Origin of the sequence: Spongiivirga citrea (assembly GCF_010671565.1) — a bacterium.
Classification (GTDB): Bacteria; Bacteroidota; Bacteroidia; order Flavobacteriales; family Flavobacteriaceae; genus Spongiivirga; species Spongiivirga citrea.
The window spans coordinates 288,357-346,027 of the sequence record NZ_JAABOQ010000001.1 but is presented as its reverse complement, the minus strand read 5'-3'; the positions used below and the strand labels follow the sequence as shown (position 1 = coordinate 346,027).

Annotated in this window: 43 protein-coding genes and 1 tRNA gene (2 of these 44 cut by a window edge); 32 read left to right on the top strand and 12 right to left on the bottom strand. The window is 36.0% G+C overall.

Translation table 11 applies throughout. The annotated features are described in order from the left end of the window. The 4 genes in view from GWK10_RS01525 to GWK10_RS01510 are tightly spaced (at most 3 nt apart) and all read left to right on the top strand, a layout consistent with a single transcriptional unit that may run on beyond the window. Nucleotides 1-770, top strand: partial view of a sulfite oxidase gene (locus GWK10_RS01525; RefSeq protein ID WP_164029132.1) — the 3' portion only. 451 nt of this gene lie to the left of the window's left edge; the window shows 770 of its 1,221 coding nt (coding positions 452-1,221); the start codon falls outside the window, past its left edge; its stop codon occupies nucleotides 768-770. Beyond that, entirely contained in the window at nucleotides 770-1,270 is a 501-nt protein-coding gene (locus GWK10_RS01520; RefSeq protein WP_164029131.1) for a monoheme cytochrome C, read from the top strand. The genes GWK10_RS01525 and GWK10_RS01520 overlap by 1 nt, the downstream gene beginning before the upstream one ends. Beyond that, the gene (locus GWK10_RS01515; RefSeq protein ID WP_164029130.1) at nucleotides 1,254-2,204 is read left to right on the top strand and encodes a sulfurtransferase; all 951 of its coding nucleotides are present in this window, start codon (nucleotides 1,254-1,256) and stop codon (nucleotides 2,202-2,204) included. Before GWK10_RS01520 ends, GWK10_RS01515 begins: the two co-directional genes overlap by 17 nt. A gap of 3 nt (nucleotides 2,205-2,207) precedes the next feature. Next, nucleotides 2,208-3,083: a sterol desaturase family protein gene (locus GWK10_RS01510; protein ID WP_164029129.1), complete on the top strand. Its 876-nt coding sequence runs from the start codon at nucleotides 2,208-2,210 to the stop codon at nucleotides 3,081-3,083. A gap of 165 nt (nucleotides 3,084-3,248) precedes the next feature. Here the strand turns inward: GWK10_RS01510 and GWK10_RS01505 are convergent, their stop codons facing one another. Further along, nucleotides 3,249-3,929: a hypothetical protein gene (locus GWK10_RS01505; protein WP_164029128.1), complete on the bottom strand. Its 681-nt coding sequence runs from the start codon at nucleotides 3,927-3,929 to the stop codon at nucleotides 3,249-3,251. Nucleotides 3,930-4,156: 227 nt separating this feature from the next. On the opposite strand from GWK10_RS01505, the gene dinB reads away from it, so the two are divergent. From dinB to GWK10_RS01490, 3 genes are all read left to right on the top strand, one after another. After that, entirely contained in the window at nucleotides 4,157-5,377 is a 1,221-nt protein-coding gene (dinB, locus tag GWK10_RS01500) for a DNA polymerase IV (protein ID WP_164029127.1), read from the top strand. 2 nt (nucleotides 5,378-5,379) lie between these two features. Next, nucleotides 5,380-8,400, top strand: a complete 3,021-nt coding sequence (locus GWK10_RS01495) for a DNA polymerase III subunit alpha (RefSeq protein WP_164029126.1) — start codon at nucleotides 5,380-5,382, stop codon at nucleotides 8,398-8,400. Between the two features lie 169 nt (nucleotides 8,401-8,569). Continuing rightward, on the top strand, nucleotides 8,570-10,381 hold the full coding sequence (locus GWK10_RS01490; RefSeq protein WP_164029125.1) for a pyruvate kinase: 1,812 nt from the start codon (nucleotides 8,570-8,572) through the stop codon (nucleotides 10,379-10,381). Between the two features lie 331 nt (nucleotides 10,382-10,712). Here the strand turns inward: GWK10_RS01490 and GWK10_RS01485 are convergent, their stop codons facing one another. Both GWK10_RS01485 and GWK10_RS01480 read right to left on the bottom strand, forming a co-directional pair. Beyond that, nucleotides 10,713-11,594, bottom strand: coding sequence for a PorP/SprF family type IX secretion system membrane protein (locus GWK10_RS01485; RefSeq protein WP_164029124.1), 882 nt, complete (start codon nucleotides 11,592-11,594; stop codon nucleotides 10,713-10,715). A gap of 142 nt (nucleotides 11,595-11,736) precedes the next feature. Next, nucleotides 11,737-15,999, bottom strand: a complete 4,263-nt coding sequence (locus GWK10_RS01480) for a T9SS type B sorting domain-containing protein (protein ID WP_164029123.1) — start codon at nucleotides 15,997-15,999, stop codon at nucleotides 11,737-11,739. Nucleotides 16,000-16,166: 167 nt separating this feature from the next. Here GWK10_RS01480 and GWK10_RS01475 point away from each other — a divergent pair, with 167 nt between their 5' ends. The 5 genes from GWK10_RS01475 (at nucleotide 16,167) to GWK10_RS01455 (ending at nucleotide 22,568) form a co-directional block, all read left to right on the top strand. Beyond that, complete coding sequence (locus GWK10_RS01475; RefSeq protein WP_164029122.1) at nucleotides 16,167-19,019, top strand: sensor histidine kinase; 2,853 nt, start codon at nucleotides 16,167-16,169, stop codon at nucleotides 19,017-19,019. A 24-nt stretch (nucleotides 19,020-19,043) separates the two neighbouring features. Beyond that, nucleotides 19,044-19,661: a response regulator gene (locus tag GWK10_RS01470; protein WP_164029121.1), complete on the top strand. Its 618-nt coding sequence runs from the start codon at nucleotides 19,044-19,046 to the stop codon at nucleotides 19,659-19,661. Nucleotides 19,662-19,798: 137 nt separating this feature from the next. Then, on the top strand, nucleotides 19,799-20,158 hold the full coding sequence (locus GWK10_RS01465) for a hypothetical protein (RefSeq protein ID WP_164029120.1): 360 nt from the start codon (nucleotides 19,799-19,801) through the stop codon (nucleotides 20,156-20,158). A gap of 148 nt (nucleotides 20,159-20,306) precedes the next feature. Further along, nucleotides 20,307-22,121, top strand: a complete 1,815-nt coding sequence (locus GWK10_RS01460; protein WP_164029119.1) for a hypothetical protein — start codon at nucleotides 20,307-20,309, stop codon at nucleotides 22,119-22,121. Nucleotides 22,122-22,214: 93 nt separating this feature from the next. Beyond that, the gene (locus GWK10_RS01455) at nucleotides 22,215-22,568 is read left to right on the top strand and encodes a hypothetical protein (RefSeq protein WP_164029118.1); all 354 of its coding nucleotides are present in this window, start codon (nucleotides 22,215-22,217) and stop codon (nucleotides 22,566-22,568) included. Between the two features lie 165 nt (nucleotides 22,569-22,733). Here GWK10_RS01455 and GWK10_RS01450 read toward each other — a convergent pair whose 3' ends face one another. The 3 genes from GWK10_RS01450 to GWK10_RS01440 all read right to left on the bottom strand — a co-directional run bounded on the left by GWK10_RS01450 (nucleotide 22,734) and on the right by GWK10_RS01440 (nucleotide 25,946). Next, a complete protein-coding gene (locus GWK10_RS01450) occupies nucleotides 22,734-23,174 on the bottom strand; it encodes a hypothetical protein (RefSeq protein ID WP_164029117.1) in 441 nt (146 codons plus the stop codon). A gap of 126 nt (nucleotides 23,175-23,300) precedes the next feature. Continuing rightward, nucleotides 23,301-24,698: a tRNA uridine-5-carboxymethylaminomethyl(34) synthesis GTPase MnmE gene (gene mnmE / locus GWK10_RS01445; RefSeq protein WP_164029116.1), complete on the bottom strand. Its 1,398-nt coding sequence runs from the start codon at nucleotides 24,696-24,698 to the stop codon at nucleotides 23,301-23,303. 165 nt (nucleotides 24,699-24,863) lie between these two features. After that, nucleotides 24,864-25,946 (bottom strand): hypothetical protein, encoded by a 1,083-nt coding sequence (locus tag GWK10_RS01440; RefSeq protein ID WP_164029115.1) that lies wholly within the window; start codon nucleotides 25,944-25,946, stop codon nucleotides 24,864-24,866. Between the two features lie 289 nt (nucleotides 25,947-26,235). On the opposite strand from GWK10_RS01440, the gene GWK10_RS01435 reads away from it, so the two are divergent. From GWK10_RS01435 to GWK10_RS01415, 5 genes are all read left to right on the top strand, one after another. Beyond that, the gene (locus GWK10_RS01435; protein WP_164029114.1) at nucleotides 26,236-26,604 is read left to right on the top strand and encodes a DUF4870 domain-containing protein; all 369 of its coding nucleotides are present in this window, start codon (nucleotides 26,236-26,238) and stop codon (nucleotides 26,602-26,604) included. Between the two features lie 80 nt (nucleotides 26,605-26,684). After that, a complete protein-coding gene (gene pta, locus GWK10_RS01430; RefSeq protein ID WP_164029113.1) occupies nucleotides 26,685-28,778 on the top strand; it encodes a phosphate acetyltransferase in 2,094 nt (697 codons plus the stop codon). A 12-nt stretch (nucleotides 28,779-28,790) separates the two neighbouring features. Then, the gene (locus GWK10_RS01425) at nucleotides 28,791-29,981 is read left to right on the top strand and encodes an acetate/propionate family kinase (RefSeq protein ID WP_164029112.1); all 1,191 of its coding nucleotides are present in this window, start codon (nucleotides 28,791-28,793) and stop codon (nucleotides 29,979-29,981) included. A 62-nt stretch (nucleotides 29,982-30,043) separates the two neighbouring features. Next, nucleotides 30,044-30,721: a Crp/Fnr family transcriptional regulator gene (locus tag GWK10_RS01420; RefSeq protein WP_164029111.1), complete on the top strand. Its 678-nt coding sequence runs from the start codon at nucleotides 30,044-30,046 to the stop codon at nucleotides 30,719-30,721. Between the two features lie 234 nt (nucleotides 30,722-30,955). Next, on the top strand, nucleotides 30,956-31,519 hold the full coding sequence (locus GWK10_RS01415; RefSeq protein WP_164029110.1) for a TlpA family protein disulfide reductase: 564 nt from the start codon (nucleotides 30,956-30,958) through the stop codon (nucleotides 31,517-31,519). Here GWK10_RS01415 and GWK10_RS01410 read toward each other — a convergent pair. The 6 genes from GWK10_RS01410 to GWK10_RS01385 all read right to left on the bottom strand — a co-directional run bounded on the left by GWK10_RS01410 (nucleotide 31,505) and on the right by GWK10_RS01385 (nucleotide 36,406). Continuing rightward, complete coding sequence (locus GWK10_RS01410; protein ID WP_164029109.1) at nucleotides 31,505-32,437, bottom strand: alpha/beta fold hydrolase; 933 nt, start codon at nucleotides 32,435-32,437, stop codon at nucleotides 31,505-31,507. The genes GWK10_RS01415 and GWK10_RS01410 overlap by 15 nt on opposite strands. Nucleotides 32,438-32,449: 12 nt before the next feature. After that, complete coding sequence (locus GWK10_RS01405; RefSeq protein ID WP_164029108.1) at nucleotides 32,450-32,902, bottom strand: sterol desaturase family protein; 453 nt, start codon at nucleotides 32,900-32,902, stop codon at nucleotides 32,450-32,452. A gap of 4 nt (nucleotides 32,903-32,906) precedes the next feature. Then, a complete protein-coding gene (locus tag GWK10_RS01400; RefSeq protein WP_164029107.1) occupies nucleotides 32,907-33,746 on the bottom strand; it encodes a phytoene/squalene synthase family protein in 840 nt (279 codons plus the stop codon). Nucleotides 33,747-33,756: 10 nt separating this feature from the next. Beyond that, the gene (locus GWK10_RS01395; protein WP_164029106.1) at nucleotides 33,757-35,214 is read right to left on the bottom strand and encodes a phytoene desaturase family protein; all 1,458 of its coding nucleotides are present in this window, start codon (nucleotides 35,212-35,214) and stop codon (nucleotides 33,757-33,759) included. A gap of 6 nt (nucleotides 35,215-35,220) precedes the next feature. Next, nucleotides 35,221-36,120 carry a MerR family transcriptional regulator gene (locus GWK10_RS01390; RefSeq protein ID WP_164029105.1) on the bottom strand — a complete coding sequence of 300 codons (900 nt, stop codon included), beginning with the start codon at nucleotides 36,118-36,120 and terminating at the stop codon, nucleotides 35,221-35,223. Between the two features lie 202 nt (nucleotides 36,121-36,322). Then, nucleotides 36,323-36,406: transfer RNA gene (locus GWK10_RS01385), tRNA-Leu, on the bottom strand. Nucleotides 36,407-36,643: 237 nt separating this feature from the next. On the opposite strand from GWK10_RS01385, the gene GWK10_RS01380 reads away from it, so the two are divergent. The 15 genes from GWK10_RS01380 to GWK10_RS01310 all read left to right on the top strand — a co-directional run. Next, a complete protein-coding gene (locus tag GWK10_RS01380; protein WP_164029104.1) occupies nucleotides 36,644-38,938 on the top strand; it encodes a chondroitinase-B domain-containing protein in 2,295 nt (764 codons plus the stop codon). An 18-nt stretch (nucleotides 38,939-38,956) separates the two neighbouring features. Beyond that, complete coding sequence (locus GWK10_RS01375; RefSeq protein ID WP_164029103.1) at nucleotides 38,957-39,979, top strand: polysaccharide lyase family 7 protein; 1,023 nt, start codon at nucleotides 38,957-38,959, stop codon at nucleotides 39,977-39,979. 5 nt (nucleotides 39,980-39,984) lie between these two features. Continuing rightward, nucleotides 39,985-41,259 carry an Nramp family divalent metal transporter gene (locus tag GWK10_RS01370; protein ID WP_164029102.1) on the top strand — a complete coding sequence of 425 codons (1,275 nt, stop codon included), beginning with the start codon at nucleotides 39,985-39,987 and terminating at the stop codon, nucleotides 41,257-41,259. Between the two features lie 9 nt (nucleotides 41,260-41,268). Further along, nucleotides 41,269-42,357, top strand: a complete 1,089-nt coding sequence (locus GWK10_RS01365; RefSeq protein ID WP_164029101.1) for a polysaccharide lyase family 7 protein — start codon at nucleotides 41,269-41,271, stop codon at nucleotides 42,355-42,357. Nucleotides 42,358-42,378: 21 nt separating this feature from the next. Continuing rightward, nucleotides 42,379-43,149: an SDR family NAD(P)-dependent oxidoreductase gene (locus tag GWK10_RS01360; protein WP_164029100.1), complete on the top strand. Its 771-nt coding sequence runs from the start codon at nucleotides 42,379-42,381 to the stop codon at nucleotides 43,147-43,149. Nucleotides 43,150-43,167: 18 nt separating this feature from the next. Then, nucleotides 43,168-45,501 carry an alginate lyase family protein gene (locus tag GWK10_RS01355; RefSeq protein WP_317164660.1) on the top strand — a complete coding sequence of 778 codons (2,334 nt, stop codon included), beginning with the start codon at nucleotides 43,168-43,170 and terminating at the stop codon, nucleotides 45,499-45,501. A 175-nt stretch (nucleotides 45,502-45,676) separates the two neighbouring features. Beyond that, nucleotides 45,677-46,051 (top strand): cupin domain-containing protein, encoded by a 375-nt coding sequence (locus tag GWK10_RS01350; protein ID WP_164029098.1) that lies wholly within the window; start codon nucleotides 45,677-45,679, stop codon nucleotides 46,049-46,051. A gap of 490 nt (nucleotides 46,052-46,541) precedes the next feature. Next, the gene (locus GWK10_RS01345; RefSeq protein ID WP_164029097.1) at nucleotides 46,542-49,646 is read left to right on the top strand and encodes a SusC/RagA family TonB-linked outer membrane protein; all 3,105 of its coding nucleotides are present in this window, start codon (nucleotides 46,542-46,544) and stop codon (nucleotides 49,644-49,646) included. 18 nt (nucleotides 49,647-49,664) lie between these two features. After that, the gene (locus GWK10_RS01340) at nucleotides 49,665-51,116 is read left to right on the top strand and encodes a RagB/SusD family nutrient uptake outer membrane protein (protein WP_164029096.1); all 1,452 of its coding nucleotides are present in this window, start codon (nucleotides 49,665-49,667) and stop codon (nucleotides 51,114-51,116) included. A gap of 18 nt (nucleotides 51,117-51,134) precedes the next feature. Continuing rightward, a complete protein-coding gene (locus GWK10_RS18610) occupies nucleotides 51,135-53,102 on the top strand; it encodes a PKD domain-containing protein (protein WP_164029095.1) in 1,968 nt (655 codons plus the stop codon). A 129-nt stretch (nucleotides 53,103-53,231) separates the two neighbouring features. Next, nucleotides 53,232-54,158, top strand: a complete 927-nt coding sequence (locus GWK10_RS01330) for a polysaccharide lyase family 7 protein (protein ID WP_164029094.1) — start codon at nucleotides 53,232-53,234, stop codon at nucleotides 54,156-54,158. A gap of 4 nt (nucleotides 54,159-54,162) precedes the next feature. Beyond that, complete coding sequence (locus GWK10_RS01325; RefSeq protein WP_239540659.1) at nucleotides 54,163-55,131, top strand: polysaccharide lyase family 7 protein; 969 nt, start codon at nucleotides 54,163-54,165, stop codon at nucleotides 55,129-55,131. A gap of 203 nt (nucleotides 55,132-55,334) precedes the next feature. Then, nucleotides 55,335-56,036: a FadR/GntR family transcriptional regulator gene (locus tag GWK10_RS01320; protein WP_164029093.1), complete on the top strand. Its 702-nt coding sequence runs from the start codon at nucleotides 55,335-55,337 to the stop codon at nucleotides 56,034-56,036. A gap of 234 nt (nucleotides 56,037-56,270) precedes the next feature. Beyond that, entirely contained in the window at nucleotides 56,271-57,545 is a 1,275-nt protein-coding gene (locus tag GWK10_RS01315) for an MFS transporter (RefSeq protein ID WP_164029092.1), read from the top strand. Nucleotides 57,546-57,609: 64 nt separating this feature from the next. Further along, a protein-coding gene (locus tag GWK10_RS01310) for an SDR family NAD(P)-dependent oxidoreductase (protein WP_164029091.1) crosses the window boundary here: on the top strand, nucleotides 57,610-57,671 show its 5' portion. The gene runs 697 nt beyond the window's last position; only the first 62 of its 759 coding nucleotides appear in the window; the start codon lies at nucleotides 57,610-57,612; its stop codon lies beyond the right edge, outside the window.

Below are 57,671 nucleotides of genomic sequence, written 5' to 3'. Positions count from 1 at the left end.
TTGGTGCTGTGTCTTGTGCCACATGGACAGGTGTACGGCTTCGAGATGTGCTGGCCGATGTAGGAATAAAAGATGATGCGGTTTACATTGGATATCACGCGGCCGATGTTCATTTGAGCAGAAACCCTAGCAAAGAACCAATTTCAAGAGGCGCGCCAATGGCAAAGGTCATGCAAGAAGAAACATTGTTAGCATTCAAAATGAATGGAAAAGATATTCCGCTAGCACATGGTTATCCACTGCGATTAGTTGCTGGAGGTTGGCCTGCTTCGGTTTCTGGTAAATGGATAAATGGTATTAGCGTGCGTAATAAAGTTCATGATGGTGCAAAAATGACTGGAACAGCTTATCGTGTTCCATGTAACCCTGTGGCTCCTGGTGAAAAGGTAAAAGACGAAGACATGTGTATTATAGAATCAATGCCAGTTAAGTCGTTAATTACATACCCGAAATCCGGGGCTGTTCTAAAAGAAGGAAAAAAGCTGAATATTAGGGGACATGCCTGGGCGGGTGAACTAGAAGTTTCAAAAATGGAATACTCGATAGATTTTGGATCTACATGGAAATCGTGTACATTGAATAAACCTGCAAACCGTTTAGCATGGCAGCATTTTTCAGCGAGTATAGCTTTCCCAAAAAAAGGCTATTACGAAGTATGGGCCCGCGCTACAGATGAGCAAGGTATAGCACAACCAATGCTCTTGCCGGGTTGGAATCCGAAAGGATATTTAAATAATGCATGTCACCGAATTGCGATTAAAGTGAGCTAATGGATAATTCAGAAAACATTAGAAAAGCGATTAGGGAGGTGTCTCGGTTAATGTCCGTAATACTTGTAGTTTTTGGTATTATGATTGGTATGCTGGTCTATTTTATGGTTGATCCAACGCTTTCCGCCTTTAAATCAGTTCCATCTGCTGACGAAGATATTCTGGTATATCAAGATAATGAGGTTCAACTTAGTGAAGAAGATTTTGATAAAATAGAAAATGGGATACATATTCGTACTGGTCTTATAGAAGGCGAGGGATTAATGGAAGTAGTCAATAATTGCACTAACTGTCACTCAGCTAAATTGGTTACTCAAAATAGAATGAATAAAGAACGTTGGGTAGCGACTATTAGATGGATGCAAGAGACTCAAAATTTATGGGATCTTGGTAAAAATGAAGAAATTATAGTCAACTATCTGGTAGCTAACTACCCAGTAAAGAAAAAGGGAAGAAGAGAACTATTGTCAAATATTGATTGGTATGAGCTTCAAGAATAGTATAAAAATCATTTTATGCTTCATTACAATTGTTTCTTGTAAGAATAGGGTAGATGGTTCACCAGAAAAAGCAACAAGCAACAAAGGTCTTAAGCGCATTATAGAAGCAGAAGAACTTCTTAAAATTCAAAGAAATGAAAACCTAGTTATAGTCGATTTTAGAAAAAAAGAGGAGTATAAAATAAATCATATAAAAGGAGCTCTTAATATTTGGCGAACGGATATCGAAGATGCTACCTATGCATATGGTGGTATGATGGCAAAAAAAGAGCACATTGAGTCACTTTTTAGCAAATTGGGTATACGTGATGACGATACGATTGTAGTTTATGATAATAAGGGATCAAGTGATGCTGCAAGATTGTGGTGGTTATTAAAATATTATGGTTTTGAATCAGTCCAACTACTAAACGGTGGGTTTGATGCGTGGAAAAATGCTGATGGAGATACAAGTCACCAAATGACTAATATAGAGCCTTCAATGTTCGCTTTTCCACACAATGAAAATTTAAATATATGGATAAGCTATGATGAGCTTTTAGGACTCTTAAATTCAACAAATAATATTATTGTGCTCGATACTCGTAGTAGCGAGGAGTTTACTGGTAAAAGAAGAAAAAAGGGGGCGGTTAAAGCAGGAAGAATCCCCAAAAGTATTCATATTGACTGGGCAAACGCAATTGACTATCATGGGACAAAAAAGTTTAAAACAAAGGCTGAATTAGAAGTAATATATGGTAAAATGAATGCATCTAAAAATGATACGATTATTGTATACTGCCATACAGGTGTTCGGTCTGCACATACCACTTTTGTTTTAAAAGAAATATTAGGTTATAAAAATGTAAGAAATTACGATGGCAGCTGGACAGAATGGAGTCAGTTTAATACGTTGCCATTTGAAAAAGATAGTATAACAATAGTAAATAAATAAATTATGGAAAAATATATAGAAGCTTTTTGGAATTCTTTTATGGGAAGCTTACAATGGACTTGGAAGTCTATTTTGTTTGAGGTTCCATGGTACACAAACTATGTTTGGGGTCTTACGGTTATTTCTTTAATTGTTTGGGGTTTAGAGATTGCGTTTCCTTGGAGAAAAGAACAGTCTATATTTAGAAAAGATTTTTGGTTGGATGCTTTTTATATGTATTTCAACTTTTTTATTTTTTCTATTATGATTAGTGGTTTTTATAAGATGTTAGAAATTTTGTTCATGGATTTTGGGCTTACTGCAAAAAGTCTTGCAGTTATAGATATTAGCACAATGCCTATGTGGCTGCAATTACTGCTGTTTTTTATAGTACTAGATTTTGTGCAATGGTTTACTCATGTATTGCTACATAAGTATTCTTTTTTATGGAAATTTCATAAAGTACACCATTCAGTAAAGGAAATGGGCTTTGCTGCGCATCTTCGCTATCACTGGATGGAAAATATTTTATATAAACCCTTAAAGGTATTTGGTGTAATGATTTTAGGAGGGTTTGAGCCAGAACAGGCATATATAATACATTTTGCAGCTGTGGCTATTGGACATCTTAACCACGCCAATATAAAAATTACTTGGGGGCCTTTAAAGTATCTTTTCAATAATCCAGTTATGCATTTATATCATCATAGCTACGTACTTCCTAAAGGTTCATACGGGGTTAATTTCGGAATTAGCTTAAGTCTTTGGGATTATATTTTTAAAACAAATTATATTCCAGAAGACAGTGGCACCATTGAGTTGGGATTTCCTGGAGATGAAGATTTTCCTCAAGACTTTTTACATCAAGAAATTTATGGTTTCGGAAAATCTCGAAAATAATAAGTAGTTGTTATAAATTAAAAAGGCGATACTATAGTAGTAAAAGCGTCGCCTTTTTTATAGTTAGAATAACAAACATGTTTACTGAAACTTTGAGATGAAATTCTTTACAGGCGATTTTAGTTTTTAAGCAATTTTCAAATTTAAAGAGATCATGTAATTTTTTCAAGCTGTTAACTTTGAAAAATGTATTCCTCTACGTACGATGAATATACCCATCGATACTAACCAAATAGCTTTGATATGAAAAATTGGTTTGTAGATTTCAAAGTTATCCGGAATACCCATGACTATTGCCATGGCGGCAAGTCCTAATAAAACGGTAAACCAACTTAACCAAGCGGCAACCATATTCCATTTTACTAAACCTAGCCCCAATAAAACCAGACCCACTCCAGAAAAAACACGTCCAAAACGTACAAAACAAGTTACATACTGATTGGTGTACAAAATATTGTTCATAAATTCTTGAACCTCTACCACAGATTTATTCATTGTCTGACCAACACCCCAAGCACCAAAGTTATAATAAAATGCGCTGGCAATCGCAAGGGTAAGGGTGCCCGCTATGACCATTCCAGCTCCCGGCAATATTAAAACTCTATACGGTTTTTTTAGCGTAATCGATACTAAAGCAAAGAGTGCTATTGCCATTGTAACCCATCCAAAAATATGTATGCGATACATCCATATCCAATACCAAAGTTGGTCGCCAATTGCGGCAAAATCGGAAGCAACTAAATATTCACCTACATGATGTGGTGATAAAAACCAACCACCCCATAACAATACTGCGGCAGTAATAAAGGTCCAGCCTGTAAATGTTGTTTCAAAATCTTTTTTCATGACTTTTTAGTATAAGGTTCTAAAGTATGTATAAGTATTATTTTGCAAAATGACGAGGGTCATTTTTCAGAAAGAGACAGGCACAAGCGCATTTTGATGCTGTATATCAAAATGTATTAATCACTACTAAATCTCTACTCTCTTTTGTTTTCTGGGATTTTTTTTGACATGATATATTTTTTGTTATATGGAAATATTCCATAAATTTGGAAAATTTCCACTATTGTATGAATAGAACCATTTTGCACCTTGATCTTGATACCTTTTTTGTGTCTTGTGAGCGCCTTTTAGATAGTAGACTAAATAACAAGCCTGTAATTGTTGGAGGCACTGGAGATAGAGGAGTGGTGAGTGCTGCAAGCTATGAAACAAGAGCATATGGTGTGCACTCAGGAATGCCCATGAAAATGGCAAGGCAGCTCTGTCCTAATGCCATATATATAAGAGGTAATGCGGGAACGTATACCAAGTTTTCTAAACAGGTCACTGAAATTTTGCAGAGTGAAGTTCCAGTCTTAGAAAAATCAAGTGTTGATGAATTTTATGCTGACCTGACAGGTATGGACCGTTTTTTTGGATGCTATAAGTTCGCTTCAGAGTTGCGTCGAAAGATCATTCACGAATCAGGATTACCCATTTCATTCGGACTTTCAATTAATAAAACGGTATCTAAAGTCGCTACAAACGAGGCTAAACCTAATAATCAACTAAAAATTGATACTGGGTATGAAAAAGCGTTTTTGAGTCCACTTTCAATAAAAAAAATACCGATGGTTGGTGAAAAAACTTACCGCACTTTTTGCAATATGGGTATTAAAAACGTGAATACTGTACAGCAAATGCCAGTTGAAATGATGCTATCTGTTTTTGGCAAAAATGGCCGAGTAATTTGGCAACGCGCTAACGGAATAGACAATAGTCCTATTATAGAATACCATGAACGCAAATCAATATCTAGCGAGCGTACCTATGGTCAAGATACTACTGATATAACAAAGCTAAAGACTACCATTATTGCAATGGCCGAAAATCTTGCCTTTCAATTGCGGCGTGGAGGTAAGCTAAGCTCATGCGTGACAGTTAAAATTAGATATTCCGATTTTCAAACCTATTCAAAACAACTAAAAATACCATATACCTCTGCCGATCATCATTTATTACCAGTAGTGATGCGGCTTTTTGAAAGTTTATACAACAGAAGACTGCTAATACGGCTAGTAGGTGTTCGATATAGCAGTTTGACATCAGGTACTTATCAAATTAGTTTGTTTGATGATGAAAAGAAAACGGTAAATCTATATAAAGCGATGGATGCTATTCGCATTCGGTATGGGGACCGAAGTGTTATGCGAGCTGTAACCATGGGTGAAGGAGCGCGTACTGTAGGTAATTTCACAAATCCTTTTAATGGAGAACCACCTATAGTTTTAGCACATAGAACGCAGTAAATATGTATTTAAATAATCATTCATATTATAGTTTACGATATGGTACCATATCAGAGGTTGAATTGTTAGCAATGGCTCAGGAAAATGAATGTGAGTATTTTCCGATAACTGATATCAACAATACTTCGGCATGCTTGAATTTTGTGAGAAAGGCAGCTTCTTACAATATAAAGCCTATTGTAGGGATTGATTTCCGGAATAATATTGAACAATACTATGTATGTCTTGCTAAAAGCAATGAAGGCTTTTTAGAACTGAATGAATTTCTTTCAGCTCATTTGCACAAGCAACAACCCTTTCCTGATTATGCTCCAAAGTTTAAAGATAGCTTCATTATTTATCCGTTTGAACGTGTTTTAGCACTGGAAAAAACATCATTTTCAACAAATGAGTTTATAGGTATCGGACTTGCTGATATTAATAAATTACGGTTTTCTAAGCTGCGTGAATTTACAGATAAGCTTGTCATACTACATCCAGTTACGTTTCGCAATAAACGTGATTATAATACACATCGACTTTTACGTGCTATAGATGCTAATATGTTACTAAGTAAATTACCAGAATCACAGCAAGCTAAGCCAGAACATATCATGCATAGCAGAGAAATAGTAGAAAATACGTTTAGCGATTATCCTTATATTATAACTAACACCAATCGATTGGTAGAACAATGCAGTATTGAATTTAACTTTTCAAAAAGTCGTGATAATCAAAATCTAAAAACCGTTTTTGGTACTACTAATGCTGATTATGAAAAATTAGTTGCACTATGCAAATTAGGACTTCCAAAACGATACGATCTAATTACCGATGCAATACGTCGTCGTTTAGATAAAGAGCTTTCGCTTATTAAACAACAGCGATTTGTAAGTTTCTTTTTAATTAATTGGAAGATTATTCAGTACGCAAAGTCTAATGACTACTATTATGTTGGTCGGGGCAGTGGAGCTAATAGTATTGTTGCTTATTTGTTAGAAATCACCGATGTCGACCCGATTGAACTCGACTTGTATTTTGAGCGATTCATGAATTTGTATCGCGCAAATCCGCCCGATTTTGATATTGATTTTTCTACCTGGGATCGTGAAGATGTCACCCGATTTATTTTTGAAGAATTTGGTCAAAAGGGACAAGCTGCTTTGCTAGGTGCTTATGTAACATTTAAACATAGTGGTGCTGTACGGGAACTCGGTAAAGTTTTTGGTTTGCCTAAACATGAAATTGATAAGTTAAGTGATGGTCGGTACAACCCTAATCAGCTAGATAAGCTTTCAAAATTAGTGCTTCAGTATGCAAAGTATCTACATGGCAGACCAAATTATTTAAGCATACATGCGGCAGGAATTCTTATTTCAGAAAAACCGATTCACTATTTTTCTGCTACACATCTCCCTCCTAAAGGCTTTCCTACGGTACAATTTGATATGCATATTGCTGAGGATGTAGGGCTCTATAAGTTCGATATTTTAGGTCAGCGAGGTTTAGGAAAAATTAAAGATGCAATTACCATTGTAAGGGAAAATCAACCGACAGCTAAGCTTCCTAATATTCACAATGCAAAACCTTTTTTTGTAGATAGTAATATTAATGCAATGATTGAACGAGCCGATTGTATAGGTTGCTTTTATGTCGAGTCGCCTGCCATGCGTATGCTACTTAAAAAATTGGGAGTGCGTGATTATTTGACATTGGTGGCTGCTAGTTCAATTATCAGGCCTGGAGTTGCCAAAAGCGGAATGATGCGTGAGTACATTCTAAGGCATAAAAATCCTGAAAGACGCAAGCAAGCCCATCCAGTATTATGGGATATTATGCCAGATACTTACGGTGTTATGGTATACCAGGAAGACGTGATTAAAGTAGCACACCATTATGCTGGACTCGATTTAGGAGAAGCTGACGTATTGCGAAGGGGAATGAGTGGTAAGTATAGATCCCGTGAGGAGTTTCAGGCTGTAAAAAATAAATTTATAGATAATTGCCGTGTAAAGGGAGAGACAGATGAGGTGATTTTTGAAGTATGGAGGCAAATTGAAAGTTTTGCAGGCTATGCATTTGCAAAGGGACATTCGGCTTCGTATGCGGTAGAATCGTATCAAAGTTTATTTTTAAAATGCTATTATCCGCTGGAGTATATGGTGGCGACTATTAATAATGGTGGCGGCTTTTATCGAGTAGAAACCTATGTACATGAAGCTCGAATGAAAAAAGCGACCATTCACGCTCCTTGTATTAACACCAGTTGTATTGAAACTATTATTAAAGGAAAAGAAATCTATTTAGGATTTCAGCACTTACAGGGCTTTGAAAAGCGGAATATGCTCAAGATTATGAACATAAGATGCGATGGTTTATTTGTTTCTTTAGATGATTTTATGGAGCGTGTCCCGATGAGTATAGAGCAGTTAGATATCTTAATTCGTATTAATGCGTTTAGATGTTTTGGGAAAGATAAACGAAGCCTATTATGGGAAGCACATTTTAAGTGCAACCATATAGTGATAAACGAATTGCAGCAACAACTCTTTAAGCTGCATACTAAAAATTTTGCTTTACCCGAATTCACCATCACCAATTTAGAAAACGCATTTGATCAGCTTGAGCTGTTAAATTTCACGCTGTATAACCCATTTATTCTGCTTAAAGATCCACCTAGTAATGGATTGTTATGTAGTCAGCTAGCTACTTATTTAAACAAGGTGGTTGTAATTTATGGGTATTTAGTAACTGCAAAAAATACGAGTACTTCAAAAGGGGACCGGATGTTTTTTGGTACTTTTTTCGATCAAAAAGGGCAGTGGTTAGATACCGTACATTTCCCGCCTGTAGCAAAAAAATACCCTTTTAGAGGAAAGGGCATTTATCGAATTACCGGAAAAGTAGTGTCGGAGTTTGATTTTTTAACTATTGAAGTGATAAAACAAGAACGAATGCCTTATATATCAGATCCTAGATTTGACACTACATATAATCGTAAAGAATTGCCAAGTGAGCCAAAGTCTTTTGGGTTGTTGCGGTAGGAATAACTTTTCAATACAATACATAGTAGTCCATCATCAATGGATTTAAGGCTTTCGCGCCGCATTTGAGCTGTAAATTATTTATATGTAATGGACATGATCAAAATCATGATATATTCACAACTCCTAGGATATATTCGTGAATATTATTGTTGCAAATCTTGACCTAGTGAAAATCAAGGAGGAGAAAATAAAAGAATTAATCGCACAAATTGAAATTATCATTGATGCGATAAAAGAGGAAGAGGTTAAGGCTGAAGCTATTTTGTTAGGAATTGACAATGAGTATCGTAAGAGTGCGAGAAATTTGATTCAATACAATGCCTTTAGAAGGTTTGATCTGAGAAATACCCAGAAAAAGTTGAAGAATATGGGATTGACCAGATTGGCGAAAGCAGAAGGGCATTTAATGTCCAGTCTCCTCAAAACAAGATATATCTTATACAGTTTACTGGGAGAACGACCCATTGCAAAATCGAAAGCTGAACTTTCCATAAAAAATGGGAAAAGATTGTTGAATAGGCACACAAAAGAACTTCTTGGATATCGCTCTAAAGGAAGGAGAGTCAGAATTATGGTCACTCAACCAACGAAGGCTGCTCATGACTATCAAATGGTATATGACATGGTACTTAATGGGATGAATTGCGCGCGAATCAATTGTGCTCATGATGATGCACAGATTTGGGAAAAAATCATTCTGAATATAAAGAAGGCGTCCGATGCTCTTGGAAAGAATGTAAAGATTGCGATGGATTTAGCTGGACCGAAAATAAGAACAGGTAGCATAATTCCTGGTCCGAAGATTAGAAAGTTCTCCCCAAAACGAGACGTACGGGGAAAAACCGTTAGCCCAGCATTATTAGTACTAGTTCCTGAAATTAAGACGGATTCTAAGCCAAACACCTTACCAGTACCCAAGCAATGGTTGAGTAAAGTGAAGATAGGGGATGAATTTTGTTTGACCGATACAAGAAATAAATCGCGAAGATTAGAAGTGATCCAAATTGATGGTGATAATGTGCAGGCACACTGTTATAAAACGTCCTATATAAGTACGGGTACAACTTTGCGTTGTCAAAATCGAGAGTTAAAAGATGTCAGTATAGGAGAGCTTCCATCGATAGAGCAGTCAATTTTGCTAGGAATAAATGATTTACTAACAATTACTAAAAATGATATAGCTGGATATCCCGCAAATTATGATGCAGAAGAAAATCTTGTGAAAAGGGCGCTGATATCATGTCAGCCACCAGAAATTTTTAGAAAGGTAAAAGAAGGAGATCAAGTTGTATTTGACGATGGAAAAATCGAAGGACGTATTGAGTCTGTTCTTTCTGATCGTTTTGAGGTACGGATTACTAGAGCTAGAGAGAAAGGATCTAAATTAAAGGCCGAAAAGGGAATAAATTTTCCTATGACTAATCTAGGAATTAGTGGATTAACAGAGAAGGATAAGGTGGATTTAGAGTTTGTTGCAAAATATGCAGACGTTGTTAATTTTTCTTTTGTGAATACAAAGGATGATGTGGAACAGTTGTTAGCAGAATTAGAAAAAATGGAAGCGCTCAACAAACTGAGCATCATTCTTAAAATTGAGACTAGATTTGCTATGACTAACTTGAAAGATATTCTTCTTACTGCGATGAAAGTCAAGTATATCGGAGTTATGATAGCTAGAGGTGACCTTGCCGTTGAGGTCGGATGGGATAATATAGGCCGCGTTCAGGAAAATATTTTAGCCATGTGTGGCGCTGCCCATGTACCTGTTGTATGGGCTACACAGGTTCTGGAAAGTTTTGCAAAAAAGGGATTGCCTTCAAGGGCCGAGATTACTGACGCAGTCGCTTCATTGAATGCTGAGTGTGTAATGCTTAATAAGGGAGCATATATCAATGATGTACTTCAACTACTGAACAAAATTCTATCTAGTATGGAACAGCTTCATGAAAAAAACGAAGCGATGCTCCCAAAAATGTAGAATTTAAAAGCAGCATATAACCCTATATGCTGCCTTTGACTACTAATCTAAAAACTCAATCAATAAACACCAATTTACTTTGCTCCACAAGAACTTAAGGCCCACCTAGAAAACTAATTATTCCTGTTTCTAATAAAATAATTACCATCCCAAATAGCACCAAACAAAGAAGTAATACTAATAAAGGCATGTAATATTTGTTTCTAGAAGATTGCATTGCCAAATACATACATAATATAGCATAGCCAAAAGACTAATGCCATGGCCGTTATGATCGACATCAGATCGAAAACGGCATGAATAATCTTATCTTTTTTAATTCTTGATTCCATTATAAGTTAAATCGAAGCAGTACCTCATGAGATCCTCTACTGTAGTCGCCTATGTTGGTGGTTGCTCTGTCATAAGCATAGCCAAATGCCATCCAATCAGCCATCTTTACAAAGGCCAGTCCACTTACTGATTCATTCAATCGATAGTTCAGTCCTAATTCTATTCTGTTATAGATATCAAAAGTGCCGGTTAGATCGATCGTAGTCGGACTACCCGATACCATTCTCACCATGGTCGATGGTGTGAACTGTAGATTGTCATTCAAGGTTATGTGATAGCCACCACCTGCGAAGAAGTGCAACTCATCTGTTGCCTCGGTTGCAATACCCGCCTCCTTTTCATATCTATCGCTCTTTAAGAGCTGGGGGGCTGATAGGGTGATATAATAATTGTTTGTTCTTAGTAATGCCCCGATACCGATGTTTGGATTAAACGTACTCACATTTTCTGTGAAGAGTGGATCGTTTGTGATCTGTAGTGAGTTTAAGTCTATATCTACAAAAGAACCTCCTGCTTTTAAGCCCAAATATAGCTTGGTGTTGTCTGTTAATTGTAGCTTGTATGAAAAATCGATATAGGCATCAGTCTCATTTAAGACAAACACCCGGTCGTTTACTACCGAAGCTCCTATACCTATCTTATCATTAATCGGAATGCCTAAGGATAGACTCTGGGTCTCTGGGGCGCCTTGTAAGCCAACCCATTGACTTCTAAAGTTTACATTGAGTTGGGTTTGTTCTGTGCTCCCTGCAAAAGCGGGATTAATCACATTCATATTGTAATTATACAAGGTATAACTAGGGTCTTGTTGGGCTATTGTTGTTCCGGGTAGTCCTACCAATAGCAATACTAATAGGCTGATATATCGTAATTCTTTCATCTTTATCTTTTCTTATCGATTTGTTTTTTAGTTGATATTTTTTGATTCAAGCATAAGACACAGCCAAGCCCTTACAACCATGATGTTTCTCTTTAGAGAAAAAACCATCTACCCAGCTGTGTCTTCTTTGTATGGGGATTGATTAATAGTTAATGTATATCCACCCTTGTTTAGGTGGAAAGTCAGGATCGTTTAGTTCTATTACATATAGATAACTACCCGCTGGTAAGCGGTTACCGCTGCCTGCTTCTGTAGAAGTACCATCCCAATCATTCTGATAGTTGTTAGCCTCAAACACCTTTTGACCCCAGCGGTTGTAGACCGTCACCTTGCTATTTGGAAAGTCATCGATGTTTTCAATTACCCAAGTATCGTTGATGGTATCTCCATTAGGAGAAAACCCTTGAGGGGTCACAATCTCTTTACTCTCACAGTCATCTGCAATACCATTACCATCTTCATCTGTTGCAGTGATGGTTACAGTGGCTGTTCCTGTGGCTGTATTCCCTTCATTATCTGTTACTGTTAGGGTCACTGTTACATCACCTAAACCGGGACAATCAAAATCAGTAATATCCAAACTTGTTGATGCAATACCACTACAATCATCTGTAGAACCATTGTCAATATCCGCTGCAGTGATACTGGCTTGTCCATTAGCATCTAATGAAACAGTGATGTCTTGAGTCACTATCGTTGGGGCTACATCTTCTGTTACCGTTACTGTTGCTATTCCAGTCGATACATTGCTTTGCGCATCAGTCACCGTTAGCGTTACCGTATTTGCTCCTAGATTAGAACAATCAAAAGTGGTGGTGTCTAATGCATAGGTTAAATCTGCATCGGCTGTACAATTATCTGTAGAACCATTATTTATATCAGATGGAGCAATGCTCCCATCACCATTGGTATCTAAAGTCACTGTAATATCTTGGGTGGTGACTGTTGGAGCAAGCGTGTCTTCGACTGTAATTGTTGCAGTCGCGGTGCTTGTTGCACTACCTTGAGTTACCGTAAGTGTCACTGTGTTTGCACCAAGGTTGGAACAATCAAACGTATCAATATCTAAACTTAAGGTCGGACTGCTATTACAACCACTATTCGACCCGTTATCTACATCCTGTGGGGTAATAGTCACTGATCCATTAGGATCTAGTTGTACCGTGATATCCTGCGCTATCGCAGTCAGTGGTTGATTTGGGTCTTCTTCTACTGTTACTACTGCTGTTGCGGTAGCTGAATTACCACTAGCATCAATTACTGTTAGGGTTACGGTGTTTATTCCAAGATTAGAGCAGTCAAAATCCGTTTGATCCAAACTAAGGGTATCCACAGCACAGTTATCTGTCGATCCATTATCGATTTGCTGTGCAGTAATGCTAGCATTACCTGTTCCGTCTAGTTGGATAGTTATATCTTGAGTAATGGCTGTTGGGGCTACCGTATCTGTTACCGTTACCGTAGTCGTAGAGGAACCAACATTACCTTGTGCATCCACTACCGTTAGAGTCACCGTGTTTGCGCCGATATTCGAACAGTCAAAATTTGTTATATCAAGGCTCGAAGAAGCGATACCACAATTATCGCTACTACCATTGTCAACATCAGCTGTTGTAATGCTGGCTTGACCATTGATATCTAATTCTATTGTAAGGACTTGAGGAGTTATACTCGGAGGAACATTGTCTTCAACAGTGACAACTGCAGTTGCTGTTTCTGTATTAGGCCCTTCAGTAGCTGTTAAGGTAACCGTATTTTGCCCAATATCATTACAAGTAAAACTTGTTGTGTCTAGACTTAAAGTAATATTACCACATCCACTACCGGAACCATTGTCAACATCCTGTGGTGTGATTATAGTTTGGCCATTAGCATCTAATTGTACCGTGATATCTCGGGCAATAGCTGTAAGTGGTTGATTGTCTTCTACAGTAATAATGGCTGTTGCAGTATCGGTGTTGCCTGATGGGTCAGTCACCGTTAAAGTAACAGTGTTCGCTCCTAGATTAGAACAATCAAAGGTCGATTGACTAAGCGTTAAGTTAACACTACAATTATCCGAACTACCATTGTCGACATTGGCTCCTGTAATGGTCACCTGACCGTTAGGATCCAACGGTATTGTGAAGCCTGCGGCCACAGCAATTGGCGTTAAGTTATCTTCAACAGTAACCGTTGCAGTAGCAGTAGCAGTATTCCCTGAGGTATCTGTTACACTCAAGGTTACCGTGTTCGCACCTAAGTTGCTACAGTTAAAACTACTAACATCTATATTAAACGTACCTATAGCACAGTTATCAGTACTATTATTGTTAATGTCGGCGGCACTAATACTCGCCTGACCATTCCCATCTAACTGGATGGTAATATCTTGCGCTATGGCAATTGGTGCCACATTGTCTTCAATCGTTACCGTAGCCGTGCAACTATCTGTTGTAGTACCGTCATTAACCGTAAGTGTAACAGTATTTGCTCCTAAATCAGCGCAAGTAAATGTGTCTTGGTCTACACTTAGAGTAACAGAATCGCATCCACTACCTGAACCATTATCAATATCAATAGCTTGTATGGTACCTACTCCATTAGCATCGAGTTGTACTGTAATATCTTGGCATACCGCAACAGCAGGAACTGTATCTACTACGGTTACTGTTGCCGTAGCTGTACCCCGATTTCCTATATTGTCCGTTACAAATAGTGTAACCGTATTTGCTCCCAAATCTGCACATGTAAAGTTACTTTTATCTACTTGTTTGAACAATGTAGATGTCAAACTACAATTATCAACACTGCCATCATCAATATCATTGGGGTCTAAAACTGCTTGTCCGTTGGCATCTAATTGTAATGTAAAATCTTTAGTTTGTACAACAGGAGGAATATTTTCAGTTACAAAAACATTAACCACTCCAACAGTCGAATTTCCATCCAAATCAGTTACAGTGACAGTCACAGGGATAGCATTAGGACCTATATCCGCGCAGCTAAAATTTGTTGGAGAAAAACTAATTGTTAAATCGCTTGGAAGATTACAACCTGGGTCAGAAGGAGTCCCATTTATTACTAAGGCTTGTGTTACAACTCCACCTCCAGAAGCGTCAAGTCTAAGTGGTGTCGAAGTTTTGAAGTCTACTATTGGTGGCACAATATCCCTAGTAGGAATTGTAATAATGCTACTTGCTACATTATCAGTACTCGTATTTACATCTTGAGCAGCGCCTCCTAGAACCTGTAAAGTGACAGGATCTCCGCAAGTTCTAAGATTTCTAATATCAACCTGATATAGTGTTGAACTTAATGCTGTAATTTGATTTTGAAAACCAAAATTAGTACCCGATATATCTGAAAAAGAATCAAATCCTGTAACCGGACTTGAAAATTCAATGCTTAGCGTAAAGATTAATTGTTGATCTCCAGTAATTTCAGATGGAAAATTTGGTGTGCTGGTTATTGTAACAAAAGGAGCACAATTCGCAGAAAAACTTGCAGCAGCATCTTTAGTAATTGTAGAAACATTTGCATTAGGATCATCTACTTGGATACAACTTAAATTGGGGTTATTATTTGCGAGTATTGATGCAAAATTCGCATTGTTGCCATTAGCTAGATTTAAATTTTCCAATGAAGAACCAATTCTTAACCCTGCTTGCTGGAGTTGTGCGTTTTGGGAAAAATCTAAATTCTGCATGGAGTTTCCGTCTAAAGAAATTGATCTCAAATCTAACAATGTGCTGACATTCAAATCAGCAATCTGGTTACTTTGAAGCTCAATAAACTGAAGTGCTGTATTTCGCCTTAAGTCTAATGTTAAAAGTTGATTATTCTGTAATCGTATGTTATTTAGGAGAAGATTATTTCTTAAATCGAGTATGTTAATTGAATTATCATTTACCCACAATCTAGTCAACTGTGTATTGTTAGATAGGTCAATAGTGGTAAGTTGATTGTTTTCCGCACGAAGGTCAACCAAACCTGACAATCCTGAAATATCGATTGTGGCTAGTTGATTTTGACCTAAAAATAAAGATTGAATATTATTATTTGTCCCTAGATTTATAGTGTTAAGAGAACTACCGATAAAATCTATAGTGATTAGGTTTAAATTATTGCTCAAATCTACTGTGGTCACCGGAATACCCCTAACAACAACCGTAGATAACGCTGCAAAATCTTCAATACCAGTTAAATCCGTTATATTAATAGTAGTAGGTGTAGGCGTTATAAATAAATTTGCAATCACTTCAATATTTGCAGTAGGTACTTGCCCATCATTGGGGATGTCATCTTGAGGTGCTAAAAAGGCCTCAAAATTGGGGTCAGGTATCGCGGTATACTGGGCTTTCATTGAGGTGAAAGCACCCGCCCCAATACAAAAAAATAAAAGTAGGTAGTGTTTAGTTTTCATATGTTTGATTTGATTTTGACTTGTTTTAATCGTTATGGAGCCTTTTCTTTTTTTGAGAAAAAAGGAACGGGGATAACGCATATTTTTCTAGGACGAAAATTATATCTTATGCTAAAGCAGCCATCTACCCCAACAGGGTAGTTTTTGTTTTACAGGTATTTCAAGGCTTGAAAAAACCGTATTTTGCTAGTGTGAATTTTCAGCGATTACTGACATATTTTTACAAAAAGTGTTTCCTATCAGTTGCATGCTGTTTATTTGGCGGGCTATGTTATGCACAAACCAACATCAAACATTACACATCGTCTGATGGCTTAGCACACGATGTTACTTATAATATTATTCAGGATAGTAAAGGCTACATTTGGATATGTACTGATGATGGCTTATCAAAATTTGATGGAAAAAAGTTTACAAACTATGGTTTAAAAAACGGACTCACATCCAATTACATTATGGATGTGAAGGAATTGGATAGTACTACGTTGGTTATTTCCACCTGGGGCGGAGGTCTTCATTTTCTAAAAAATGATACCATATTTAAAAGCTCTAAATTCCATGATAATAACACTAAGATTCTCGATATCGACTTAAGTGATGATATGATTTATGTGCAATCGGGGAGTCGGTTCTTTTTTTATAGCTTAAAGGATTCTACGCTTAGTAAGCAGAGTTTTATTGATGGAGACCGTTTTAGTGATGCATACAAAAATGTAATCAGCTTTAATCATGTTGGGTTAAGTCATCTGGATGATAAGTTAGTCATTCATGATCAGGGCAGTTCAAGCAACAATATTTCTGGGATTAGACTTCTAAAAAACACAAAAGAGACAGCCCCTTATTTCGAGTTTTTAGATACACTAGAAATATCCGCAGCAACCAAAAACAGAAATAATCAGTATGTTTTTGGCACTACGAATCAATTAATTTTTACTTCTTCTAGCTCGATAACGAACACTCATTTGGTATCGTCTATTCCCGCTAACGAAAAGATTGTTAAGATACGGTGTAGTCCAAAAGAACTAAATACTTATTTCATTATAGCACGAGATAGTTATGGCTTTAAAACGCTATATAGTTATAATACATTGACCAAAGAGTCTAATAATCTGCTAGAGGAGTTTAATATTAACACTACAATTTCCGATGCCATTTTTGACTTTGAAGGTAATTTATGGATTACCACTTTTGGCAATGGTGTCTATTGCTATTACCATTCTAATCCGACTATTAAAAATAAAATTGAAGGGAATTATGTAGTTGACCTTACTTATTTTAGAAATAATATATATGCACTAACACCTTCAAAACTTTTTAAGTTTTTAGATGAAGAAATAGTGGCTACATATCCTTTAAATGGGTTTGCAAAAAAACTAACGGTTGTTGACGACTCATTGTTTGTCTCAGCTTTGAATGCTTCCTCTGAAAAAAGTATATCTGGTTTCAACTTTATTAATGGACGCTTTATTGATAAATCAAGCCACGGAATAATTGTACAAACAGATACCATTAAGGTTGATGGTAAAACCATTTATGATGGCGATGAAATTGTTGTAAATGCTATTGAAGATGAACAAGATAAAATTACGTTCTACACCAATAAAGGAAGATGGTCATATACTCCAAAAAACGACCTGTTTGAACCAGATTCAATATTTAATCAAACGGTTTACGGAGATCGAATACAAGGGCATAAAAAACAGAAAGATAGCTACTATATATATACGGATAAAGGACTCTTTTTAGTTAAAAAAGACTCGATAAAAGTTTATGACGAAAAGAAAGGGATTCAAAACGAACGAATCAACGATTTGTTTGTCGATGAGACTTTATACTTAGCTACCCAGGGTGGACTTTCAATTATAGAAAATGACAATATCCTTAATTTTTCAAAATCCATAGGCTTTAATTCACTTGCAATCAACAAAATATTACCGGTAAATAATTCACTTTGGCTGGCTGGAGATAATGGTATTTCAATAATCGAAAGGAAGAGTTTAAAAGAAACGCCACCGCCTAGAATGAATATTACGCAAGACAATACATTATTTAAATACGAAGTCATTTCTTTTGAAGATGTAGGGATTAAAGTAGCCTATCGATTAAATAATAATGATTGGGTTTCCCTTAATCCAACTGAAAACAATATTGATTTTTCCTCATATGCTAAAGACGACTACGAGGTCATATTTAAGTCTAGAAAAGACCATAGTAACTGGGTATACAGCGATACATTTAAATTCGCAATACGCCCGCCTTGGTATCAACGCTGGTGGGTTTTAGCAATAGGAGCTTTTAGTATTGTTGCTGTTATAGGGCTTTCATTTTACTATAGACTGCGCGCTATATCCAAAAGAAACATCATCTTACAAAATGCAATAAGTAAGCGAATTGTAGCGGAAAAAGAGCTAGGAGAAGTCAGAGATACCATTGCCAGAGATTTTCACGATGATTTAGGAAATAAGCTAGCGAGTATTTCATTATTATCTGATTTATTATCCAAGCGGGTAAGTACCTCAAACACTAATCTGATTAAATCGATCAAAGAAGATGCTGATCATCTATATAAAGGGACTAAAGATTTTATTTTTTCACTTCAAGAAAAAAGTAATTATCTAGACGAAGTGAGTTTTTATTTATCGGATTTTGCTGAGGATTATTTATATCAATTTGGAATTTCGTTTGAATTGGAATCGGATATAAAAAAAGGGATTAAACTGCCTTATTATTGGAGCAAGCAGATCATATTTATATTTAAGGAAGCTATTACGAATACTGTAAAACATTCCCACGCAAAAAATGCCTATATGTCGTTTCATTTTCAAAATAGAACCCTTACTATTGAACTTAAAGACGACGGTGTAGGTTTCGATTTAGATGAAGTTTCGATGAATGGATTAACCAATATGAAAACACGTGCTGACAAAATTAATTGTGAGCTTGTTTTACAAACGAAAAACGATCAAGGCACTTGTATTATATTTAAAGGTAAACTACCACAAAAGGGTAGGGCTGATTAGTGATTTTCATTATAATTTTATCTTATGAAGAAAGTGGTCATTATTGAAGATAACACATCCTTGGCCTTGGCTTTTAAGGAGGTGATCAATGCGACCAAAGAGCTAAAAGTTGTCGGACTTTATGCTAATGCTGAAGATGCTATTACCCATTTCAAACAAGATGGTCCTGATATTGTAATAATGGATATCGAATTGCCTAAAATTAATGGTATAGAAGCTACTAAAATCTTAAAGGACAAAAAACCATCTGTCTTGGTTTTAGTAATTACGGTGTATGAAGACTCAGAAACCGTTTTTGATGCCTTATGCGCTGGAGCAAGTGGATACTTAACCAAAAATGCTTCGAGTGAACAACTTGTTGATGCTTTAAATGAACTGCTCTCTGGAGGAGCACCCATGAGTATAAAAATTGCCAGAATGGTAGTCGATTCTTTCAAGAAGGCAACTTCTTCTATATTATCAGAACGTGAAACTGAGGTGTTAAATCTACTATCAACGGGAAAGAGTTTTAAAAGTATAGGAGAGGCCTTATTTATAAGCCGAAATACTATTAAGTTTCACATAAAGAACATCTATGAAAAGCTTCAGGTCAACTCTAAGGAAGAAGCTATAAAAAAAGCAAATGACCAGCGATTGATCTAAATAAATTATCAATGGGGCTTTTTGAAGAGTACATCCTTTTAATTAAGGTTTCTAATTGATTGGAAACCGTTGATTGTGGTGCAAAAAATTGCCTTCATTCAAGGTGTAAAAAAAAATGCCAAAAAAAATTGAATAATATGAATGATTCCAATCTAAAAAAGGACCCTAAAGCGGGGCGCGTTATAGGTATTGTTTTATTAGTGATAGGAGGTGCTTTAACCGGAATACTTATTGTTCTAGTGACAACGGCTCAATCTTTGCCAAAATTATTAGTTGCTGGGCCTTCATTAGTTGGACTTGGTATAGGAATGTTTTTTTTTCCTGGAACAAATTGTACCTATAAAGAAATGAATAGGTTAGGTAGTAAAAAAGGTCTTCATCTATTGTGGTCGGATGCACCAATATTACATAGGATAATATGGATTATCGGTGGGATCATCGGACTCGCAGTTTCATTTAAAATTATGATAGCTGAAGGCTTTTTGGCTGCTCTTTAATCCTTAAGACTTCACAGGGTTATACGGCTTGACTTCTGATTCTTTTCAAAAGAATAAAATCAAATTCTAAAAACTACCCCTTTGGGGTAGAGGCATGCCTTACTTTACAAAGTACTTTTAAATCAATCTAATTGCTAATAAAAGTATAATGAAACTAACAACATTATCATTAAGTCTTACAGTTGTTTTTTTACTGACCTTTTCTGTCAAAAATGCTCATGGTGAGGATTTAAAATTATTAAAAAGCTTCACTACTAATGGAGTAAAACCCAACACAAATAAAACAACTATCATCATTAATATTTTAAAAATGAACAACAACCCTTGTGACACTGGCGGATCTGTAAAAGTAGCCGAAGGCAATAAAGCATTTACTTCCTACAAAAATGTTTTAAAACAGTTAGATGTGGCAGAACGTAATGCCAGTCGTGGTATTAATCCCGAGACCAGTATAAAAATGGCAAAACGCAATATGTTGTCAGTACTAAAAAAAGAACCTAATGCAGATTTAAGTGAAGTTTGCCAAAGATTACAAAAATTAGAGAGCGAATTAACATCTATTATGAATGGTGCAGAGTCGCGTAAAGCTAGCCAAAGACAAAAAATGTTAAAGCGCGAACCAGTATCTATTGACAATGATAAAGTGTTTTTTGAAGAGCAACTACGCAAGGTAACAAGAGTCTATTTTGATAGTAGTAAAGGAGTCTATCCAGACGAACTTGGTTTGGAGTACCCAGACTGGTTTTTAAAAGAGGTAGATGGATTTAATAGGGAAGAAGTACTATCCAGAGCTCAGGGTTCTAGTTATGAAGATGCAAAAGAAATTATGACGGTATTGGAAGATTATAGTGCTTTCTTGGATCGACAAGGTGTAGGTGAATACTTAATGGATCTACTAGACCAACAAAACAATGGTTCTTCCGATCAGTTATCTAAAAAGGCTAAAGAGATCAATACTGTAGCGAAAGCATTAAAGAATTTAGCAGGCTCTAATGCCAGTATGGATCGTGTTATAGCATTTACAGAGAAACAACTTGGTAAGGCGGACGCAGCACTTTCCAATATTTATAGTTCACCGATACATAAAAAGTATATCAATCAGGTGATATTTACTAAGCAACCTTTTAAACCGGGTGGCGAAGGTAGTTTAGAAATTAATCCAACCTTTAAAGCGGGCGATGCGGTATACGCCACTGTATATTTATCCGCTTCAATTAAAGATGCTGTTGACAGTTGGAAAGGCTATGGAAAAGGAGGAACTATGGGATTGAAAGTGAAAAATAGCAATGGCGATTTCTTAAATAGAAAGTTTGAAGCTTGGGAAGTTTCAAGTTTTTCAAACTATGAAGTTTCTATTTCGGACAATACTAGCAAAGAGCAGACAATTGTTCAATTTGTGTTAATTCCGAATAAAGAATCTAGTATAAAAACTGAAATGACATCTAAAAACATAACTCCAATTTTAATGGCAAGAGGCCTAAGCTTAGAATCTGAACGATTAAAAGAATATAAAGTTGAAGTAGCATCTTCAGGAAAAGTTACGGGTCCTGTAACTTACAAAGGAAGTTTTAAGATAGACTTAGCATCTGGTAAAGGTCCCAATTATTACAATGAAGTGGAGAACCAAAAAATGGAAACACTGTTAGAGTCTGTAGCGCTTCCAACGGCAAAAATTAATAACGCTAGTCTTGAGACTCAATTACTAGCCGAAATGAAAAAGCAAGGCTTTCAAGAACAATTTAAGAAAGCGTATATACAAACCAATTGGCAACTATTCGAACCACCTTTTAAGGAAGCTTATAAGGAAATGACTGCAAGTTTTACGTACACCACTTCTGATGGGAAATGTGGCTGGCAGAATTACTCGTTCCGTAGCTTTAAGACTGGTGATGGCTGGAGTGGGCCTCAAAAGTGGGGAGGTGCTAATCAACGTCAGCGAGTTAGCTGTAAGAAAATCAAGTAGTAAATCGTGTGTATATCCAAGGGCTCAACGATTAAGCTTTGTACTTGCGAGGATATAGATAAGAAGAGATTTCATATTCATGAAAATGGGAATATGAAAGCCTCCGTGAAATGGACGCTTTTTCGATTTATAAAGGAGGAATGGTCTGGGATGGACGGGATGCTATTGCAACCTTCAAAAGAATTTTCAATCAAACTAACAGACTCTTTTTTTCGTGAGCAATTAAATGTGCAAAACTGTTTTGATTTCGACTACAAGCCCACAGAAGGTGATTGCATTATTTTTGATTTGATTATACACGGAAAGGTAAAATACGGAGGCTATAAACCTGAGAAAAAGTTTATTTCATTAATTTATGATGGAGTGCGATGGAATATTGAACAGTATGATTGTTTTTATACTACAATTGAAGAAACTAATTCAGGGTACCTAAAACTAAAACCCTAAATAAGTAATTGTAAAATAGAAAGCCGAGGAAATTTCCCCGGCTTATTCTGGAGTAATTGATGAAGAATTTTTGACTAACTAGACAATCTAGGCTATTAAGGCAACGGATAATAATTCTGCGATACCAAGTATGACATATCATTTCGTGTTATTAGAAACAATTCATTAGTTTTTTAAACTACAATCAAATTCTTTCCATCCGTAGACATCACTAACATAGGTTTTTCCATAGTTACTACCTTGGGCATCTTGTTGGAAGAATAGGTGTTGTAAAAAACAGCGATCTTCAATCTGTGCAGTGACTACGGCAATACGATTTCTCTTTATTGGACGCCCTAGATTATCATTATAAACTACCCAATCGCGACTTGTAATTATTGCGTTCAGAGCAGTGAGTTCCTTTTTATCAGAATCATTATATGCGTTTACAAAATCTTTTTCCATATCTGAGTCAGATCGGTCAGCTTCGGGATAGTTGTTGGTCTTGGGATAATTCTTTTCTTCGATTAGTTGTTTTTCCATTTTTACGTTTTGTTTTGAAGATGTACCATTGCAGCTTATAATTGTTGCGAAAGCAAAAAAAGCTAGGACATGCGTTAGTTTCATAATGTATTTTTTATGATACTAAACTTAAAAATGAAAATAGCAGACTCAGCTACCCTGTGAGGGTAGTTTTAGAAGCAGAAAACAATTTAAGCCAAACACAAGAAACCATCATTCAGTGAATGGAAACTATTTTCCAATACAAAAGTTAGCAAAAATATTACCAAGTAAATCATCACTTGATATTTCACCAGTGATCATTCCAAAATGATATAAAGCTTGCCTGATATCTATAGCTAATAAATCACCTGATAGTCCAGATGCCATGCCTTCTTGTACTTTTTTGATTTCTTCAAGTGCTTTTAATAAAGAATCGTAATGACGGGTGTTGGTAACGATAGTTTCATTATTTCTAAGCGCTCCAGTATTTACGAATTCCAATAACTTGCTTTTTAAGTCATCGACACCTTGTCCCGTTTTGGCCGAAAGTAATAGTAGATCGGAGATTTGAGACTTGAGATTTGAGATGTTATTTTTATCTAGCTGGTCCACTTTGTTAGTAATAACTATTAAAGGTTTTTGTGGATACTTATTCTTAATCTTTTCGATTTCCGTTATATAATTCTGAATCCTAAATTCCGAATTCTGAATTTCATTTCCATCAATTAAATAAACGACTACTTGGGCATTAGCAATCTTTTCAAATGTTTTTTGAATTCCTATGCTCTCAACAACATCTTTTGTTTCCCGAATTCCGGCAGTATCAATAAATCGAAATCCGATACCACCGATAGAAATCTCATCTTCGATAGTGTCCCTTGTCGTCCCTGCGATATCGCTTACGATGGCTCGTTCTTCGTTAAGCAACGCATTTAGTAAGGTCGATTTTCCCACATTGGGCTCGCCTACAATTGCAATCGGAATCCCATTTTTAATGACATTTCCGACGGCAAATGAATCAACCAATCTTTTTAGAACAGTTTCTATTCGACCGAGTAATTCTTCAAACTGTGAGCGGTCTGCAAATTCAACATCCTCTTCAGCAAAATCTAATTCCAATTCGATTAATGACGCAAAATTTAGAAGCTCGTCTCGTAATTTTTTAATCTCATTGCTAAATCCGCCGCGCATTTGTTGCATGGCTATTTGATGCGATGCTTCATTATCACTTGCTATTAAATCAGCAACTGCTTCTGCCTGACTTAAATCTAATTTTCCGTTTAAAAATGCACGTAAGGTAAATTCGCCGGCATCGGCCATACGGCAGCCGTTCCTAAGAAAAAGCTGAATGATTTCCTGTTGAATATAAGGTGAGCCATGACAGGAAACCTCAATTACATCTTCGCCAGTATAACTATTAGGGCCTTTAAAAATAGAAGCTAAAACTTGATCAATTATTCGGTCATTTTCTACAATATGACCTAAGTGTATAGTATGCGTTTTTTGATCTTTTAAAACCTTATTATTAACTGATTTGAAAAAAGATGATGCGATATCGATGGCTTTAGGACCTGATAAGCGCAACACAGAAATTGCACCTGCTCCCGACGGAGTCGCTAGTGCTACAATGGTATCATCTAATAACATTCAAAATAAGTTTAATGCAAAAATACTAAACCTATTGTTCGCACAATTTGTAAATCAACGTTTCAATTAATTAAGAATGGAGAATTATACTATCATTTAGGTAACCATTTACTATAAAAAAAGACCGCTATTTAAGGCGGTCTTTATGTTTTATTGATTCAAAAGTTATTTGCACACAACTGCATGTGCAATTACAAATATTTCGCCAGATAGATTTTCTTCAATAGTGTATTTACCAGGTGCTACTGTAGCTTTTCCTTTTTTAGTAGTTGGGAACATGTCATAACCAGCATACGTATGGGTTTCATCAACCATATACCCATTGTCAATATTATAGGTTACGTTGACATCACCATCGTTGTAATCCACATCAACGGTACCGACTAACTCACCTTTATTAATATCACATTGGCCTGCCGCAGCATAAATTTCATAGGAGTATTGACCCTCGCTGATTGGTCCAAGGACCCAACCCCAGCGACTAAAGCCATTATCAATAAAACAATTAGAGCCGTCAGTACTTCTGGCAAATGCTGTTTCGCATTCCAGTTCTTTTTCTGGTTCACATGGGATTAAAAAGTTAAAGTCGGAATCCCAAGTTTCACCTGAATCTTGATGTACCAATTTCATCCAGCCACTTAATCCTAAATTACTTCCTTCATCAAATAGAGATCCACCATTACCGATTTGAAATCCTTTGGATAAATCAGTTGGGCTATGAAGCACATCATAGGCTCCATTTCTATCTTCATATCCATCTATGCAGCCAGACACTTCTAAGATGCTTCTAGTTTCATCTAATAGATAATAAGTAAGATCTTCTGGGTTTACATTTGAACAGGTATTATCTGGGATATGTGCCATTCCACCACCTGAACTCCAATCAGCGTAGCTTTTCGGATTAATCAACCATACGTCAACCGTGGTTGTACATTGTTTACCAGCATTGTCATTGAAACTTCCGGTAATGTTTACAGATCCATCTTCGTATTCTGTGTATGTTAGTTGGTTATGATCTGGGTTATAGCCACCCCAAAAAGTGCCAAGTCCCCAAAAAACATAATTAACACCTCCACAAAGCGAAATAGGTTCTGGTTTACAGCTATTTACTATAACAGCACCGCTATTGTATTCTAGAGAGTGAACGTTATTAAAAGTATCATTAACTGAAGCAGCTTCTTCTGTAGAACAGGAACTAATTAAAAAGAAAATACCTAATAAAGGTATTATACGGTTTAGTTTTTTCATGATTTGTTATTGTTTAGTTATCTAATGTTGAACGTCGCAAATTAGGGCGAACGCACCTGCAGTCCCATTTTTTTTGTTAAAAAGTGTGAAATGTGCCTTGAACTCACCTATCTCCGATTAACTACATTTTTCTTCTTTATAATACTGAAAAAGGGTGGGCAGATAACTAACTATAGGTTTTCAACTTAAAACGTAATTTATCGAAGTCGAAGATTGTTTAATTTAAAAAATACCTGTAACAATTTGTAATATTTTGCGTCCTATCTTTATAGTAATCAATCAAATCATTATGGAAACTTCTTACAAACCTATTATTGTCCCAACACGAGAGGATAATCAACTATTAGTAATCATGCATTTAACCCAATTGCTAGACTATGTGACTGGCTTTGGTGGATTCATTGCACCATTGGTATTGTGGCTTAGCAACAAAGATCGGGTTATGGGAATGGATGAACATGGTAAATCAATAATAAACTTTCAAATTAGTTTGTTTATCTATTGCATAATTAGCATTCCGCTAATTTTCTTATTTGGTCTGGGTGTAATTTTCTTAATCGGTATCGCAATACTTGGTTTTGTTATGCCCATTATAAACGCTATCAAAGCGAGTAATGGAGAATCACCTTACTATCCGTTTAGTTTGCCTATTTTTTAAGTGAAAAATTCTTTTATTTTCATGATAACTATCAATTAGTTACTTTCAATTATCCGTAACTTTATCTCATAATTATTTCTATGAGTAAAGCAGTTTACGTAGCTACTATCGAACCGCATAGTGGTAAATCATTAGTTGTTTTAGGTTTAATGAGAATGCTATTGGGCACCATGCCCAAGGTAGGATATTTTAGACCTATTGTTGACAATTTTCAGGATGGTGAAATGGATAATCATATTAACACCATAATCGACTATTTTAAACTAGATCAAAAGCCGGAAACTGCGTACGGATTTACAAGAAGTCAGATTCGGAATGAATATAATCAAGGACATGATGGTGAGGTGCAAAATTCCATACTTCATAAGTTTAAGCAGCTCGAAGAAGTCTATGATTTTGTATTAGTAGAAGGCTCTGACTTTTCCGATGAAGGCAATATCATGGAGTTCGATCTAAATGCGATTATCGCAAGAAACTTAGGAATTCCTACCATTATAGTAGCCAGCGGCGCAGGAAATACCAAAAGAGAGTTAACTGGAAGCCTGCAAATGGCATATGATACCTTTAGCGAAAAAGATGTTAATGTAATCGCGGTATTTGCAAATAAGATAAACCGGGATCAGCTTGGGCTAACAAAGGAGAAATTAAACGATTGCCTACCCGATGATGTTGCAATTTTTACGATTCCTACGATTGATACTTTAGGAAATCCTACCATAAAAGAGATTGTACAACACCTAAACGGCAAGGTGCTGTTTGGAGAAAAGTATTTAAATAATCAAACAGGTAATTTTGGAGTAGGGGCGATGAACCTTCCAAACTATCTTACCAAACTAAAAGATAAAAGTCTTGTTATTACCCCAGGAGATAGAGCAGACATCATTCTTGGAGCATTGCAAGCACATTCTAGTAGTAATTATCCTGAGATTTCTGGAATTATCTTAACAGGTGGTTTAATACCCGAGGATTCTATTTTAAAATTAATTGAAGGTGCTTCTTCAAATGTACCCATTGTCTCCGTTGAGGGCGGTACTTTTGGTATTACAAATGCTATTGGAAATATTAAAAGTAGAATTTATGCTGAAAGTACTCAGAAAATCGAGACCTCTTTAACTGTTTTCGATGATAGTGTAAACGTCCGATCACTATCCAAAGCGTTAGTCGACTTTAAAGCAAGTGGTATATCGCCGCAAATGTTCTTGTATAATTTACAGCATCGTGCTAAGAAATCTAAGAAGCATATTGTGCTGCCTGAAGGGGAAGATGATCGAATTATTGAGGCGGCTGCGAAATTGGTAAATGCTAATATTGTAGATATTACATTAATTGGTGACGAGAAAAAAATAAGAAATAAGGTAGCCTTACTTCAAATAGATTTTCCTTTTAATAAAATACCAATTATTACAACTACTGGGTCTGCAAATTTTGATGATTATGTAAATACATTTTATGAGCTGCGGAAGCACAAGCAAGTAAATATGGATATGGCAAAAGACTTCATGACCGATGTGTCTTATTTTGGCACTATGATGGTTTACAAAGGGCATGCCGATGGTATGGTGTCAGGTGCTGTTCATACTACCCAGCATACAATTCGTCCTGCTTTGCAGTTTGTTAAAACTAGACCGGGTGTCTCGGTTGTTTCATCTGTCTTTTTTATGTGTTTAGAAGACCGAGTTTCTGTTTTTGGAGATTGTGCTATAAACCCTAACCCAAATGCCGAGCAACTTGCTGAGATTGCCATTTCATCTGCAGAGTCTAGTATTAATTTTGGAATTGAACCTAAAATTGCGATGCTGTCATATTCTTCAGGGGCTTCGGGAAAAGGTGCTGATGTTGAAATAGTTCGAGAGGCTACTCAAATTGTAAAATTAAAACGACCTGATCTTAAAATAGAGGGGCCAATTCAATATGATGCGGCAGTTGATAAAAGCGTTGGGGCTAAAAAACTACCAAATAGTCAGGTCGCGGGTCAAGCTAGTGTTCTAATTTTCCCTGATTTAAATACTGGGAATAATACTTATAAGGCCGTTCAAAGAGAAACCGGGGCCTTAGCAATTGGGCCAATGTTACAAGGACTCAATAAACCAGTTAATGATCTAAGTCGAGGGTGTACTACCGATGATGTATTCAATACTGTAATTATAACTGCAATTCAGGCTCAAGACGCTTAAAATCTCATTTTTATGTTTGTATTGATTATTAACTCCGGGAGTTCTTCAATAAAATATCAATTAATTGATATGCCATCAGAAGAATTATTGTGCAAAGGAATGGTCGATCGTATCGGGCTAGATGGCAGTACACTTTCTCTAGAAGTGGTCGAAGATAAGAAGGTGCTAAAAAAAGAAATAGGTGATCATGAAATAGGACTTTCGTTAGTGGTTTCTTTATTACTTGAGGACGAATTGACACCTATTTCTAATAGAAACGAAATAAAGTTAATTGGGCATCGTGTGGTACATGGTGGTAGTCAGTTTTCTGATACGGTATTAATAGATGAGCGGGTAAAAAGTGCTATAAAGGACTTATTCGATCTTGCACCCCTTCATAATCCAGCAAATTTGACGGGTATTGAAGTTGCAGAGCGATTATTCCCTAATGCGACTCAGGTGGCGGTCTTCGACACTGCATTTCATCAGACAATTCCTGATTTGGCGTATAAATATGCCATTCCAACTCAATTTTTAAACGATCATAACATTCGATTATATGGCTTTCATGGCACTAGTCATAAATATGTATCAGAAAAGACTCGTGAGTTTTTAAGGGTAGACAAGGCCAAGAAAATAATTACTATTCACCTAGGTAACGGTTGCAGTATGACCGCTATCCAAAATGGGAAAAGTATTGATCATAGTTTGGGTTTTGGTCCTATGAACGGACTTATTATGGGAACGCGTAGCGGTGATATTGATCAGTCCGTAGTGCTGTATTTAATGAGCGGTTTAAATATGTCTTTGGATGAGGTAACAAGCTTACTACAAAAACAAAGTGGGATGCTGGGTTTAACCGGGTATAGTGATCTTAGAGAAATACAAGAACGGGCAGATAATGGTGATGTAGATTGCAAGTTAGCTCTATTAATGAGTGCTTATCGAATTAAAAAATATATTGGTGCCTACGCTGCAATTATGAATGGATTAGATGCAATTGTATTTACTGCTGGCATTGGAGAGAACAGTTCTAAAGTACGTTCGCTAGTATGCAATTCGATGGATTATTTGGGCATTATACTAGATGAAACTAAAAACAAATTGCGAAATAATGCTATTCGAGCGATACACGAATCGGCGGGTAAAGTCGCGATTTTGGTAGTCCCAACCAATGAAGAATTAGAAATTGCAAAACAATCTTTTAAAATCTTTAACATTTAGTGTAAGGAATTCAAAAACATAGCGACAAGTACCTACAACCGATTAAGAAATAACCAAAAAATATGAATTCGCTTTGGTATTTTGATGGTACTAACTTGTTCAATGTACTTTGTCCCCATAAATTTAAAAGATTTAAGGCGAGCAACGTTAACCACTTTCACTTTTATAACAAAAGTGATTATATCTACTTTGAAGAAGACAATGCCAATAAGGTTTTTCTAATTGATAAAGGGAAAGTTAAAATTGGCTATTACACTGAGGATGGTGATGAGGTGGTCAAAGCAATTTTAACCAGAGGAGAGATTTTTGGAGAAAAAGCTATTTTGGGTGTTGAAACCCGAAATGAATTTGCGCAATCAATGGACAGTAAGACTTCTGTTTGTCCAGTTCCTGTAAGTACCATGCATGAGCTAATGCGCGATAATCAAACATTTAGTTTAAAGATCTACAAGTTTTTGGGATTACGTATCAAAAAACTGGAACGTCGCCTTCAATTACTATTATATAAAGATACTAGAACACGTCTCGTCGAGTTTTTGGGAGAGTTATGTGAAGAATACGGTTACGACTGTGAAAAAACGGGTAATAAAGTAATCAAGCATCCATATACACAAAAGGATATTGCTAGTTTGATAGGTACTTCTAGACCTACATTAAACACCTTGTTGAATGAGTTAAGAGAAGAACAACTTATCAAATTTGACCGTAAGGAAATTCGATTCTTACGCGAGTTAGTATAATAGCAATTTTTAACATTTTGTTTATAGAATTGATGCAATAGCTAACCCTTCTATGCGTTCTGAAAAGGTAGTTTAATAGTAAACCATAAATCTATTCTACAGCATAACCTTCGATTTTACATTTTAAACTTTTATTAGCGGGCTTAGTTTGAAGTATTATCAACACAAAAAGGGTTATTAATTGTTAAGTTTAAGGTGTCGTTTCGACTGAGGAACGACACCTTATTTTTTTGAATGAGATTTAAAAAACCCAAAATATCGGAAATTGGCTTTGTAGTCCTTATAATTGTATTACTAATCCCACAAACACGGTTTCAGTTACAACTTGCAGTTCACAAAGTGCTAGGTAGATTATCTCCTAGTTTAGTAGAAGTTGACGACCGGACGCAGCTTACTAATTATAATATGAAGCTACGAGATGTAAATGGGAAATCGGCTAATTTCACAGAAGCCGAAGGGAAAGTAGTTTTCTTAAATTTCTGGGCAACTTGGTGTCCACCTTGTGTTGCAGAAATGCCTTCAATTGACGAATTATACAAGGATTACGGAGACAAAGTATCATTTTATATCGTGACGAACGAGTCTACGAATAAGACAATTCCGTTTCTGAAAAAGAAAGAATTGAATCTTCCTATTTATCAAATGCAATCAATGCCTTCTAAAGAAATATATTCTAGGAGTATACCAGCAACTTATATTATTGACAAAACGGGGAATATTGTTGTTGATAAAACTGGGGCTGCAAATTGGAATAGTAAAACAGTCCGAGAAACTCTTGACAAATTAATTCCTGAGTAAGAATGTCTTTGTGTCGGCCGCGCTTTGTTCAGCTTTTTCTTCCATAGGTACATGCCCTACATTTTTATAAATGATGACTTTTGCATTTGGAAGATCTCTTTCGAATTTGGCGGCATCTTTAACTGATATCCAAGCATCTTTATCACCCCATAATACCAAAGTTGGCTGTCTTATAAGTTGAATGGCTTTGGGATCTACATCATACGGAGTATTTGCACGATCGATAAATGCCTGTCTATTTCCTTTTCGTAATTGCAAATCATAGTATCGGTTAACCATTTCATCTGTTACCAAACTTTTATCGTAAAACACTTCTTTTAAACTCTTTTTTACTAAGAATTTTGGAGTGAAAACTAGCATAGCTTTATTTAAATATTCCTTTTTAGCGAGTTTAAAAACCATTGATGCTTCTTTATGAGAAGGGTAGCCAGATGAGTTTAGCAACACTAATTTTTGTACTTTTTTTGGGTGCTGATAGGTGTAATTCCAGGCAATGCTTCCACCGAGGGAATTTCCCGCAAGAAAAAAAGAATCGATACCAATAGCTTCGACAAACTCATCAACAAAAGAAACATAACTCTTAATGGAATAGTCTGCGGTAGGATTAGGACCTGTTAAACCATAAGCTGGTAAGTCAACACTAATTATTGTAAAGTCTTTTTTGAGAAGCCTAGTCCATTGCTCCCATGTTTGTATAGACGAACCCGTACCGTGTAATAGGAGCAAGGCAGGACCAGTTCCGGTTTTACGATAATGTACTTGTTGGTCACCTACTTGAATAAAATCAGAATCAAAGTAGGTGTACTCTTCTTGTAATTGGGAGACCTCCTTATCAGGAGCGTATGACAATATTAAAACAATGGCGATTACGGCAACTATTACTTTTAGGACAAATCCTAATTTCTTTTTAATTGCCACTATATGGAAGTTTTATTTTTTAAAATATTTAAAAGGAACAAACAACATTCCGAAGCATTCTCCATCACCTTTGCCTAAATGTTTATGGTGAATTTTATGTGCCCTACGTACGCCTCTAGCATACCAGTTATTTGCATTTCTAAATAGCTTAAAACGCTGGTGTATAAAAATATCATGTACAATAAAGTAAGCTGCACCATATGCCATAATGCCTAACCCGATTGGCCAACCATACCAAAACCATGAATACTCACCTAAATAGAAAAAGGTCATACTCACTATTGCATAAAAAATAAAAAATGCATCATTGCGCTCCCACCAGGAGTCATGATCTTTATGATGATGATCTTTGTGCAAACTCCATAAAAAACCATGCATAACGTATTTATGGGTAAACCAAGCCATAAACTCCATGATCCCGAAAGTCAGTAAAAAAATGAGGATTCCGATAGCAATTTGTGTCATGACTTTAAACTAGATTTAGACGACATTTAACGTAAGAACGTGCAAGTAAATGCACTTTTTGATAATCTGCAACCCGAATACGTTTATTCTTAATTTCCATACTAGGGGTTTTCTTTAATTTGGTCAACAGTTTTTTGTAGTACCTGTAAGCCGTGTAAACACCAAATTTTGCCTCTACTGGTAATTTATGAATTCCACTTAAGCCTTTTGCAAAATCTTCTTCAATTTCTGCAATAATTTTAGTTTTTGAAGCTTCATCTAGCTCGTCGAGATTAGTTCCAGGAAAATAAGTTCTGCTTAAATCTTCAAAATCGGCTTTAAGGTCCCTTAAAAAATTCACTTTTTGAAATGCCGAACCGAGACTCATCGCACTTTCTTTTAGTTCATTGTAGCGTTTTTCATCTCCGCTTACAAAAACTTTAAGGCACATTAGACCAACAACATCTGCCGAGCCATAAATGTATTCCTTATACTCTTCTTGCGTTAAATATACCTGCTTGTCAAGATCAAGCCGCATACTTTTCATAAATGAATCGACTAGATGCTTGTCTATTTCGTATTTGTGAAATGTATGTTGAAATGAGTTTAAAATAGGATTTAAACTAATCTGATCTTTTAATGCTCTCTCTAAATCGGCTTCGAAATTGTCGAAAAGTGTACGTTTATCGTAGTCGTGAAAAGTATCTACAATTTCATCAGCAAAACGAACAAAACCATAAATATTAAAAATATCTTGACGTATGGACGGAGCCAACATTTTAGTAGCCGTAGAAAACGAAGTGCTGTAATAGGTAGTTACCAACTTACTGCATTCATAAGAGACGGTGTCAAATAATGTTTTCATTGTTATCAGGTTAATGTTGTTTATTAATTAGTTCAGCAACCAATTTTCCAGAGATCAAAGCAGGCGGTACTCCGGGTCCTGGGACGGTTAATTGTCCCGTGAAAAATAGGTTTTTTACTTTTTTACTTTTAAGACCAGGTCTTAAAAATGCGGTTTGTGTCAGCGTGTTTGCCATACCATAGGCATTACCTTTGTACGAGTTGTATTGCTCTACAAAGTCGTTTACACAAAACGATTCTTTAAATAATATATTTGATCGTACCTCTTGATTAGTTAATTTCTCCAATCGATCGATAATAATGTCAAAATATTGTGCTCTTAGTGTTGGTGTATCTTCTAGTCCTGGCGCAATGGGTATCAAAAAGAAACCTCCATCGCATCCTTTCGGTGCCATTGAACTATCGGTTACTGATGGAAAGTTAACATAAAAAAGTGGATTATCAGGCCAATTAGGGTCATCATAAATATCGTAAGCATGTTTTTCGAAATCGGTATCAAAAAATAAGTTATGATGTTCCACTCCAGTTATTTTCTTATTAAAACCGACGTAAAATAATAGGGAAGAAGGGGCAAATGTCTTCTTAGCCCAATAACTCTCGGAGTACTGACGATATGATTTGTCTAACAAGGTTTCCGAATGATGATAATCTGCTCCACTTAAAACGATGTCACTTTTATGTATTTTTCCGTCAATTGATATCCCAGTGGATTTTCCGTTTTCTACAACAATCTTTTCAACAGGGCTGCTCGTGTGTATTGTTACACCCAACTCAGTTGCTAGGGAAGTCATGGCTTTTATGATCTCGTACATACCTCCTTTAGGATGCCATGTGCCGAGGCCAAAATCAGCAAAATTCATGAAGTTATAAAACGACGGTGTTTTACTTGGTTTCGCTCCTAAAAACAACACAGGAAATTCAAGTGTACTAACTAGCTTGGGATTTTTGAATTGTTTTCGCACTTGACCACTAATCGTTTTAAAAAATTGATCAACTCGCGTTACGGTTTCTTTAGTTATTAGTTCGAAAGGAGAGAGACCTGGTCGCAAAACAACTTTATTAATGGCAATATCATAATTGCGCTGCGCTTGGCTAATGAATTTCTGGAGGTGTTTTGAACTGCCTACTTCAATACGTTCAAATTCTTCGCATATCTTTTCCATGCAATCCCCAATGGTAATAACATCGTCAGAAAAGAATATTTTATAAGCCGGACTTAATTTGTCTAACTCGTAGTAGTCATTCGTTTTTTTGCCGAAATCGCCAAAAAATTTATCAAAAATATCAGGCATCCAATACCAGCTTGGTCCAATATCGAATGTAAAGCCATCTTTTATTAATTGTCGTGCTCTGCCGCCGGCAGTTTCATTTTTTTCAAATATCTGTACGTTGTGTCCTTGTTTGGCTAAGTAGCACGAAGCTGAAAGTGAGGAAAACCCTGAGCCAATAATACTAATGGTTTTACTCATTAATTATTATAAATTACTTATTAAACTGTCGATAGATGGGAATATTTTAATCTTCTCCGGCAGACTGTAGCCACTAAGGCGTCTGGTTTGTTGACCCAAAATCCAAAGTTCATTGTTTCCTTGATTACCAATTTTTTCCGAAAATTCCTTTAAATAGTTGTCGATTCGAGATTGATTAGGTTCAATAGTGAAGTAAGAGATAAAAGTAAGATCCCCATAATAATTTAAGAGATCCTGTAAACTATCTATGGGAACTGTTTGACCTAGGAAAATAGCCTTGTACCCATGAAGAACAACTTCATAATTAAGATATAGCAATCCTATTTCGTGAATCTCATTTTCCGGAAGATAAAGAACGAAAATTCGATTTTTATTTGTCGGTTCTAAGTGCTGTATTTTCTCTGTGTTAATCAGTATTTTTTGTTTGATTAAACTTGTGATAAAATGCTCATGAGATGGGCTTATAGTATCCGTTTGCCATAGCAATCCTAACTCATTTAATAAGGGGATAAATACCTCATGAAAAATCTCTCTGAAAGACTTTGAAGTAAGCAGGCTATTATATGTGTTAAAAAACATGGTTTGATCGAAATTGATCATAGCCAATTTAAAGGCGTTTATAGAATGATTTTTTATGCTATTCTCTGAAACAATTTCACGAACAACAATAGGGATTTTATCTTCTTCTATATTGGCTATTTTAGAAATTTTGTAGCCATTATTATACAATAAAGTTATATTTAGAAGCTTCTGTAAATTTTTTAAATCGTATAGTCTAATATTCGAATCAGTGCGGTCTGGAGCCAATAAATTGTAGCGTTTTTCCCAAATACGTATGGTATGTGCTTTTATGCCCGAAAGATTCTCTAAATCCTTAATACTGAAGTAATTCTTTACATTGTTCATTCTTTGCATAGATTGATTAAACAAAAATAGCATTTTTTGGGAGATAGAGACTATTTTTGATAATATTTAACCTTTCAACGTTAAACAAAAATTTGTTTAACCTATCAGAAGCCAAAACTACGTTTAAAGTGTAGAGCATGAGAGGCAGCAGTGGAGATGATAAATAAGAAAAGCCAGATCTGTTGATCCGGCTTTTCTGTAGTGCGCACGAGAAGACTCGAACTTCCACGGGATAATTCCCACTGACCCCTCAAGCCAGCGCGTCTACCAATTCCGCCACGTGCGCATTTTGTAGCAGAGCGCAAATATAATATGCTTTGGCAAAGCTCAAAATTTTAATGTTGTTTTTAACGATTTCCTGCCCTAGAACCTGAATTTCGATTTGATTTATCGTTTTTATAAAAAGTATTGTCGGTACTTAGCATATTCACTTTTTTAAAGTGATTTTATGTTAAACTTTTGACAGTCTCATAAATATCGATATATTTGGTAAACCAATTTGGTAAACCAATTTTTCTTATTTATGAAAAACACCCTCTACTATATTATAGTTCTTTATAGCTTTTTTCTTGTTTCATGCAATGACTCACTTTCGCTAACCGAAACCAAGGTTACTAATGTTGAAGAGTTAAATGCTGCTATAAAAGAATGCCAGCCTGGAGATAATATTGTCTTATCGAACGGGGTGTACAAAGATGTGCGAATTGAGTTCATAGGCCATGGTACACCAGAAAATCCTATAGTTTTAAGAGCGGAAACACCTGGAGAAGTAAGTATAGAAGGGCGGTCTAATTTAAAACTAGGTGGCGAATATTTAGTCGTTGAAGGACTTCATTTTAAAAACGGATATACTCCAACAAAATCTGTTATTCAATTTAGAATAGATAACAAACTATTTGCCAGTCATACTAAAGTTACTAATTGTGTAATTGAAGAATTCACACAACCAGACCGAGATGCAACTGACCATTGGGTAGAAATTTGGGGAAGACATAATGAACTAAGCAACAATTACATTGCTGGGAAGTCTAATTTCGGGCCAACGGTAATGGTTATGCTAAAAGGGAATGAACATATTAAGAACTATCATCAAATAGTCAACAACCATTTTGGACCAAGACCGCGTAAAGGAGGTCCACATGGTGAAACCATGCAAATTGGCGATAGTGGAACATCGATGATGCCATCCCACACCAACGTTTCTAATAACTTTTTTGAGCGGTGCAATGGGGAGGTCGAAGTTATTTCTAGCAAGTCGAACTTCAATGAGTTTAGAAATAATGTCTTTTTTGAAAGTGAAGGATCGTTAGTATTGCGACATGGAAATTTTGCTACTATAGATGGTAACGTTTTTATCGGCAATGACAATTCAGAATTTATTGGTGGTATTCGTGTCATAAATACAGGACATTGGATTACCAATAACTACTTCTATAAACTTAAAGGTTCTATTTTTAGAGCGCCTTTGGCGGTAATGAACGGAATTCCGAAATCACCGCAAAATCGATACAACCAAGTTACAGATGCGGTTATGGCTTACAACTCTTTTGTAGATTGTGAAACCCCATTTCATTTTAGTGTCGGTTCGAATGTGAGTCAAAGTGAGGTATTGCCGAAATCTGAAATTCGTTCAGCTAGACCAAAACGTACTATTGTAGCGAATAATATTTTGTATAATGAAACGCCTTTCGACTACCCAATTAAAAACTATGATAAAGTAGATGGAGTTACCTTTAAAAACAACTACTCTAACAGTGACAATAAAAGCGAAGTACAACCTGAAGGACTGATTAAAACGGATTTAGCTTTCGCCAATAACATTCCTTCAGTTAGTTCAAAAGATCTTTATGCTGGTTTCGATTTTGAAACGATAAATAAGGATATCTTCGGAAGCGATAGAACTTCAGATAACAATACTGCTGGGGCAATTGTCAATACAACTAAAGATCCTTTAAACATCGATAAAAGCAAATATGGTACTGATTGGTTTACCGCTGAAAAACCAAAAACAGAATCAAAAACAATATCGGTAGCTACATCTGAAGGACTGAATAAATCATTATTAGAAGCTAATTCTGGAGATATATTAGAATTAAAATCGGGTACATATCAACTCGACAAGACACTTAAGGTAAACAAAAGTGTTACGATTACATCAGCGGATAAAAACAACAAGGCAGAGTTAGTTTTTTCAGCAAACAATACTGCTTTTGAAATGAATCCTAAAGGAATGTTGAAAATTGAAGGACTTGTGCTAAAAGGAAACAAATCTCAATCAGCCTTTAAAACACTAGATAAAAATATGACCAGCGCATATGGACTTCAAATCAACAATACGGAAATAAGCGACTTTAGAAGCGTATTAGAAGTCTCTAAGGGTTCGTTTGCTGATACTGTTGCTGTTCGAAATTCTTCAATTAAAAATTGTCTTAAAGGTATTCAGCTAAACAAAGAAACTAATGACAAGGGCGATTATAATAGTGAGTTTGTATACATAACCGACAATACATTTACTAATGTTGGTGAAAATGTAGTCAACTATTATAGAGGGGGCTATGATGAGTCTACTATTGGTGGAAACTTAGTCTTTAAAAACAATACCGTCTCCAATTGCGGTAAGACTGAAAAAGAGAATATCTTAATTAAGAATAGAGGTATTGTTAATGTTCAATTCGCAAATAATACTTTTAAGAACAACCCTGTAAAAGTGGTTGCTGTTTTGTGGGGCGAGAAGGGGCAAAAACCGGAAAATAACACGATTAGCAATTCAGGAGAAATAAAAGTGGTTCAGAACCTGAAGTTGAAATTGATGTATTAATAAAATCAACTAATTACAATGAAAAAGTCGATCTACCTATTAGTTTTTTTAGCTGTATTTGCTTGTAAAAACAAATCCAATTCTTCTGTAGATACGGCTTCTCAAATTGAAAACAGTACAAAATACCCAAGTGACGTTATTCCATTTATGGATAAATGGAAAATTCTTTTAGGCGATGGAACACGTTCAGATAGCTTAGTAAATTTTCAAAAGGATGATTTCTTTTATGTTGAAAATGAAAAGGGAACCGATTGGGTTGTCTATAAAACACCGAATTCTGGTGTAACTTCAAGAACCTCTAGTAATACAAGAACAGAATTAGGAGAAAAGAAACATTGGATTCCTGAAGAAGGAGGCAAATTAACAGGAACTCTAAAAGTACAGCATGTATCAACAACTGGTGATGCGACTGCCGCTTCATCTTATTCAGTTGTCATCGGACAAATTCATAGTGCTGAAGGTCACGAAAATGAACCCCTAAAAATCTACTATAAAAAATTCCCTAGTCACACAAAAGGCTCTGTTTTTTGGAATTATGAAATCAACACAAAAGGAGATAATATTGGAAGGTTTGACTATTCAACAGCAGTTTGGGGTCATGATTTTTCCGTGGTAGGTTCAAGCCCTACAGAGTACCCAAAAGAGCCGGAAAATGGTATTGAGCTAGGTGAAGAGTTTAGTTATGAAGTTAATGTTTGCAAAGGTGTTATGTATCTTACTTTTACTAGTGAAAACCATAAAACAGTAACATTTACAAAGAGTTTAATACAATCAGAATTTGCAACAAAGGCTGATATTCCTGAACAAGTATTAAAAGTATATGAAAATAGAGAAAAAGGAGGAGGAGTCGAAAGAGAAATCGCCTACGCTGGCGAACTAAACTATTTTAAACAAGGTGCTTATAATCAAGCTAATGCAAAATCTACTAAATCCGAAGTTTATGGCGGTGACATCGCTAAACAATATGCAAATGGTAGTTACGCTGAAGTTTGGTTTAAAGAAGCTACCCTAGGTGCTGGCTCAATGCCTAGTAAAAACTAAATACGATGTCAGAATCTAACATTAACCAATCATTACTTAAAAAAGTTATTGCTTTAATCTTAGGCTTTGGTCCTGGGTTTTTTGCCATTGGTTATACCATTGGTACAGGTAGTGTCACCTCAATGATTGTCGCTGGTAGTAAATTCAATATGCAATTACTATGGGTGCTATTTTTGAGCTGTTTGTTCTCGGGTATTTTGATGTTCGCTTATGGTAACTATGCATTGATAACAGGTGAAACCGCACTTTTCGGATTCAAGAAGCATCTAAAATATGGCAAACTCTTAGCCATATTAGTGATAGTTGGAATCACCTTTGGTCAATGGAACTCACTAATGGGAATTTTGGGAATTTCGGCTAATATAATTTTCGAAATCTTGGCAATTAATTTTGAAGGGTTAAACGCATTTGAATATGAGACCGTCTTAGGAACTGCTATTGTAATAATAGTCACTTTCTACTTATTAATGCTAGTTGGTAAGTATACATTTTTTGAAAAGATACTCATCGTTTTTGTGACTTTAATGGGGCTTTCATTTTTACTTTCATTGTTTTTTGTACAACCACTTTCCATTGATGTTGTTAAAGGTTTAATACCCACTATTCCCGATGTACCAGGCGGCAAAATGTTAGTCGCTGCTTTTGTCGGGACAACGATGGCTGCGGCAACTTTTTTATCTCGTCCACTATTTGTAAAAGGAAAAGGGTGGACTATTAAAAACCTAAACCAACAAAAAAAGGATTCCATTACTGCTGCTATTTTAATATTTATAATTAGTGGTACTATAATGGCCGTAGCTGCTGGTGCCTTGTTTTATCAGGGTAAAGAAGTTACTCATGTGTTAGACATGGCGAACACCCTAGAGCCAGTCGCAGGAAAATGGGCTGTTACTATTTTCTTTTTTGGAGCATTAAGCGCTGGGTTATCATCTATATTTCCTTGTTTATTAATAGCACCATTATTGGTTGCTGACTATCAATCAGGAACAATAGATACCAATTCGCGTCAGTTTAGAATTATAACTGCAATAGCCTGTTTAGTGGCTTTAATTGGGCCTGCCTTTGGTGCAAACCCTATTGAGATTCAAATTCTATCACAAGTATTTAATGTATTTGTATTGCCTGTTGTAATATTGGGAATCATACTTATGTTAAGTAGTAAAAAAGTGATGAAAGATTATAAAACGAGTCTTGGTGTTTACATCGGAATGTATGCTGCCTTGTTCTTTTCGCTAGTGATTTCATATAACGGAATTATGGCCTTGCTCGATTATTTTTAAAAGCTAAAAATGAATAAAAAAACGATCATATTAATACCATTATTCATAGTTGTTGGCACTTTGCTAATTCTAAATAGCTGTTCTAATACTTCTAAAAAGTCTGATAAAAAAGAAGCGCAAAAAACCGTTTACGCAAGTGAGGTTATTCCATTTTTTAATGATTGGAATTTAATTTTAGGCGATGGCTCCAATGCAGGTAATGCAAACGACTTTGAGCATAAAGATTTTTTTTATACCGTAAATCAAGGTGAAACAAACTGGGTTGTTTTTAAAGCGCCTAATGCTGGAGATACCCATGGGACTTCAAATAATACACGAACAGAATTAGCACAAGCAAAAAAATGGTATCCAGCGACAGCTGATGATAAATTGACAGCTACCCTTAAAGTAATGAACGTATCAGCTACAGGGGATGCTCGGGTAGCAGCTTCGTACTCTGTAGTTATTGGCCAAATTCATAGTGCTGACGGCCATGAAAATGAGCCGCTTAAAATATTTTACAAGAAATTTCCTGGTCATACCAAAGGCTCGGTTTTTTGGCATTATGAAATTAATACAGCCGGTGATGATAATTCTGGAAGATGGGATTATTCTACTGCAATTTGGGGTCATGACTTTTCTGTTGTTGGTAGCGAGGAAAACACCTATCCCGATGAACCCGAAGATGGTATTGAATTAGGTGAAGAATTTAGTTACGAAGTTGAAGTGAAGGATGGTGTGATGAACTTGAAATTTACTAGCGAAGGTCATGAAGCCAAATCATTTACAAAAAACTTAATCGAATCTGAATATAAGACCACATCAGCTATTCCTAAACAAACTCAAGAATTATTCGTGCCAATTGGCCAAGATGGAATTGAGCGAGAAAACGCATACGCTGATGAAGGTCTCTTTTTTAAGTTAGGATCTTATAATCAAACTAACGGAAAATCTCCCGAAATAAATAAGAATTGGTGTTCTGGAGCTGAAACCTATGGCGGCGACATTAAAAAACAATATGAAACTGGAAACTATGCTGAAGTTTGGTTTAAAACCGCAAGTATATATGTAAACGATGCCGCGGTGTCCAATAAAGGCTATTTTACTAAAAATGATTAGATCAATTTATTTGATAAGAACATGGAAAATAATAACAAACTAACAGGGAAGCGAGTTTTAATAACTGCTGGTGCTCAGGGTATTGGTGAGTCAATTACAAGACATTTTATCGATAGCGGAGCGGATGTTTCTATCCATTATTTTTCTAGTACAGATACAGCCAAGGAGCTTATGGAATATGCCATAAGCAAAGGGCAAAAAGCAGTGATCGTGGGAGGTGACTTAACAAAGGAGGTAGACGCAAATCAAGTCGTTGAAAAAACGGTAGAAGCTCTTGGTGGATTAGATATACTAATTAACAATGCAGGTTCACTTGTTGCGCGTAAAACGCTAAGCGAAATGGAAACTGAGTTTTGGCACAAGGTTATGGATATCAACTTAACATCAATGATGTTTGTAACACGAGCTGCGTCCCCGCATCTAGGAAAAAATGAAAATAGCAGTATTGTAAATTTATCATCACTCGCTGGGCGTAAAGGTGGTCATTCAGGATCATTAGCATATTCAACCAGCAAAGGCGCTATACTTACAATGACAAGAGCGTTGTCTGCTGAATTAGGCGGTCAGGGAACTCGAGTGAATGCAGTTGCTCCTGGTCTTATTCTTGGTACTTTATTTCATAATACGCATACAACAAAAGAATCGGCTGATGCCACAACGGCTAGTATTCCAATTGGAAGAGCGGGTAATGCTGCGGACGTAGCAAGAGCAGTGCAATACTTGGCATCGGAATATGATGGCTTTATTACTGGTGCGACACTAGACATCAATGGTGGTGTTTATAATATGTAAGCTGCAATTGAATTGAATGTGAATAAGCGAAACGCCTCATACAAATACGAAGTAAAAATTATGAATTTGATTAAGAAGTGGAAACAAATTAGCGCAGTACAATTTTTACTTAGTGTAATGCTAGTGGGATTGGTTTCTTGTAATGAAGATTCTTCAACTAATACAAATTCGGATGCTCAATCACAACACCCAAGTCTAATTTTGACCCAACAAGGCGTTAAAGATATTAGAGCGAACTTAGGCAGTATTCCAATTTTTGATAAAACCTTAGCTGCTAATAAAGTAGAAATCGATGCCGAAATTGAAAACGGTTTTGATGTTCCAATTCCAAAAGATTATTCAGGAGGTTATACCCATGCAACACATAAGCGGAATTACATCTTAATGCAAAAGGCAGGTGTTTTATATCAAATTCTTGATGACGAAAAATATGCCAAGTTTGTAAAGGATATGTTGTTTCAATATGCGAAAATGTATCCAACATTACCTATTCACCCAAAACCAAGATCATATGCACGCGGTAAATTGTTTTGGCAGTGTTTAAATGATTCTAATTGGTTGGTATATACAAGTCAGGCGTACGATTGCATCTATGATTATTTATCTGAAGAAGAACGTACCACCTTAGAAACGGATCTTTTTAAACCTTATGCTGATTTTATCTCCAAAGAAAATCCTCAGTTTTTTAATAGAGTACACAACCATAGTACCTGGGGTAATGTTGCAGTAGGAATGATTGCTTTGGCAATGGAAGATGATAGCTTGCTGCAAACAGCCTTATACGGATTAAAAGATGTCAATCTTGACGCTTCTCTAAAAGATAATGATGGTGGATTCATAAATCAAGACGATCAAAAAATCGGATATTTTGCAAATCTTGACGAGCCATTTTCTCCTGATGGATATTATACTGAAGGTCCATACTATCAACGTTATGCGATGTATCCATTTTTGATATTTGCCCAAGCACTTCAAAACAAAAAACCGGATTTAAAAGTATTGGAGTATAAGGAAGGTGTATTACTGAAAGGTGTCAACGCGCTTTTAAATTTGTCTGATGCAGATGGTGATTTCTTTTTACTAAATGATGCTCAAAAAGGCATGTCATATTACAATTCATCCTTAATATCAGCAGTAGATATTGCATATCATTTTGGAGGAAACAACCCAGAATTGTTGAGTATTGCTGAAAAGCAAGACGAGGTGACCTTGGATGATGCAGGCCTAGCTGTGGCAATTGGAATAAAAGAAGGAAAAACAAAACCATTTGTAAAAAAATCTATTGAATTATCAGATGGTGCAAATGGTGATGAAGGTGCAGTAGGTATTTTAAGAAGTGGTGACTTAGAGTTAGTTCATAAATACACCGCACACGGACTGAGCCATGGGCATTACGATAAATTATCTTTTGCACTATTCGAAGATGGGAAGGAGGTCGTTCAAGATTATGGGATGGCTCGCTATGTGAATGTTGAACAAAAAGGAGGAGGTAATTATTTAAAAGAGAATACTACTTGGGCAAAACAATCTATTGCGCACAATACCCTTGTTCAAAATGAGCAATCTCATTTTCAAGGTAAATATGATATCGGTAGTAAACATCATTCCGAAAGTTACATTTTCAGCGTAAATACGGATAGTGTACAAGTATCAAGTGCGAAAGAGGAAAATGCCTATCCAGGTACCAAATTACATCGTACAATGGTGAGCATAAAAGAGACTGATCTTGAGAATCCGTATGTGCTGGATATTATGCGAGTGGAGTCTTCAACCGAAAATCAATACGACCTGCCTTTCTATTATCTAGGTCAAGTAATACAAACAAGCTTTGATTACTCTAAAAGTGATGTGCCGCAAATTTTAGGTAGTGCTAATGGCTATCAACATTTATATAATGAAGCTATCTCAGTAGCCGATGGAGCGAATGCAAAACTTACGTGGTTGCTCGATAATAAATTCTATTCTTACACGGCAGTAACATCGCATAATGATGAGATCATTTTGGCAAGAATTGGAGCGAATGACCCGGCATTCAACTTGCGGTCAGAACCAACAATGATCATACGTAAAAGGAATACTAAAGAGGCTGTGTTTGTTGCAGCAATAGAATCGCACGGAACCTATAATCCGGTTTCAGAGTTAGCTGTAAATGCCTACAGCCATATTAAAGATGTCCAGCTTAGTTATAATGATAGTAATTATACGGCTGTAACTATTGAAGATACAAAAGGAGGGGTGCAATTATTCATCATTGCAAATAATGATAATTCAAAAACGAAGAAACATACTTTAACTATTAATAGCACTTCTCATTTTTGGGAAGGCCCTTATACGTTAATTAAAATAAAATAAGAATCATATGAAAACTTTTGGAGCAAGTAAAGAATTTTTAATGGACTATGATGGTAAAATCATGTTATGCTGAAGTTTGGCATATAGAAGCTACTGTTGGTTCAGGAATTGAGCCATCAGCAATATTGAAAGATATATAATAAGGTAGTAGTAATAAAAAGAAACACGAATAAACATGAAGAGATTTAGTGAAAAATACATTATAACAAAAGAGATGGAGTGGGAAGTACTTGGAGGAGGAGTTTCAAGAAAATTTTTAGGGTACGATAACCAAATCATGATGGTGCGCGTAAAGTTTGAAAAAGGAGCTTTAGGATCACCACATCAACACTTTCATACACAAGCGACTTTTTGCGTTTCGGGTAAGTTCGAATTTGAGATTGATGGAGAAAAGAAAATTGTTGAGGCGGGAGATGGCGTTTATATTGAACCAAACTTAATGCATAGCGCAGTTTGTCTAGAAGAAGGAGAGCTAATCGATACGTTTAGCCCGGTAAGGGAAGACTTTTTAAGCGGAGGCGAGGTTTCTTATTTTGGTGACAAAAGCTAGTTCTTAGTAGCTTTCTAATAGAAATTGATAGATTTATTTTTGAAAAATTAAGGGTAAAGTCTTTTAAAAATCCTTTTTTGGCATTTTTTCGACCTCAGAATTAGTTAAAAATGAAATTTTAACACTAAAAATTCGCATTTCATTTTTTTGTTAACATTAAAATAACATATATTTGGTAAACCAATTTGGTTATCCAATTTGGTTTACCAAAAAACTCAAAACTCTATATTCAATTAACTCTAATAGTCACTCTATATGATTCTACGTATTTAAACAAAAAAAGGACAGGTGCACGCCTATCCTTTTCAAACTATTACTTCTTTTCAGAGGGAAGTAATCTACACACAGATCGATTACCGATTGCGCATCGCAAAGATATTAATTTATGATGACTTCGCTTGTGTTGTAATTAGGTATGAGAAAAAGCGTTGGTTCGCGTGTTTCGATTGAACCGATATGCTAAAACTAATTTTAACATAACATAACTAAAATGAATTTTAAAGTTAAACTAACACTTATCATCTTGTTGTTTTGCCAGATAACGCTGATTGCTCAAGATGGTTATTTGTTGTCTGGTACTGTATCAGATGCTAATAACGTTCCCATACCTGGGGTTAATATTGTTGTTACCAATACTAACAAAGGAACAACAACTGATTTTGATGGGAAATTTCAAATTCAGGTAAAAACAAGTGATGTAGTTCAGGTATCTTATCTGGGTTATAAAACGCAAACAATTATCATAGCAAGTCAAAATAATTTACAAATTGTTTTGGTTGAAGATGCAAAGCAACTCGATGAGGTAGTCGTTGTTGGTTATGGTACACAAAAGAAATCTACTATTACAGGATCCATTTCTAAGGTGGTTAACGAAACCTTAGATCAATTACCTGTCTCAAGGGTTGATGATGCCTTAATCGGGCAAGTATCTGGTGTAAATATCCAGGCAACAAACGCCGAAGCAGGTGGAGCCCCTACAGTTACTATTAGAGGTGTAGGATCAATTACGGCCGATTCTGGTCCAGCATTGGTGGTAGATGGGATTGTTGTAAGCTCAGAATTTCTTGCTAACATTGATATGAATGATGTTGAATCTTTTGAGGTTTTAAAAGATGCTGCATCCGCTTCTATTTATGGTAGTGAAGGTGCAAATGGTGTTATATTGATTACTACAAAAAGTGGTAAGGCTGGTAAAACACAATTCAGCTATCAAACCTATACTGGATTTAAAAATGCTCATGGAAGTGATGACTATAGAAAAAGTGTTGCAGATTGGGCTCAAGTAGAACAAGCAGCCACAGGTACGCTCTCAGGAGAAACTCTTTACGCACAACTGCTGGTAGCAACTACCGGTATTGATAGAGATTGGCAAGATGTTTTCTTTAACGGAGGAACCGTTACCAGTCATTCTTTATCAGCAAGAGGTGGAACAGAAGATTCTAAATTCAGTGCTTCATTAAGATATCTTGGTGATGAAGGTGTAGTAATAACAGATGATTACAAACTGTATACAGCAAATTTGAAGTTTGATACTAAGATTGGTAAAAAATTAAAATTCGGACTTAGAGCGAGTCCTTCTTACACAGAACAAAGAAGACTCCCGACTTCAATACACAATCCAACGCGTCAATCGCCTTGGTTGCCTATTTTTCATACAGAAGAAACACTTCAATTTATTAATCGTTCAGTTTATCCTGATGTTGGCGTAGGTGATTACTTTTTTGAAAACCACTTGGTTAATTTAGACTTAGACAATGATGGTAGTGGTGAAAGACCTCGTACTTCAGGTGATTCTAACCCATATCAACAGTATGTTGAAAGACAACATTATGAATTCAATACCAAGTTATTTGGTTCAACTTATTTAAGTTACAAACTGGCAGATGGTCTTATAGCGAAAACTTCTTTAGGTATTACTTTAGAGCAACGTAAAAGAGATCGATATGATGGTACGAATTATCATGCAGCAGGTAATAGTAGATCTGCCTACTTTTTAGAAAACAGGTTTCGTACAAGAATTATTAATGATAATACCTTATCGTATAGTAAGCAATTTGGGAATCATGACCTTAATTTGTTAGGTGGTTTTACTGTACAGCAGCGAAAAAGTGAAACAAGTCAAGTACGAGCAAGTGGCTTTACTGATGATCGTTTGCCAAATGTACAAGGAGCTAATCCGGATAATACAACAGCATTTCAATCAAATACGGAGCTTAAAAAGCTTGGTTACTTTGTAAGAGTAAACTATGCTTTTGCTGATAAATATTTATTTAATGCGTCATTTAGAAGAGACGGAAGTTCAGTTTTCGGTATCAACTCAAAGTGGGGTAATTTCCCAGCAGTATCAGTTGGTTGGAACGCAGCGAAAGAAGACTTCTTAATCGATAGTGAAATCGTAAGTAACCTGAAATTTAGAGCAAGTTATGGTCTTACCGGTGCTGAGAATTTCAATGTGGGTTCTGAAGTGGTTAATGCTTGGCCTTATTTAGCATTACTGCAAAACTCTAACGCGATAATTGACGGCACTACGGTTTCTGGTGTTTCACCACTAAATATTGCAAATACATTGCTACAATGGGAAGCCTCAGAGGAGCAGACTTTTGGTGTAGATTACGGATTTCTAAACAACAGAATAACGGGATCGATAGATTATTACCAAAGGAATAGCGATGAATTGTTACTTAACAACCCTGTTTCTTATCTAACTGGTTTTTCTAACGGAATTGTGAATTTAGGAGAAGTACAAAACAGAGGTTTTGAATTTGAGTTGAGAACTAGAAATATTACTAACGAGAAATTCAGCTGGAATTCTACTTTAATTGCATCTACCAATCAAAATGAACTAATAAGTTTCGGAGATTCTAACAACGCGTTAATTGAAGATACATATGGTAGAAACTCTCAATGGATTAATAGAATTGGTGAGCCAATATCATCGTTCTGGGGCTATGTGGTTGATGAAGCTGCTTACGACGATACGACATTTAGAACTACCTATGTCGATAATCCTTGGAACAGAATTAATGGTCAGGCTGATGATACTATCGTAAAAGATTTGAATGGTGACGGGATTATTACTGAGGAGGATAAAACGATTTTAGGTGATCCGTATCCAGATTTAATCTACAGTTTCACCAACGATTTTAGACTAGGTGATTTCGACCTTTCATTTATGGTGCAAGGTAGTCTAGGTGCTCAGGTAAATAACATTGGTGATCAATATTTTTACAATTGGTTCGGAAACCGTACCAGAAGTGGCGGAGAATTACAAGCAGTTGCTGATGGTCTTGTTCCACACCCATCTTTCATTCAAGAAAAAGTGTTGACGAGTGAAGTTATCGCAAGTGCAGACTATTTTTCGCTACGTAATGTAAGGGTGGGCTATAATTTTTCGGCAGACATACTTGAGAGGTTAGGCTTAACAGGATTGAGAGCTTATCTCTCTGCACAAAATTTAATTTACATCACGGCAGATGACTATCACGGTTTCAACCCTGAACATGATGATAATGGCAACCCAAGAGCATTTGGCTCACAAAGAGCGGGTACTCCGATATTTAAAACAGTAACATTCGGTATCAATGTCGATTTTTAATATTAAAAAGAAAAAGTAATGAAACGTATAAAATATTTAATTTTTACTGCCATAGTATCCGTGTTCATTTCGTGTGATACTGATGAGTTTCTAAACCCTTTACCAGATACGGTTATTGTAGTTGATTCATTTTTTGAAACCGATGAAGACGTATTGGCTGGAGTCGTGGGGATTTATGATGCACTGCAAGGGGTTAATGAAAATACCCAGACCAATATTGGTCGTGCAAATAGAGGAGTTCAGTTTGAACACCTACTGACTGAGCATCGTACAGACAATACAAGAAATGCAACCCTAGAAGGTTCAAAGTCTGATTTTCACCGATACGTTGTGAACGCTAACAATGTAGAGTCCGAAGATTACTATGCTTCAATGTATGAGGTCATCTTTAGAGCAAACAACATCTTGAATTTCATAGATGTCGCTGATGATGCCAACCGTGCAAGTTATTCCGCAGAGGCTAAATTCTTAAGAGCCTATGCATACTTTAAATTAGTGCGCTTGTTTAGTGATGTGCCATTGGTAACCGAGGTTGTTGGACCTACTGATAATGAAGCACTATTTACAAGAATACCTGCGGAACAGATTTATGCTCAAATTGTAGAGGACTTACAAGAAGCAATTGCTGTTTTAGATAATTCGTATAAATCTAGAGCTTCACGTGCCGCTGCTCAGGCAGTATTAGCTAAAGTTTATATGACGCAGCCAAACCGCAATTATGGAGGCGCAAGACAACTTTGTGAAGCTATTATTAATAGTGGTGATTTTGAATTAGAAGCTAACTTTTCTGATGTTTTCTATAATGAGTTGAATAATGAAATAATTTTCGCGATTCAATACCAGGCAGGAAATCCACTGGAAAGTCAAAGTTTTTCATCAGAGTTTACATCAACGTTCCGTCAAGGAAGAGAAGATGGTCAAAATATCGTGAATCAAAACCTTATTACTGATTTTCAAACTGCTGGTGGTGTAAGATCAGCGTTGTCTTTCGTCACATTTGGTGCTACTTCTGAAGTAGCAAAATTCTTGCCAGAAGGTTCTGATATTACAGTAGTACCCCCAGTGTATGGTGACAATGCTCGTAATGCAGGTAATGACTATATAGCTATACGATATGCTGATGTATTGTTAATGCATGCTGAAGCAACTATCGGTGATGGTACATCTACTACAGATCCAATTTCTTTAGCTTCTTTTCAGCAGATTAGAGATAGAGCCTTTCCTATGACAGCACCTAATAGTGTATCTAGTATTACAAAACAGGAGCTCTTATTAGAAAGACGTGTAGAATTAGCATTTGAGAATCAACGTTGGTTCGATTTACTAAGATTTGGTGTTGCAGAATCTGTTTTAAGTGATCATGCCGATGAAATGGGATATATTTTTTCAGCGAGAGCCTTATTGTTGCCAATACCTGCAAGGGAGATCAACATTAGCGACGGACGCCTAACACAAAACCCAGGATATTAATACTTAATATAAAAAACAATGAGACATAAATTTAATATACTTAATAGAACTATGTTGTTCTTATTAGGTTTGGTTACAGCTAGTATTGTCGTTAGTTGTGTGGGTGACGAACTTTTTCGTGACGAATTACCAGATTCAAACTCGAAAGCAGATACGGTTTTTCCAGAAGCTAATTTCTCCTATGCTTCGTCTTCAGAAGATTTTAGGATGATTAATTTCACTAATCTTTCTTCAGAAGCATTAACATTTGCATGGGATTTTGGTGGCGGAAATACATCAACTGAACAAGACCCTACTTTCACTTTTGAAGCAGGCGAAGGAACGTATCCGGTTACATTAACAGCTACTGACGGTGGTGGCGTTTCAGGAACCGTAACAATTGACGTTATAGTGGTTGAAGGTCCATTTCAACCAATTATTTTAGAACCAGGTTTTGAAGATGATACACTGCCAGAAGGTGGTGGAGACGGTCGTGATTCTTGGAGAAATAATGCTTTAGGTGGGGTTATCCAAATAACAGGTAGTCCTGTGACATTCGGAGATCAAGGTGCTAAATTACCTGTTCCTGCTGGAGACCGTATTGGTTATCAAGAAATTACTGTGGATCCTGAGACCAATTATGATTTGAGTTTTTGGTACACCATGTTGAGTGGTTCATCCGACCCTTCACTAACGGTATCAGTTTTAGGAGTAACGCAAAATGGCGGTACATTTGAAACAAGGGAAGATGTAGCTACGGGAACTATTGCATCAATAACTGTTACTGATGACTCGGAGCCAGATGTTTATGTACAACAAAAGTTGTCATTTAATTCTGGCACGAATAATACAGTTGCCATCTATTTCACTAATGGAGGTGTTGAAGCAAGACTTGACGATTTTACGATTGAGGTAGGAGCTGAGGGAGCAGTACCACCTTCGGCAGGTTTTGATGCTGTGCAGAGTGAGGTTAATTTCCTAGAGTATGCATTCACTAATTCATCTACAAATGCCATATCTTATATGTGGGATTTTGGTGATGGAAATACTTCAACAGAAGAATCTCCAACGCATGTATATGCTGAGGCAGCTGAATATACGGTAACACTTACCGCAACAAATGAGTCGAACCTTTCGACTGATTTAAGCAAAACGATAAACATTCTAGCACCAGTTACAGCTGATTTTACTTCTCAAGTAGATGCAGATGATTACAGAACATACTCATTCATGGATGCTTCTGAAGGTGCTGAAATGCTGCTATGGGAATTTGGAGACGGTTTCCAATTTACAGGAATGAACCCTTCACACACCTATTCGGAAGATGGGACTTATACTGTTACTTTAACTGCAACGAGTATTACAGGTAATACAGATGTTGCGACTGAGAATATTGTAGTATCTCAAGGCTTCGTAGTGCAGGTTCTCAATGGTACTTTTGATGAATTTACTGTAAATACAGGTGACAATGCTGACGCTTGGGATATGACACCTAACGAGACTGTGGTAGATAATTCGGGAACTGTAGTTGATAGCCCATATAGACCACTTTGGAGAAATCAAGATTTAGATACTTGGTTACAAGGATTTTATGGTGACGGTAGTGAACAACCATCTTCTACTTCTGATGGAGCAAATGGCACAAGAGGCGCAAAGTTAAATGAAATAGCACGTCGTTTGTATCAAGTAGTTCAAGTGCAACAAGGTTCAACCTATAGTTTTTCTATAGATACACGTTCCGAGGCAATGGGAGTGAATACCGAGGTGTTTATCTTGAATACTGAAATTGTTGATGAAACGGGTATAAATACTTCTACAGGCGATACTGCTGTCGATGCGTATTTTAATATTACAAATGACTTTAATACAGATAAGTCAGTGTTTACAACAAGTACGTTTACATTTACACCAACAACCAACTCGATCGTGATTTATGTTAGAGCGCTAAATGCGGTAGATAGTAGTAATGAAGTCTTTTTAGATAACGTAGTAATAACGGATAATTAGAAAGAAACTATAACAAGTTTAGTATAAAAACCACTCAGCTACTTTTACTAAAGTGCTGAGTGGTTTATCCAAACATTCCAAAGAAATTGGTGTTATGCCTATAACGTGTTCGTTAATTAATTATATAAAATGAAAATATTCCGAAAAGAAATTTTGGTATTTGTAATAGCACTCTTTCTATCTGCTAATGTTACCTCACAAAGTAAGAGTAGTGTTGCGGAATCGGATGTTAAAATAGAAAAGCAAGAAAAACGGAAGAAGAAAAAGAAAAGAAATAAGAAAGTCAAGCTTCCTAAAATAGATTTAAGCCATTGGAAAGTTACTTTACCGGTAACAAAGGAAAATGGAAAGCCATTTGAAATTAGCCCGCCAGAAATACTGGATTTTGCAAAAAATGAAAAAGCTAGACCTTATATGTATATAGATTCTACAAAAGGAGCTATCGTTTTTCACGCAATGCCAACCGCATCTAAAACAAGCAACACTAAGTACACGCGTTCTGAACTTAGAGAGCAAATGGTAGCTGGAGATAATAATACCAATTGGACCTTTAAACAAGGTGGTAAACTAAGTGCTAAGATTGCCATGGATGAAGTTACTCGTGATAAAAATGGAAAGTATCATAAAGTGATTATCCTTCAAATACATGGTCGTTTAACAAACGAACAACGTGATTTAATAGGACAAAAAGATAATAATGCACCACCTATTCTCAAGGTATATTGGCAAAACGGGAAGATTAGGGTTAAAACGAAAGTATTAAAGTACAAAGGTGTTTCGGATGAGGCTATTTTACATAAAGAGGCATGGGGTGATGATAAAGGCAGAACGTTTGAACAAGAAGTTGGTTTCAGAAAATTTAATATTGAAGTCGACGTGTCTGATGGGAAAATGGTCGTTTCTTTAAATAAGAATGAATTCTTTGTTTATGATAGTTTTAGTATCAAGAAATGGGGAGTATTCGAGAACTATTTTAAAGCGGGCAATTATTTTCAAACAAGGGATGAAGGAGCATATGCCAAAGTAAAGTTTTACGATTTAGAAGTTACACATTAACAAAATGAAGAAGAAAGAGCGTCAAATTAGCTTTATACTAAGAATGGGAATGTTGATTCTGTTACTCGCAGTATTTGCTTGTGATAAAAATGATCGGGACAGCCCACCGGAGATTGTTGCCGAAGAGCCGGATACGTCTGGCGATACTGATAATGATGAAGGTCAAGATAATCCCGATACGGGTGATGGGGATCAGAATTCAGGGTCAGAAAGTTTTAAGTTGCCAGAAATTGATTTAAATAACTGGAAAGTGACTTTGCCTATCGGTAATCCTACTGAGGTGAAACCACCAGCTATTTTAGACTATGCAACCAATGAGACTTTAAAGCCGTTTATGTATAACGATTCTATAAACGGAGCATTGGTTTTTTATACCTATCCAGGGTCAACAACAACAAATACGTCATACTCTAGAACAGAGTTACGAGAACAAATGGTTCCAGGAAGTAATAGTACAAACTGGACATTTCCTGAAGGAGGTCGTATGAAGGGCACTGTTCAAATGGATGAGATATCAAAAGATGCAAACGACAAATTTCATCGCACCATGGTTATGCAAATTCATGGTCGTTTAACCAATGAACAACGTGATTTGATTAATGAAGATGATAATAATGCACCGCCAATGCTAAAAATTTATTGGCAAGACGGAAGAGTTCGGGTAAAGACTAAAGAGTTGAAAGATGTGAATGTAAATGATGTCGATATTTTAAAAACCAGCTCATGGACTGATGATGATGGATTTTATTTTGAGGAAAGAGTTGACTACAATCAATTCACCCTTGAAGTCATTGCGAGCGACGGACGTTTGGAAGTAATACTAAATGAAAATGAAAGTAAGGTTTATGACGGCATCCATATGGAAAAATGGAACATTTTCGAGAATTATTTCAAAGCAGGTAATTACTTACAAACCATTGACGAAGGGGCCTTTGCCCGTATAAAATATTATGACTTAGTAGTAAGTCATTGATGAATGTAAAGTGAACTTATTTGAGTTAGTTTGAATTATTTTATAGTGAGAAATACCGGCTTTTAACCGGGTCGGTATTTTATTTTTAAAGCATAACGTTAAGAAAATTTGAATTTATTTGGATTAAAGCTAATATGCTTTTGTAGAAGAAGTTATTTTATTAATTTTAGCAAACCAATCTGGTTAACCAATTTTAATTGAGTATGAAAGTAGAAATACTGACAAAAACTGAAAACGGAAATATCCAAAAGGAAATAATCGCTAAGATTAAGGATCTTATCAACTTTAAGAACCTAGAACCAGGCGATAAATTACCTTCTGAGCGGATGTTAGCTGAAAAATTTGGTGTAAGCAGAAGTAACTTAAGAGAAACCATTCAAAAATTGGAGTTTTATGGTATTCTAAAGTCAATGCCACAAAGTGGTACTTTTATTGAAAATATAGGTGTAACGGCCATAAATGGCATGCTAGACGATATTTTAAGACTAGAAACTCCTGATTTTAAGTCCTTGGTCGAGACAAGAATATTATTAGAACTCAAAATTGCACGGCTTGCTGCATTGAGGCGGACTGATGATGATCTTAAAGAAATGAGAACAGCATTAGATGCCTATAATGAAAAAGTTCGAGCTGGAGAGGATGCAGTAGAGGAGGACTTAATATTTCACCTTGCAATAGCTAAGGCAGCAAAAAATAGTTCATTGAATACTTTTATGTTGGTTATTACTCCAGGTATAATTACCAATTTCGAAAAATACCATGTATGTGATAAAAATCAGTCATTTATGGGAATTCAAGAACATGAAGATATTTATGATGCTATTAAAAATCAAGATCCAAAATTGGCTAAAGCTAAAATGAAAGTACACTTTAAGGTACTATATCAATATTGTTATAATATTTAAAAAAGAATAAAAACGAATAGTAAAAATGCACGCTTTTAGTATTCGGAACGAATAGGAGGGAACTAATACGAAACACAACTAACCGATCACATTTCACAAGTAATTTATCGCTACTAGCTAGTCTGGTAAATCATTTTTAAAAAGTAATGGGTCTCAAATTTTTGAAGTAATAATGCAGTTTGCACTTACTATCAAAAAAACTTTGTATTGCCTTTCTTCAACTAAACAAGACATATGAAAGTTAAAGGATTAAGATGGTGGATAATCGTATTGATATTTATAGCCACAGTTATAAATTATATAGACAGGACAGCTTTTGCTTTGCTATGGCCTGAAATGGGTAAAGATTTAGGGATGGATAAATCTGATTATGCATTGATGCTTAATTTCTTCTTATTTGCCTATGCAGCTAGTAAATTCTTATCAGGTACTTTGTACGATAAAATTGGAACCCGAATAGGATTTGTTGTTTCTATCGTTGTTTGGTCCGCTGCTTCAGCATTTCATGCGTTGGCACGAGGTGTTACCTCTTTAGCAATTGTACGCGGACTGCTTGGTCTTGGGGAAGCTGGATTATGGCCTGGTGCAGTAAAAAGTAATGGAGAATGGTTTCCTGTAAAACAAAGAGCTTTAGCACAAGGTATTTTTAACTCAGGAGCATCTATAGGTAATGTAGTAGCCCCAGTTATAATAGTTTATTTGTATGCTCAATTTGGGTGGAAATCTACCTATATAATACTGGGAGTTTTGGGATTGCTTTGGGTAATACCATGGTTAGTCTTAAATAAGTCAAAACCCGAAGACCATCCATGGATTACTGAAGACGAAAAAGACTTAATACTCAATGACCGAATAGAAAATAATGATGTAGCAGTTGAAGGCACCAAAAGTTTAAGTGTTTTGAAAATATTGAGCTTCAAACAACCATGGGGAATTCTGCTTTGTAGATTTTTTATTGAACCTATATGGTGGTTCTTTGCTGGTTGGATGCCAATCTATTTGAATTCGAAATTTGGGCTTAGTATCGAAGAAATAGGAAATACGATGTGGATATCATATCTAATGGCTGCAGCGGGCGGAATATTGGGTGGCTTGTTTACAGAAGAAATAATCAAGCGTACTTCCGTAGATTTTGGTAGGAAGGCTAGTATAGTATTAGGAAGCGTTTTGATAATACTTGGCTTCGTTGGTATTATAGCGTTTGTAAATGACTCTAATTATATGACCTTTATTTACCTAGCGGGACTAGCACTCTTCGGATTTCAATTTGCAATAGGCAATATTCAAACTTTGTCAAGTGACTTATTTAGAGGACCATCTGTAGGAACCTTAGCAGGATTAGCAGGAACCGTTGCGGCATTTTCACCTATGATAATGAATTGGTTTATTGGCAAAATCACTGACGAAGGATCATATACGCCAGCATTTATAGCGATAACGATATCGGTTGTATTAGCTGTGCTTGCTGTTTTCTTTTTAATCAAAAAAATAAAGTTAGTAGTAGATTAGAGTTGAAGAATTAAAATAACAACCAAATAATAAAAGAAATAGAACTTTAAAAAAACAATACAAAATGAGTAATAATAAAATTGCTATAGTAACTGGGGCCACAGGTGGCATAGGTTTTGAAGTTGC

Bases quoted from the DNA above. Each gene is read 5' to 3' on its own strand.
- GWK10_RS01520 (WP_164029131.1), top strand. From the start codon at position 770: ATGGATAATTCAGAAAACATTAGAAAAGCGATTAGGGAGGTGTCTCGG.
- GWK10_RS01515 (WP_164029130.1), top strand. From the start codon at position 1,254: ATGAGCTTCAAGAATAGTATAAAAATCATTTTATGCTTCATTACAATT.
- GWK10_RS01510 (WP_164029129.1), top strand. From the start codon at position 2,208: ATGGAAAAATATATAGAAGCTTTTTGGAATTCTTTTATGGGAAGCTTA.
- GWK10_RS01505 (WP_164029128.1), bottom strand. From the start codon at position 3,929: ATGAAAAAAGATTTTGAAACAACATTTACAGGCTGGACCTTTATTACT.
- dinB (WP_164029127.1), top strand. From the start codon at position 4,157: ATGAATAGAACCATTTTGCACCTTGATCTTGATACCTTTTTTGTGTCT.
- GWK10_RS01495 (WP_164029126.1), top strand. From the start codon at position 5,380: ATGTATTTAAATAATCATTCATATTATAGTTTACGATATGGTACCATA.
- GWK10_RS01485 (WP_164029124.1), bottom strand. From the start codon at position 11,594: ATGAAAGAATTACGATATATCAGCCTATTAGTATTGCTATTGGTAGGA.
- GWK10_RS01480 (WP_164029123.1), bottom strand. From the start codon at position 15,999: ATGAAAACTAAACACTACCTACTTTTATTTTTTTGTATTGGGGCGGGT.
- GWK10_RS01470 (WP_164029121.1), top strand. From the start codon at position 19,044: ATGAAGAAAGTGGTCATTATTGAAGATAACACATCCTTGGCCTTGGCT.
- GWK10_RS01465 (WP_164029120.1), top strand. From the start codon at position 19,799: ATGAATGATTCCAATCTAAAAAAGGACCCTAAAGCGGGGCGCGTTATA.
- GWK10_RS01460 (WP_164029119.1), top strand. From the start codon at position 20,307: ATGAAACTAACAACATTATCATTAAGTCTTACAGTTGTTTTTTTACTG.
- GWK10_RS01455 (WP_164029118.1), top strand. From the start codon at position 22,215: ATGAAAGCCTCCGTGAAATGGACGCTTTTTCGATTTATAAAGGAGGAA.
- GWK10_RS01450 (WP_164029117.1), bottom strand. From the start codon at position 23,174: ATGAAACTAACGCATGTCCTAGCTTTTTTTGCTTTCGCAACAATTATA.
- mnmE (WP_164029116.1), bottom strand. From the start codon at position 24,698: ATGTTATTAGATGATACCATTGTAGCACTAGCGACTCCGTCGGGAGCA.
- GWK10_RS01440 (WP_164029115.1), bottom strand. From the start codon at position 25,946: ATGAAAAAACTAAACCGTATAATACCTTTATTAGGTATTTTCTTTTTA.
- GWK10_RS01435 (WP_164029114.1), top strand. From the start codon at position 26,236: ATGGAAACTTCTTACAAACCTATTATTGTCCCAACACGAGAGGATAAT.
- pta (WP_164029113.1), top strand. From the start codon at position 26,685: ATGAGTAAAGCAGTTTACGTAGCTACTATCGAACCGCATAGTGGTAAA.
- GWK10_RS01425 (WP_164029112.1), top strand. From the start codon at position 28,791: ATGTTTGTATTGATTATTAACTCCGGGAGTTCTTCAATAAAATATCAA.
- GWK10_RS01420 (WP_164029111.1), top strand. From the start codon at position 30,044: ATGAATTCGCTTTGGTATTTTGATGGTACTAACTTGTTCAATGTACTT.
- GWK10_RS01415 (WP_164029110.1), top strand. From the start codon at position 30,956: ATGAGATTTAAAAAACCCAAAATATCGGAAATTGGCTTTGTAGTCCTT.
- GWK10_RS01405 (WP_164029108.1), bottom strand. From the start codon at position 32,902: ATGACACAAATTGCTATCGGAATCCTCATTTTTTTACTGACTTTCGGG.
- GWK10_RS01400 (WP_164029107.1), bottom strand. From the start codon at position 33,746: ATGAAAACATTATTTGACACCGTCTCTTATGAATGCAGTAAGTTGGTA.
- GWK10_RS01395 (WP_164029106.1), bottom strand. From the start codon at position 35,214: ATGAGTAAAACCATTAGTATTATTGGCTCAGGGTTTTCCTCACTTTCA.
- GWK10_RS01390 (WP_164029105.1), bottom strand. From the start codon at position 36,120: ATGAACAATGTAAAGAATTACTTCAGTATTAAGGATTTAGAGAATCTT.
- GWK10_RS01380 (WP_164029104.1), top strand. From the start codon at position 36,644: ATGAAAAACACCCTCTACTATATTATAGTTCTTTATAGCTTTTTTCTT.
- GWK10_RS01375 (WP_164029103.1), top strand. From the start codon at position 38,957: ATGAAAAAGTCGATCTACCTATTAGTTTTTTTAGCTGTATTTGCTTGT.
- GWK10_RS01370 (WP_164029102.1), top strand. From the start codon at position 39,985: ATGTCAGAATCTAACATTAACCAATCATTACTTAAAAAAGTTATTGCT.
- GWK10_RS01365 (WP_164029101.1), top strand. From the start codon at position 41,269: ATGAATAAAAAAACGATCATATTAATACCATTATTCATAGTTGTTGGC.
- GWK10_RS01360 (WP_164029100.1), top strand. From the start codon at position 42,379: ATGGAAAATAATAACAAACTAACAGGGAAGCGAGTTTTAATAACTGCT.
- GWK10_RS01350 (WP_164029098.1), top strand. From the start codon at position 45,677: ATGAAGAGATTTAGTGAAAAATACATTATAACAAAAGAGATGGAGTGG.
- GWK10_RS01345 (WP_164029097.1), top strand. From the start codon at position 46,542: ATGAATTTTAAAGTTAAACTAACACTTATCATCTTGTTGTTTTGCCAG.
- GWK10_RS01340 (WP_164029096.1), top strand. From the start codon at position 49,665: ATGAAACGTATAAAATATTTAATTTTTACTGCCATAGTATCCGTGTTC.
- GWK10_RS18610 (WP_164029095.1), top strand. From the start codon at position 51,135: ATGAGACATAAATTTAATATACTTAATAGAACTATGTTGTTCTTATTA.
- GWK10_RS01330 (WP_164029094.1), top strand. From the start codon at position 53,232: ATGAAAATATTCCGAAAAGAAATTTTGGTATTTGTAATAGCACTCTTT.
- GWK10_RS01325 (WP_239540659.1), top strand. From the start codon at position 54,163: ATGAAGAAGAAAGAGCGTCAAATTAGCTTTATACTAAGAATGGGAATG.
- GWK10_RS01320 (WP_164029093.1), top strand. From the start codon at position 55,335: ATGAAAGTAGAAATACTGACAAAAACTGAAAACGGAAATATCCAAAAG.
- GWK10_RS01315 (WP_164029092.1), top strand. From the start codon at position 56,271: ATGAAAGTTAAAGGATTAAGATGGTGGATAATCGTATTGATATTTATA.